This window comes from Bacillus sp. FSL W8-0640 (assembly GCF_038007725.1).
In the GTDB taxonomy this organism is placed as follows: domain Bacteria; phylum Bacillota; class Bacilli; order Bacillales; family Bacillaceae_G; genus Bacillus_A; species Bacillus_A cereus.
On record NZ_JBBOXT010000001.1, the window covers coordinates 956630 to 1013895 of the forward strand.

Below are 57266 nucleotides of genomic sequence, written 5' to 3' on the forward strand. Positions count from 1 at the left end.
ATATGACCTGGCATTCGAAACAAATTCAGAAAGTACAAGTCCAAAAAAGGATCAATCAAAGCTTAGCCCTTCTTTAATACGAATACTAGATGAATTAACATATTGTCCAACTATCATTACGGATCGACATTGCCATATTATGGGCTGGAATCCTGCAGCTGCTCATGTTTTTTTAGATTTTGAACAAATACCAAATGATCAAAGAAATTTGATTCGTTTAGTATTCACTAGAAAAGAGTTAAAAGCATTGGCCGTCAATTGGGAACATTTCGTGAAAGGTTTTCTAGCTATTTTCCGTACCTATTATGGACGCTATTTAGACGATGAATGGTACAGCCAGTTTATTGAAGAAATGAGTCGTTCCCATCCAGAATTCCAGAATTTATGGCAAGAAAGTCAAGTGAGTAAGGCTCCAGACATGATAATTGAATTCAGACATGCTAAAGCAGGCAAAATGTTGTTTAATTTAACTTCTTTTCAAGTTCAAGGTGATATGGATTTACGGTGTAGTATCTATACGCCAGTAGGGGAAACGGATACAGAAAATAAATTAAAGCGATTAATGAAGAGGGTATCCGTTGAAAATTAATAAAGTAAGTTCATTACATTAGCAAAATGATAATGATTACTGAACAAAGTCATTATTCCTTATGGGAAAAAGAGTTAACTTTACTTTTTCCTTTTTGTTCAATGGGTGGATGGCGTTAGTTGAAGGATCATAGAAATGAACAGACTTTTTTATAAAAGAATGAATCAATTAAATAAAGTAAGAGCGTGTTTCGAACAATTTCAGAACACATAGGTCATTTATCTCTTTGTTCTGTACCCATTAAAGATTTCCACAGTACTAGGTCAATCTATCTTGTTTCTCGTACAGAAAAGATAGGACGAGCTCTTTTTTAAACATTTATGACTTAGCCCCCATATCTATCACCCTAACAAAAAAGGTTACCCAAAAACTATAAAAATGAACTTCGGTGCTGTAAAAAACACAAAATTATCGTTTAGGGGCTTCTTTAAAGTCTTAGCTTGATAGCGATGGGGTACCGCCACATTGCTATCAAGCTAAGGCTAAGAAAGGTCAGTTTCAGAAGGGATTTTTTCTTATTCTAAAAACCAGTGCAAATCATTGGGGATTCTGCATATCAAATAAATCCTAACGGGTTTCATTTTTAAAATTAAGCGGCTTAATTATCAGACATGGTCCAATTGTAAACGACACCTAATATATTAAAGACTGTTTTCTCCCTGTATCGATGGGGATTTTCGTCCGTTTCGCTGTAAGAGTTTCAGCAGGCGAAGAAGAATGTTTGAAAATCTAATATTTTTTAGAATCGTAACCTTTATAGGTGGAGTTGTATTAGTAAATTCATGATAGCTATAATAAAAATTTTTAAACAATACCAATTAATTTTGTATTTTAAAATTAATACTTGCAAATCCAATACAATCTGTATACAGATTGTATACAAAATGTAACGAGAGGTGAAAATGATGGCAGAAACATATCGTAAAGCTAAGGTATTAAAATTTCTAGACAAATTACGTGAAATGAAAGAGATGAATATAAAATATTCACAGATGTATTTGATAAACTTAAAAGAATTAATTCCTCATATGGAGAATGATATATTTTTTCTGGAAAATGTAGAAGAAATAGAAGATATTTTAGAAAATCTACAGTTTAAGAAAGAGGAAAAAAATATTGTTTTATCAAGAGAGCAACTCATGTTTTTTAAGGAAGCAACTAATGCTATAACAACAATCAAAGATATCAATATTATTTTAGAAGAAGCTGGAGAGTTTTTTGACTTAGATATTCCTGAAAGAAAAGTGAAATCTGGAATGGTAAATTACAAAATTCAATCCATTGATCCAATGGATATGACTGGTATTAAAAAGCAATATTATATTATGTTAGGGGAAATTGGTGTATCATACCCTGATGGAACAGGCGATGAAGAATTTGTAGCGGCTGCAAATAAAGTATTTCTGGAGTATGTTACACATAATGATATTACAAAAGTAGATGATGGTTTTATTGTTTCGCTACCGGTATTTGCTTCTCATCAAGTGATAAAAGATTTAACGAATGCAGATTTAACAGTTCTTGCAATGATTCCTATAAAAGAAAAAGAATAAGAAGTCATAGAAAATAAGTAAATGGCTGAATTGAAAAATCAAGTATTAGAGATTTTAGAGGAAATATGTGAAACCGATATAATAAAAGAAAGTCCATAAAAAGCTTTGAATTTCTTGAGCAAATAGTTATAATTCATTAAATACAGAAATAGACATACAAAAATACGCTATCCTTGCCTATGATTCTACAGAAAGAATAGCGTATTTTTTATTTTAGGGGGATTTTTGAAGAAGGAATTAATACAATATGTAAAAATACTCTGCTATCTAGTGAACCGTTTTATACTTTCCGAATAATAGTCAAATAAATGGATGATACTATACTTATATAATCATTATCAGGAGAATCTGCAGATTTGCAGATTCTTTTTTATTTTATCGAAAGTAAACTTTTAGCCAGCAGTTTATTTTCCTACTATTGATTTTTATACGTATTTGGTGAAAAATCAAGGAGCTGCAAAAAAATACTATACCGAAAGTTCGGTATAGTAACGTGCATATCAAAGATTCCACTTTGGTATATCTCCAAAAGAGTCATAAAAATCTATTTTTTTTTTAATTCAGTTGCAAACTACAAAACTTCTTTTTAAAGAAATGTATGTACATACAAATTATATTTTATTCAATAACTCTCTAACTTTTGTTCATGGTAGTCTGATATTGAAAAAATATAATATTTGGTACGACATCACTTTGTTTTTTTATAAAGTTTTGTAATTAAACTATAATATTGTATTTTTTTTGTATTATTGAAATTAGTAATAATAAAATGTATTATTGAAAAGCACAATTTATAATTCAAGTAATCAGGACTATGCGCCCATTATAATTTGAACATTCAGAAATTATAATATTGTCTAAAAATGAGGTGAGATTCATAGAAACAGTACATATTAAATGGTATGGAATGTATAGTATAAATGATTTTTATAATAGGGAAGAAGCTTCTAAGAAGGGGATATTTGCAATCTCTAGAGTATGTGCTAAGAGTGTAACATTGCTATATATAGGACAAACCAAAAGAAGCTTTATACAAAAGATAAGGGAACTTAATAAGGAGTGGCCTTTCGATGAGAGCGAATTAAAGATTACATTAGGAATAATAGAATTTCCTAGTGGTGAAATTTACTCTGAAAAGAAGGTAAAAGAGATAAAATCCCTTTTGATTTTACGACATACCCCATTAGAAAACGAAACATCTTTATTATACTATAGAGGGAAATTTAATTTAAAAATTATAAATAAGGGAAGAAGAGGTTTAATTGTTAAAAAGCTTTCTACAGGAGATCTAATATGGACATAATTGGAATCACCTTTGAATAAAATTGAAAGTTTCTTAAGTGCAGAAGCTTATCTATTTTTAATGTATTAAACTATTTTGAATAACATATGTCAGATACTTGAAAAAACACAAATTTTATTATGATATGAAATCCTGTATGGAAAGTGTAGTTTATTTCTATTGTTTAATAAAAATATTAAGAATTTTAGGGATAATACATAAAGAGTAGAGGAGAAAGTAAACACGGAGGTTTGAAGAATGGGACAAGTAAGCAGATTTCAAGAAAAACAACAGAATCGTCGTCAAAAGGCAATTTTTAATATTGCATTTACTTTGGTATTAGTGACAGTTGGTATAGTGACATACCAATTGTTTACCCCTTCTAATACATCAACGAAAGCAATTGCTCAAGAAAAGAAAGTAACAAAGATAGAAGAGAAGAAAACTGAAGATAAAGAAACAGCAAAGATAGAAGAGAAGAAAACTGAAGATAAAGAAACAGCAAAGATAGAAGAGAAGAAAGCTGAAGATAAAGAAGCAGCACAGCTAGAAGAGAAATCAAAAGCAGAAAAATCGGTAAAAACGAACGGAACTGAAAATAATGAGGAAGAAAAAACGGCATCTCAAGAAAAGGGTTCTCAAACTAATCCTTCTTGGAAGCCAATTGGTACCGAGCAAGGAGCAAAACCTGAAATGAAATTTAAAGAAGGAACAGTAGATTGGAGTGAGATGAAAAAAGCAATTTCTTATGCTGTTGATGTTCCAGAGAGCCAATTGATTTTCGATTTTATTGGGAATAATGGTAATAATAAAGCCTACGGTAATGTACGAGATAAGCAAAATAATAAAAAATATAAGGTTAATATTGATTGGGTAGAAAATCAGGGGTGGAAACCAGTATCTGTACAAGTGGTAAGATAAATAATAGAAATGTAATGATGTAAATCAGCTGTCCATATGGACAGCTGATTATTTTTTTGCTTAGCGTATTTTTTTGAAAATGCTGGTGGTACCTCGTTGAGAAACATGAATTAAATCTATATTTTGTTTTATTTACCTCACTACTTTATCCATAACTTCTTTATATTTATAATAGTAATTAGTTTCAAATAAATAGTTGTAGGGAAGAAAATGTTCCTTGTAAGTAGTAAGCATCCTTTACAATTTTAATTTATAATTATTTATAAAAAAGAAAAGACACCCTAAGGTGCCTTCCTTCGACTTGAACCATCTTAATTTTAATAATATATTGGACTCCCATCCAAATATTATTTTACCATGTTAAATTGTTTTATTCATTGAGAAATATAGTTTCATTTTATATTTAAAAGAATTCTATAGGCTAGAACCACCTATTAATTAGGGGGAACTGACATGTTAAGCTAATATTATAGTACTTCTAGAACGGAAATTTTTTTTAATATGTATACGAGCCACATACCAAAAAAAAGACACTCTCAAGAGTGCCTCTCCTTAGCAGCCGAATCCGCCGCCCCAACAGCTAGCGCCAACGATGATTAATAAGATGAAGAGCACAACAAGTAAGGCAAATCCGCCGCCGAAACCACAGCCTCCACCACAACTACCGCCATAGCCCATATTAACTCCTCCTTCCATAAAGACCATTTATTAATGGATTTAATTTAATTTATGTTTTTAAGGATGAATGGAGCAGGTCCTTAAAAAAATAAAAGGATTTTAGAAGTTAAAAAGAGTTGACGACCTTATTTTTGTCACCGGTATCCCGCCTTCTACATATTGTATTTTATTCTGTGTATTGGGGGAAGGAGGATCTTATGGCTAATTCTGAGATGATTTTACGTTTACTTACGGATTTAAAGATTGAACAACAATTGCTGAAAGAACAGTTAGAGAAAATGCAAACAGCTGTGACTATTCTTGAAGAAAAATCAGTGACGCTTAAAGAAAAACCAGCGACGCTTAAAGAAAAAACAATGACTCCTGAAGAAAAACCATCTGTTACAAAGCAAAGAGCTTTTTCTGGACGCCCAACATCTTTTCGTGATTGGAGAGCATCTAGTCAAAAAAATTAGGGAATGTTATGTGAAATGATAAATGAAAAAGTACAGTCTGCTGTAGAAAAGACTGTACTTTTTTATGTTAGTAGAGAATGTTAAGGGAGACGTATTTATTTTGCCTATTCCAATTCCACTTTTAATTGGAGCTCTTTATCTAACTTATCATTATTAAATTTTAAAGTTAATCCTCGCGTGTTTTTCGGTACATCGAATACAATGTTTCCGTCCGAATGTTCATCAGGGTTAACAATACCAAATTTAAATGTAGACGTATTTGCAGCTTTAAGTACGGATTGATATTCATTAGAAATGTGATATTCTCTTCCAAATCCATCAATTAATTTAAAGTTGTTAATATCTAGTGTAATGGGTTCTTCTTTACGATTATAAACTGCGATGTCTAATACTTTAAAGACACCTTGTGCTTTAACTTCTCCAGTCCCTATAACATCTAATGACTCGGCAGATCCCATTGACATGTATACATCAGAGGAATCTACATTGGTAGGAAGTTCTTTTTGCGAATCCTTGCTGCTAAGTTTGTCATTCTCTGTTTTTTTAGAAGTCGCCTGCTCATTTTTCGCAGGCGCATCATGTGAACCGCAAGCTGATACTCCAAACAAGAATGTGCTACATAATAATGGGGCTAATAACTTTTTGTTCATCGTTTCTTCCTTCCAAAATAGAAGCACTTTAATGAGTGCTATATATTTGTCTTTATATGTATTACATTTTATATCTTATTATATTAATTTTGGAAGGAAAAGGGAAAATATTGTGCATTTCTCTGATTCGAGTTATTTATCCGTCTAAAAGTTGAAATTAAAATGAGCCCCATAAATGATAAACCATTCCACTAACAAAAAACACTAATCCTAAAAATAAAACAATTAAGGCAAGTATTCCATTTTTATTATGTTCCATAAAATTATCTCCTTTTCATTTACTTATCTACAAAAAGCCTTTAGTCGTAATTATGTCTAAAGGCTTTGATCTTCATACTTTGTAGTTTATAAAAAAGTTGCACTGCTGTATTAATTTGGAATATGATTATTTAAAGAGAAGGTGATGAGTACATGCAGGACAAAAAACAATTCCCGCTTATATCTGGAAATCTCTCATTAGATTTAGTAAATACAGAGCTAGTTAGGCGTGGACAACGTTATGATTTATTAATAACAAATGAAGATGTATTAGAATGGCTACATGTAATAAAGGTTAATCTTCCTTTTTGGAATGAAAAAACATTTATAAGGATTCAAGAGCGCACGAATCAAGTTACATCTAGCATATTAGAGGTAAGAGAAGTACTGAGAAAACAGTTTGAGGCAATTGCTGATCAACAAGAGATTTCTAATGATTTTATTACGTATTTAGAAAAACAAATTGAGAAGGCACCATTTACATATAAAATCATTGAACAGCAGCTAGTATCTATCCCGGTTGGAGAAATCGAGGATATACTCGCATCGTTAATTGCATTTGATGCTTTAACGTTAATAGCAGAAAATAAGCTTATTTTCCTTAAAAGGTGTTCAAATCCTGACTGTGTTTTATTATTTATAGATAAGAGTGGGAAACGAAAATGGTGTTCTATGAAAATATGTGGGAACCGGAAAAAGGTAGCAAAATTTCAGGATCGAAAATTTGAAGAAGTCTAGAGAATCAACTTATAACAGTTGATTCTTTTTTTTTATTCTTTAACTAACCTCTAAAATTGATATTTACAGGTTAGTTATATCAAGTTATAATTGTTGGTAAATAAAGGAGGAGAACGATGGATAATATAACAGCAACTAAGCAGAAAGATCCTCAACCAATAAGTGTACGATATTTTACGAAAATGAAAGGGAAAGGAAGAAGTCCATTACAAGTAAATATAAAGGACTCTTTAACAGGACTACTAGGGGGATTTTTAACAATTCTTACCTTAACATATTTAACGAGCATAACCTCTACAGAATTATTAATGGCTCCATTTGGGGCGAGTTGTGTATTAGCATTTGGAGTTTGGAATGCGCCATTATCTCAGCCGCGTAATATTATTGGAGGACATTTGATTTCAACTTTCATTGGTCTATCAATATATCATTTGTTTGGGAATGAATATTGGACAATTGCTTTAGCGGTGGGGATGGCAATAGCCGTTATGATGTTAACGAGAACGACGCACCCTCCGGCAGGGGCCGATCCGATTATCGTTATTTTAGGGGCAAATAGTTGGAGTTATTTAGTAACACCAGTTTTAATTGACTCCGTAGTTATTGTAGTTATTGCTTTATTCATCAATAACATGAGTAGTAAAAGAAGCTATCCAACTTTTTGGATGTAGTTTATAAAGAAAAGACAATTTAAATCGCTTTCTACAGTTTTCTCCCGGTCCCAAAACGCAATGACAATAATCAAAATGATAAGACATACCCGTATAAAACGTAATTCTCTTGCAACAGGATGTTCCATCTGTTAGTCTCCTTTACTGTTTGATAGAGTCTGTTTATAAAAGAGATAATTCCTAGGAATATAAATAAAAAAGACACCGTAAAGTGTCTTTTTTATTTTAGTTATGCGCATTACTTAATAAGACGCTAGTTCCTCAGTCTGGCTATGAGTAACTATGTAGGGTAATTCCATTATAACATTTTAACCAGTAATGGGTCTATATGGAATTTTGTTGATTTTCTTTTTGATTATTCAGAATGACTTGCCAAGTATTTGGATGAGGAAAGCAGTGAGACAGAAGCGACTAAACATGTTTTAGAAGAGTGTCTTCTTTTTTGTATCATTGTGAGTAAAGTGTAGAGTTATATTTCCCTTTACACAAACATAACGGTATAATATAGTTAAGTTAAGTAAACTTAACTATTAAGCAAAACGAAATAAAAGCATGGAGGATGCTATGACTAGAACGTATAAAGAAGTAATTAATGAAATGAATCGAGCCTATACGGAACTCTATATTTTACTATTTCAAGATTTAAAGGATGAGTTCGGTCTTACTGGGCAGCAAGAGAGCATGTTATTTCATATTCATTTAAATGAAAACACGACAGCAAATAACATTGCGAGTACGTTTAATATAACGAAAAGTGCTGTGAGCCAAGTTTTATCGAAATTGGAAAAGCAACAGATGATTTCGAAACAAGTGAATCCTAACAATAAAAGGGAGTATTTCCTTACGATCGGTCCAAACGGTAGTAAATATATCGAAAGATTGTCTGAGTTAGATGATGTATTGATCGAGAAATATTTCTCGAAAATTGATATTGGAGCGTTGCAGCAAATGACTGATACGTTAACGAAAATAAATAAAGTGATATTGGAAGAAAAGCAGAAGGATCTTGAGTCTAATGAGTAAGAATGAAGATGAAGCAATTAGTAGAAAGGAGGAGAAGCGTGTGATGAGTTACATACCAAATATGATTACGATAGCAAATTTTGTGTGTGGGCTTTTGGCTATTCACGCTGTTTTCGTTCACGATATGCATGGTGCAGTTATGTTCATTATTACAGGTATGGTATTTGATCTGTTTGATGGTATGGTCGCTCGGAAACTAGATGCTGCTTCGGAAATAGGCGGAGAGTTAGACTCATTTGCGGATTTAGTGACCTTCGGTGTGGCACCATCTATTCTTGCCTATAGTGTCGCTTTAAAAGATTTGCAGTTTATCGGGATGATATGTGCGCTCGCTTATAGTATTTGCGGAATGCTGCGGCTTGCTAGATTTAACACGCAACAAAGCAAACTCCCAACATTCATCGGAATGCCCATTCCATTTGCGGCAATGTGTCTCCTCATTTTATGCCTCCTAAATAACCCAGTTTCCGTGGCATTTGGCACATGCGTACTCGCTTATTTAATGGTGAGTAAAATCAAATTCCCTCATTTTAAAAAAGATATATCGGAAAGCTTGAAGTCCGAAAGATGGGATTAATAGGAAAGATAAGGAGCATAATATGATTCGTATGGCATTAAGATCATTCAACATACAAATATATTGTTTATTAGGCGTGATGTTATTGGGATGGTTGCTGACACCTTTTCCAGCCCAGTTTGTAGGGATAAGCATCGGCCTTTTAGTGAGTATGTACTGCGCCTGGATTTTAGGAAGGCGTATCGAAAAGTTCGGAAATAGCATCGTAAAAAAAGAAAAAGCACCAATGCTCGGCATGATGAATCGGTTTGCAGCCGCCATACTCGGTGCGATTATTATGTATGAAATTGAACACCGTGAGTACATGTGGACATTTGCAGCTGGAATTATGGGTGGGTATTTCCTGATTATTATTAATTTGGGCTATTACAGTATGAGGGATGAGAAGAAATAAAGTGCTGTGTAAATAACTAATTTGGATGATTTGAATGTAAAAGCCTCAAAACTTTCTTTTCTAGAGAGCTTTTTATTACAAAGAAAAGACACCCATATAAGAGTGTCTTTTCCAATAGTTTTTTAGCAGAAGCAAGAAGCTCCAACAATGATTAATAAAATAAACAATACAACTAGTAAAGCAAAGCCGCCGCCACAACCACTACTACAACTACCACCAAATCCCATAATAGTTCCTCCTTTAATAAGAGGGGAAAACAAGGGGTCACTCATGTATTTTAATGGATTCAACTTACTTTATGTTTTTTACACAATAATTGAGCAGGTCCATTTGCAAATAAAGAAAAGACACCCTAAGGTGCCTTCCTCCGACTTGAACCATCTTAATTTTAATAATATTGGACTCCTGTCCGAATATTATTTTACCATGTTAAGTTGTTTTGTAAAATGTTCCATATCGATAATTGCAATAAACGTTTTAGTTTTGGAGTTATGTATCTGTCTAAACGTTGAAATTAATAAAAGTCCGATTGGTGAGGGCTGATTAAAGTTTCACTTTATCGAATTTGGAACTGAAAATGTACTAGCTTGATAATGAAGCCTGGCTATTAGAATTGAAAAATTTTAGTTTTATTATAATTAATAGAAATGAGAGTAGTGTGAATATAAAGCCGCTCCAAATAAGCTGGTGAATACCTAAGTTTGAAATGAACCAGCCTCCAATAGTGGTTCCTAAAGTAATTCCGAGATTTGAGAACGAAACGAATAGACTGTTACCAAATTCAGGTGCTTCTTTAGCTTCACTTATTAACCATGTTTGACCAACAATTAATCCACCAGCATGTACGATTCCCCAAATGAATACTATAAAAATCATTGGAACAAGGTAGGAACCTAAATAATAAACCAATATGTAAACAATAGAATATAGAATAGGGAATGATATTACAGTGTTTATTATGCTTTTTTGCAGGAGACCACCAAATAAATGATTACCTAAAATCATAACTATACCAAATATGAATAGCATGATACTGATGAGAGATCCATTCATGGAAGTTACTTTTGCAAGGTACTCGGCGAAGTAGCTGTATACGGAAAACATGGCTGCAAAAAGGAATGTGACGGTTAAAATATTTAACCATAATCCTGGTTTGCCGAGTATACGAATTTGTTTGCCGAAAGACATTTTTTCTTTAACAGGCATAGAAGGAAGTAGGAGTAGTATTCCAATGAATGCAAGAGTGTTAACGAATGCTCCGAATAAGAAAGCCATTTCGAGTGAAAATTGGTCTGCAAGGTAAGAGGTTAGTGGTATACCTAAAGCGAAACCAACAGTAATTCCCATGAAAACTTTTGTAACTGCTTGACCGCTCTTTTCTGGAGGGACAAGTTTAGCAGCTGTTACAAGAGCGATTGAAAAGAAGAGTGGATGAAGCGCTGCCGGTAAAATACGAAAAACAAGCATGACTTCAAATTGTGTTGTATAAGCGTAGATTAAATTTGAAATAACAAATGTGAAAATTGCTGTTAATAAAATTATTTTGCGATTAATACTAGAGACGAGCAGAATTAAAAACGGACCAGAAATAGCAACAACTAGTGCAAATATACTTACTAAAAATCCAGCTTGTGTAGTTGAAATTCCGAACTTTTCAGTGATTTGTGGTAATACGCCGACAATACCCATCTCGGTAGTAATAATTCCGAACACACCTATTGCAAGTGTCAGAATAAGTAAAGGATTTACTTTTTTCATTTATAAAACTCTCCATTCGTATCAGTATTTTGAAAGTAAATTCATTAACAAAGAAGCATTATTATAAGCATGATTGGATGCCAATATTATCAGGAGTATGTAATCTGAAATACAATAACAGATATCTAAATAACTAGATATGATATATTAAAAAAAATTCTCCTTTCGATGTTTCTTGCTTTTACAGGCAGTGCAATTTATAAGAAGTCATTGGATACCTGTAAAAAAGCAGAATGTGTGAAAGCTAATAATCAATTAGTATGCTGATTGATTATTAGCTTTCATTTTATAATTCGTTTTGGACGTATTCAGAAAACTCTCGTATTGTTTTTTCATTTCGACGATAGTAGGTCCATTTTCCAATTCGGTCAGACTCTAGTAAGCCTGCTTTTTTCATAGTTAATAAATAACTAGAAATAACCGATTGAGCTAAGCCAGTTTTAAGCTGGATATCTCCTACACATACTCCAACTTGAAAGTTAAGGTCTTGTTCTAGGTAAGGTTTTTCGTCGAAATGGTTTTCTGGATTTTTTAACCATGATAAAATTTGACATCTTGTTTCATTTGACAATGCTTTATAAATTAATAAAGGTTCCATAAGGATATTATATCTACTTTTATAGATTTGTAAATGGGTTTTAGTGATTTTAAGGGAAGAAGGTATAGTTGATCCCCTTGAATAGGAATAAGATGCTCTTGATTTGTACCCTTTGTAAAGGACATTATAAAAAAAATCGGTAACCTAAAAAAGATGATTTCTGTATGCAAACAGGAGTCATCTTCTGTACATTCTATTGATAGCAAGAGTGATTATAGTACGTCATATATTTCTTAATTTCATGTTTTAACTGAACAAACGATTCACATGATTTTATATATGCTTCATCGGTTAAAGTATTACGAGGATTACGTGCAAAAATGATAATATTGTTAAGTGTAAGCATACTGTTGCCTAGCTATCAATGGTGGATTCCTAAGAAGAGTAATAATAAAACCCAACTGAAGATTTAAGAAAAATTTTATGTTTACCCCACTTTTTATTTTAAAAGTTTCTCCTATCCTATAAACAACAAAGTCATAGATGAAATTGTAAAGTTAGGGGATTCTACATGGATACAGGAGTTTTGATGAGTTATTTGTATACTTATTTTTTTACTATTATGTTTTGTATTGTGTTTCAAATTGGATTTTATTTTAAAGCGAAAAGAACTATATCTATTCTGCATTTTTTGTGGGTATATGTTTTTCTATTCTACCTTTCGCTAGTGTATAGGGTGACGCAGATCGCGACTGTATGGGATATAAGTAGATATGAAACGTGGATTCGTGTAAGTCAAATCAACTTGACTCTATTTGATACGGCAGGTAGTACGACGTATCTTTTGAACATTGTACTGTTTATGCCATTAGGTTTTTTATTACCGACTATTTGGTCGCAGTTTAGAAAAATGAAAAACACCGTATGTGCGGGATTCTTTTTTTCATTGGCAATTGAGTTAAACCAATTATTAAATAATAGAATTACAGATATTGATGATGTATTTACGAATACCCTTGGGGCAATTGTGGGGTATGTAATATATAGAGTTTTATTTAAAATGTTTAAAATGATATGTAAAAGAGAGGAAAAAAGGCTTGATACGAACTCTTCTTTAGTTATAAAATACGAGGCTGTTTTTTGTTTAGTTTTTTCATTTGTAGGTGCGATGTTCATTTATTATCCTGGAGACATGTAAGCCGGCGATCTATTCTAGTTCTTCTCGCTTATACACGGTAAAATATGAATTGTTCATCCTTTTTTCTAACTTAATAGATACAGTTTATGTATGACATGATAGGCAGGTGTAAATGTGTTAAATGTTCAATTATCTCAATACTTACTAAAAGAGTCTAAACCAGCTCTTCATACAGATGAAAAACGAGTGTATATGTTAAAAGATGAAGGGCTATCACCGTATCCTATTTATTTAAATCACCCTATTATGATAGGAGTGGGAACGAATTTGAATCAGCATACAGGATTCGAAGAAATCATTAAAGGATTTATGGGTACACATAACAAATTTCCTATGTATATGTTATTTGAAACTTATTTATGTAGAGACTTTATTGAAGGGTTTTTAGAAGAGAATAAACTTCATTTTGAGCTAGTTTTTACTAATAAGAAAAAGGATACGAACTTTTTTAAAGTGTGCATTACCAATAGTGATGATATAACCACACTTATGAAGTATTTCTTCCAATCAGCACAAGATTCTCTCTATACGCTATTAAGCTATTCAGCAGACTGTAAGATTATCAGTAATCGTACTGGTGGGATTGAAATAAAAGCGGACAGTTTCTATCCAAGCTTTTCATTTATGTATGATGCGCAAGAATTATTTATTATTGGTGGAGAAGAAAAATGGTCTGATATCCATTATATAAAAAGATTTTTCCATCTTGAGCAGATTACAGATGAGCTAATTATTGATTTAAGAAAATGAGAGACGAGAGAGAATAAATGAAAAAACCCTCAAGTATAGAACGACATACTTGAGGGTTTTTATGTATGAAGAAGGGCCTTGTATCATATATTTTATTCGTCGTTGCATGTAAGTCATTCGGTTTATAAAAACAATGTGCTAAAGAGAGTAAAGAAGGCTTTTCTATTTTTCCCGAGAATGAAAAGAAATATATAATCTAATTTTCGTGAATGTAATAAGGAGGCAGTAAAATTTGAATAGGAAAATTTGGTTTGTAGTTACTTGTTTTGCATTTTTAGTAGCTAGTTATATTGTTGTCCAATATTTTATTATGGATGGATTTCAAACAGGGCTTGTAAAAGTGAAGCTTATGTTTGGATCTAAATTAAGTGCGTTCTGGTATATGATGCTATTTATACATATTACAACTAGTATAGTAGCATTAGTAATTGGTCCTTTTACATTATCCACTAGATTTAGAGAAAGGAATATCAACCGTCATCGAATAATTGGGAGAATCTATATGGTTGGTATATTATTAGGAGGCGTTTCTGGACTATACCTATCTTTTTATGCTACGGGAGGATTGGTAGCGAAGCTAGGTTTCGGTTTGTTATCTGTATTTTGGCTAACATCAGCATATCAAGCATTACATAGAGTTAAGAATAAACAAATTAAAGACCATCGGAATTGGATGATTAGAAATTATTCTTTAACCTTTGGAGCAGTTACATTAAGAATTTGGCTACCGTTGTTTATCGTTCTATTTGGAATAGAGCGCTTTGAACTTAGTTACGCTATTATTGCTTGGTTAGCGTGGGTACCTAATTTAATTGTTGCAGAATTATTCATAAGAAAAAGACTTAATAGGGGAAAATACGAAGGAAATGAGGATTTACATTTTTGATGTGAATTTGCTGTAATATTGAGGGCAGAATTCTTCAGTAATTGAATTTTTAAATAGCTGGATTTCGTTTGTAGATTCAAAAATCCGCTAATTTTATTGAATAAATAGAAAATACTTTCTTTTTTCGTTTATTTAATTTAATATCAATAAGGGCACCAAAAAAATAGATAGAGGTGCTAAAATGTACGGTATTATTAATTATGAAGTGTTTTTACTAACAGGAATTTTATTGAATTTAATTCCTGGTGCAGACACCATGTACATTGTGGGGAGAAGTATTTCACAAGGTAGAAAAGCAGGTGTGTATTCTGTTTTTGGTATTATTACTGGTTCTTTAGTTCATACGTTGTTGGTTGCTTTTGGTTTATCTATTATACTTACAAAATCCATTGTGCTATTTAACATCATTAAGGTTATAGGTGTTATCTATCTCGTCTATTTAGGGATTAAAATGATACTTGATAAGACGAATGTAGCTTTCCAGGCCTCGTCCAATAAATTGAACATTAGAAAAATATATATACAAGGGCTTTTAACAAGTCTTACGAATCCAAAAGTCTCTTTATTCTTTATTGCGTTTCTTCCGCAATTTATAGATACAAAGGCTTCAGGTCCTATGCCTTTTATCATTTTAGGACTTACTTTTACAGTAACCGGACTATTATGGTGTTTATTTGTTGCTTATTTTTCTTCATATGTTACAAAAAAATTAAGAGGAAACCAAAAGGTAGGAATGATTCTAAATAAGATAACAGGACTGATTTTTATTGGTATGGGGTTAAAGTTGCTTCAAACAAAAGCTCCTCAATAAACCTGAATAACATAAAAATGCCCCCTTTCAAGAGATGTAATCTTAGGTTTAGGCTAATTTCTACATACTAAAAAGTCCCTTTAACTTTGAAGGGACTTTTTGCTTGTTATTTTGAGTTATTTAAAAATTTATTGCAAGAAACAACCTATACTTTAATTGACGTTGTGCGAGTTTAGCTTGATAGCAATGGGGTAAGCACAGCGGATATTTCAAGGTGAGGAATGATACAGAGTTTTAAATATTTAAACGTGATGGCATATGGAAAGTAGGAGAAGTTGCCTTTCAATAAATATACGTACAAAAATAGGATGGCCAATTGAAGCCATCCTATTTGTATTACCAACTAGCAGTTTCCGTACTTTCCTTCAACCACTTCACCCAATCCAAATCTTCTACCTTAAGCAAACTGAGCGAAACACCTTTCATATCTAAAGAAGTTAGCAATGTACCAACTTTTACGAATGTAATCTGTAATCCTTCCAGCTCACATAAACGGCGAATGTCATTTGCGAAAATGTATTGCTCCATTAATGGAGTTGCGCCTAATCCGTTAATGAGAATGGCAAAGTTGTCGCCTTTTCTCCAGCGATAAATGCTTTTTAGTTTGTTCATTAGTTCGATTGCTAATATTTCAGAAGAGGATAGTGCTTCTTTACGATATCCTTTTTCTCCGTGAATGCCGACGCCGTAAAACACTTCATCGTCATTTAATGTGAATGAAGCTTTTCCTTTCACTGGATCGTTTGCAGGTGAAAGAGCAACTCCTAATGTGTGTAAGTTTTCTGTAACAGAACGGCCAATTGTTGTTAGTTCTTCTAAAGAATGACCTTCAAGAGCAGCCGCACCAAGTATTTTTTGAATGAAAACAGTACCAGCAACGCCGCGTCTTCTTTTATTAAAAGAAGCATCATCTTCAATTGAAACGTCGTCATTTACGATGATATGGTCAATTTTTCTTCCTTCTTCTTTAGCGATCTGCTCAGCCGCTAGAAAGTTCTCAACGTCATCTTTAAAGTTTTTAATGATGAATAAAATACTTTTATCTTTTGGCATGAGGCGAGTAGCCGCTACAATTTGTTCCACTGTAGGCGGAGTGAAAATGCTGCCGTTTACTGCCGCTGTAAGCATACCTTTTCCTACATAGCCAATATCAGCGGGTTCATGTCCGCTACCACCGCCGCTTATAATCGCGACGTTTTGCTTTAGTTTTTCGATATCCTTTACATAAATGATGTTATTTGTTTCGTCGTAATTTACTTTGTCGTTATGTTCAAAATAAAAGCCATGCAGCATATCTTGAACGATATGTTGTACATCATTCATAATCTTTTTCATTGCTTTTGCCACCCTTTAATTACTTTGCTGATTGCTCAAGTAATAGTAGTAATTGATTGTTTATCATATTTTTCATAAGAGAAGACATAATGGAAGGATCTACTTCGCACTTGCTTTCAATCCAATCTTTTATTGTTCCAACGAAGCCGTGACTATAAAAGGAGGCAATCGTATTTTTTGTCTCATCAGAAAGGCTGAATCCACAGCTTACAGATAGTTCATCAATAATCTTCATATATAAGTTTTTCGTATGCTCAAATAAATAGTGATTAAACGAGTTTTGCTCAATAACTTTAAAAGCATTTCGGTAAAATTTTTGATTTTCATAAAAGTAATCAAATAATAAATCAAAAATGTTTTCCCATTTTTCATAATCGAGAAAGTCTATAATATTTTCTTTCGTTTCTTCTCTATAAATCCAGCTTAATAGTTCAAATTTATCTTTAAAATGATAATAAAAAGTTTGCCTACGCATTTGACAGTGTAACATAATATCGCTCACTGATATTTTATGAAACGACTCTGTTTCCATTAAATATTTCAATGAGTTCGCGATTATCTTTTTAGAAATTATAGAAGAGGTCATCTGAATCATCCCTAGAATGTTAGTAATATAAAAATCCTATCTATAAATGAGAGCGGTGTCTTTAGACAGATTGTCCATTTTGTCCGTTTACTATAAAACGCTTTCATTTTAACATGAGTAGTAAGAAGAAGATTTCAAATATATCACAATATATTAAAGGAATTGAGGGATAATCACAATGAAAAAGATTATAAACAAACCAGAAACATTAGTAATGGAAATGTGTAACGGAATGGTTATGGCTCACCCAGAGCTTGAACTTTTGAAAAAATATAAAGTTATTAAGAAGAAAGAAATGAACGAAAACAAAGTAACGTTAATTAGTGGCGGCGGTAGTGGCCATGAGCCGGCACATGCAGGATTAGTCGGAAAAGGAATGTTAGATGCGGCGGTGTGCGGAGATGTTTTTGCTTCTCCTTCACAAATTCAGGTATATCAAGCAATTAAAGAAACAGCTAGTAAAAAAGGTACGTTATTAATTATTAAAAATTATAGCGGCGATATTATGAATTTCAAAAACGGTGCGCATTTAGCGACGGAAGATGGAATTGAAGTCGACTACGTAAAAGTGGACGATGATATTGCGGTAGAAGATAGTCTGTATACAGTAGGACGCCGCGGCGTTGCAGGAGTTATTTTAGTTCATAAAATTGCCGGCGCAGCAGCGGAAGCAGGTATGGATTTAGGAGCGGTGAAAGCTGTCGCAGAAAAAGCAGCGGCTAACGTGCGCACAATTGGTTTAGCGTTAACGTCTTGTACAGTTCCAGCGAGCGGATCACCTACTTTCACACTTGCGGAAGATGAAATGGAATACGGCGTAGGTATTCACGGCGAGCCAGGAATTAAGCGTGAAAAAATGTTGTCAGCAGATGAACTAGCGAACCGTATGACAAATGACCTTGTAAAAGATTTAGGAGTAAAAGATGGCGAGGAAATCGCACTTCTAGTTAACGGTTTTGGCGGAACACCACTGCAGGAACTTTACTTATTTAACAACGCCGTTACGAGAGAACTAGCTGCAAGAAACATTAAAATTAATAGAGTATTCGTCGGTAACTATATGACAAGTATTGATATGGCTGGTATGTCTTTAACTGTAATGAAGTTAGATGAAGAGCTAAAAACATTACTATCAAAAGAATGTAATACACCAGCGTTTAAAGTAGATGGGCCAGTTGAAAGTGTAGAGTACGTGAATGTACTGGAAGAGACAGAAGAGAAGGAAGTTTCATTTGAACTAGAAACGGCAGAAGAGCACGCTGTTATTAAAGATAATGTTATTACATTAAACAACATGATTTATCTCGTTGATAAAATGAGCGACGTTATTATTAAAAATGAAGTACCGTTCTGTGAGTTAGATACGCATGCAGGTGATGGTGACTTCGGAATGAGTGTAGCAAAAGGATTTAAGCAATTAAAACGTGAGTGGCATTCTATTGTAGATCAAGAGAACGTAACAATCGGATCATTCCTTGACGGTTGCTCCATGATTATTATGGAACATTGCGGCGGCGCTTCTGGTCCAATTTGGGGCGGTGCATTCCGCGCAGCTAGTAAAGCAGCAGGCGAGAAGCGTGAGTTAACAGTGAAAGAATTCGCTCAAATACTGCAAGCAGCACTGCAAGGCATCCAATCGATCGGTGAAAGATCATTCGGCAGAGGAGCAGTAGTTGGTGACAAAACGCTTGTTGACGCACTTGCTCCATGTGTAGACTCTTGGTTAGATAGCGCCTCAAACGAAGTAGACGTAAAAACTGCCTTTGAAAAAGGTGCAGAAGCAGCGGTTAAAGGAGCAGAGTACACGAAAGAAATCGTAGCTCGCATGGGCCGCGCTGGTACAGTTGGCGAAAGAAGTTTAGGATACCCTGATGCAGGTGCACATGCGCTTGGAGTTATCTTTACGGAGATTGCGGGTAGTTTGAAATAGGAATGAGAAAGTCCCTCTGTCTTAAGACGGAGGGATTTTTCTGTAGTTTTCGAGAATAATAGTATGTGTCTTTTTATATCACCAAAAACGACCGATTTTGGTGATACAGAAGGACATAAATCTTGTTTTTTGTTATGTCTTCATTTACAACGGTTTTCAAAGGAGATATTCTTAGTAAGAAATTATATTGAAAAGAGGTTTTGATTGTATATGATGAAGCTTATTAATCGCTAATTAAAATTCAAACGAATTTTATACTGTAAAAGGTCAAATTAAGGATAATTCCTTGATTTTATTTGTTATACCCTTTTACTAGTAGCGGTTAGAAGACATTATATCTTATCAAAAAATTTCATGTTATTTCACGATATCTATTCTTTCGGGATAGGTGTATTTATAATAGACAGAAATTTGACCATGAGAAGATGTTTCTTCTTGTGGTCTTTTTTTTGTCGTTTTTTGATTCCGGAAGCATGTTTCTATGCCGTTACACCTATTATAAGGCGGTGATTAACGAAAACTTAGTAGTAGATTGTTGTAAGAAATATACACTCTTTTTAGGAAAATATAATAAAAAATGGAGGATTTATCATGAATGAATATCAATTAATTAGTGACTACAAGCAAAATGAAAAATATAAGGAAAGCTTTAATGACCTTGCAAAACATGTATTTGAATTGGATTTTAAAGGATGGTATGACAGGGGCTGTTGGAATGATAACTATATTTGCTATTCTTATGTGGATGGAGATAAAGTCATCGCAAATACATCTATTAATAAAATGAATGTAATCTCTAACGGTAAGGAATATAAAGCAATTCAATTGGGTACAGTGATGACACATCCGGATTATAGACATCAAGGTTTAGCGACTAAATTAATGAATCATATCATTAAAAAATACGAGAAGAATTATGATTTTATATACTTATTCGCGAATGATACGGTGTTAGAATTTTATCCTAAATTTGGTTTTGAAAAGGTGCAAGAAAGTAGCTTCAGCTTGAAGGTTTCAAATATGATACGTCAAATAGATAAAAAGTAAGATTTACGAAAGTTAGATGTTAATAATCAGGCTGATTTTGAGCTGATGAAGGAATATGAAGCCGAAAGAATTCCGGTGTCTTCTAGATTAGGTTTGAAAAATAGTAACATTATTCACTTTAATATATTAATTATTTTTTGTTGTCTTGTTAGTTAAAGGGGTACTTAGTACAAAAAATAACCGTAGATAGTAGCACGAACACTGTTCTTGTTATAATTAATTTTTTTCAGAACGTCTATAATCCTCTTTTGAAAAATATATGTAAATATAATAAAAAACGAATGATTAATAGAAATATTCTACACCACTCGTTTTTTATCGGACTTCTTTTTATTGTACTTTTATTTTCTTTATGAGTTATTAGAAAAATAATTGTCTATATAAGTCTTTATTTTTTCAAAATTCTTTTCCATAAATAAGATTGCTGGTACTTCAATTATTGGAAGATTATTTTCATTATCAAAAGCTGGACACGGTTTGGGAACTACCAAATAGTCAACTGAGTTTTTATCCCTAATATAATTAATTGAAACATTATAATACTTAGAGAAATATTCCTTCAAATCATCCTGATTCCTTAAAAATGGTAGAGAAAATATTGAACCATAATTTATACCAGCGTCGACAATTAATACAAAGCATATTTTTTTCATGATACACCCTCCTCGTATAATAAGTTTTAAGTTAATAACTGTTCCTTGAAAATTAAATAGTTTTTATCTTCAAGAGCTACATCAAAAAATGATGTATGGGTAAAATTTAGTCTTGGATACTGGGGGATTTCCCTAGATAATGGAGGTATAGAAATGGATCCATCGGGAATATGCTTACTCCCCCTGTAGTTCGACCACGTTAAAAGACTGTGACCCAGACCAAAATGCACTGCATACGCACAAGCTGTATCGGTTTCCTTCATTTACCTCTCATAGTGGTGGAAGTTTTGGGAATTAGTACCATTTTTAATTAATACAAGTAAAAGAGATCTTATAGGGTATTTTACTGTTTTCGCTCACCTGGATTGTCTTATACATCTAAGTTGTTTCTACATAAATATCTGTAATCTCACCTATTACTATATCTTTAAAAAATTTCCAACAGAACCAATAAACCGTTATAAAAAGTATTTAAAATAATAACAAATAGGTATAATAATTCCCACTATAGAAAATACAATACTTCCTAAATTAAATGCAGAAAGTTTCGCACGATGAACTTGAATTTCACCTAAATCTACCCCTCCACTAAAATGCTTATCCATAACTTTAGCGACGTTTTGTTGTTGATTAACAAAATAAGGTATTAGCCATATACAGCAGAATAAAATAATACTACCAAAAAAGAGTGTGTCAATAATTGAAGCTCTCCAATTTAATGAAGTAATGACTATGAGAACAAATTCTCCTACCATAACAATTACCATAGTTACTACATATCTGGATTTTTCAGAAACGTTTTTAAATACAGTCTCGTCCAGAATTTTTTCTATTTTAGTCCATATTACACTGATTAACACGATTAGGCTAATTAAGAAAATAGTAAATAAAGCTTTAACTAAAAGATACTCAAACACTACCGACACCACCTAATAATTTCTAAATTAGAATGTAAAGTTGATTTTTTTAACTCTATTAAAAGATTAAATTCAATAATCTATTAACTAGCTTATCGAAAAATTTATTGATTTAAAGATACAACGCTATATGTATTAGTTATATAGGATAAGATCTCCCAAAATTCCTTTTCTAATATATATATCTTCTAATCGTTGTTGGACTTCAATTGTCTAAATATTTTATTTAGCACTTTATATTACTTAAGGGTTCGAATTTTCTGAATTAAAATTCCGTGATATTGTTAAGAAAATAATTATTATTATGATATCTCGATGTAATTGCTGCTAATGCTTTATCTTCAAGGGAAAATATAAGGTTTTCGTTACCATAATACTAATAACAACCTAACAAACTGAATATTTACCAGAAAATACTAAAATGTATCCCTCAGCAATTTACAGTATAATACACTTTTAGAAAAAAATCGAATATTTAAGTATTTCCTTATTAATAATATGAATTAATAGAATGTTTATATTATTATACGGATTAAAGATAGCTCAGCTGTGGTGATCTTTATTCATTTTTTCTAGAGTTTATATTAACTTAGCAAACTTTGTAACAGAACCATATATAAGAGCAAATATGATAAAAGCAATATCACAAGTTTTTTATTTTTTATACAGTAACCATTTGTTAGCCAATCCCTTCTTTTTATTCAGAATATTCTGTTGTTTTTTTATCGATTTACAATTAGAGGTTGAACTATTATATAATTTACAGAATTATGGTAATTTTTAGGTAAATAGAAGTAGTTGAGGAGGACGTAGTGATATGAGCACAAATATTTTAATGCATGAAGCAGTTATGCAACAACTTAATGATTTTTATCAAATGATGTTGTCGCAGCAAATTGAATAAGCATGAAAAAGTTAGTGATTATTTCGATGTATGTTACGAAGCGAAACAAAAACTACTAAGCAAAGGGGCGTTAAAATAATGAAGAAGCTTATATTAGCGACGTTAGGATTAGTGATAGTATTATCATTTAGTAACAATACAGGTGATACACAACATGCTCTAAAAAAGGAAGAAATTATACAATATTCACATGCTGATCATTTTTAATATCTCATTAACAAAGGGACTCCAATTATGGAGTCCCTTTGTTAATGAGATATTGCTTTAGTTTATCTAATTGTAATAATGTTTGTAAAAAGTGTAGATATTTTCTAAATTTGCAGAGGTAATTATTTGTTAATCTTTTAAAACATTGGCTTAGTAATACCGAGGGTTATTATAGATATATTAATTATATAATTTGTCCATATCAAAATGAACGTTTTTTGCATCTAATATATTGTAAATATATTTTATTTTGGAAGGATCTGATTATATGGCTCATAAATCTACTGGAGTGTTTCGAGTTCCAGTTTCTGAAAATGGGATTATTCCAACTGCTCTCAACATTATGTTAAACAATGATTCACGCTGCCATACTAGTAATGTAACGGTAACTGTTAAGAGAAGTCGAAACACCTTTTTCCCAACTCAAAATGAATTAGTTGAAATCTCTCGTACTTTTGTTTCTTTAGAACCAAACAGAACAACTAAGATTGTGTTGTTTACTCCAGAATTTCAAGTAGAAGATTTCCTTGATGTCATCATTAGTGGAAATAAAGAGGATGTTAAGGATGTTCTTGTATATTCTTTCTTAGCAGATTCAGTAGGTCACAATCTGCCATCTACTGTTTTCAGAAATGCAGAATACACTTTTGCTTGCTGACACTGTGATAATGTATTCTTTACTGTCGTATATCTAAATTGAAATGTTACAAGTAGCACTTCACGGCATACAATCTATCGGTGAAAGATCGTTCGGCAGAGGAGTGGTAGTTGGTGAAAGAAGTTTAGGATATCCAGATACACATGCGCTTAGGGTACCTTTACGGAAATTTTAGGTAGTTTGAAATAGAAATTAGAAGATCCCTTCTACCTTAAGGTGGAGGGGTTTTCTTAATATTATTTTTTGATATATATCGCTAAGTATGTTCCAATAATTCATTCTATTGTATTGAGAATAATGTCATCTACATCAAAAAAACGGCTTATAAAAGGAACTAGTATTTGAGGTGGGTTTATTAACGAATTTTATATATAGCATGAATGAAAATGAGATAAATAAAACAATATTCCCTATTATGTTTTTAAAAATTAATTGAGCAGGTCCTTGTAAAAATAAAGAAAAGACACCTAAAGGTGCCTTCCGCCGGCTTAAATTATTTTAATATTATCGATCTAAGTTTAAAAGCTATAAGGATTTTTCTATAGGATTTGTAAGTAGTTTTTATGAAATTATGAGTGTTTTTTATTTTGTAATTCAATAAGTTCATCTGGTATCACTTTTGTATAATATTCTTTTTCTGTTAGTTCAAATATAAATAATGCTTTTTTCCAGTTATAAATAACATCTTCTACATTATGTTGTTTCATTTTTAATAAACACTGACCTTTTAAATAGAATAGTTCACCTAGTAGGTATAAAGTATGTAGATTAATTGCTAATTTGATACCCTTATCAATGTACTTTATTGCCTCTTCATATTGATATGTGAAGTCGAAACATTTTGCTAAATTTAACATGAGTTTTAATTTAATTTCTTTATCTCTAGGAAAATCTAACTTATTAAAATTAGTTAAACATCTTTTGAATATATTAATACTTTTTTCATATTCTTTATTTTCTGCATAAAATATAGCCATTGTTTGCATAATATCTATTTCTCTTTCTGATAAAAAATCAGAATTAGTTAAAGTCAGTTTTAATGCATTATTTAAAAAATCTAAAGCAGTTTTTATTGATTTATCCACCATAAATACAGCAATTGCTTCATGCCATATTAGAAATTGTTTCTCATCTTTTGTTTGAAAATTATTTAAGTTTTTCTCTTTTTTTACTATTTCATAAAGTTCTTTATATTGTTTTTGCTTTAAGCAATCTTTTATTACGTATTTTACATTTTCTACATATTTTAATCTTTTGTTTTGAGTTAATGCAAATATGTTATTCGGATCAATACCAAGTCTTTCTGATAATTGATATAACAATATACTAGATGGATAAATCATACCTTTTTCAATCTTGCTAATTTGACTTTGTGAACATATTCCATGACATAATTCGGATTGTGATATATTTTTTTGATTCTAAGTTCTTTAATGGTAATACCCAAATCGTTAAATTCCATTTATCCACCTACTATTTAGCACTTTATTAAAATAAGAACATTCTCTAACCTTAATGTAATGTAAAATTAATATAGTTGCAATTATTGTTTTAAAGGGCTTATCGTTTCTATAAGATGGTGAGATTTTTTTATGTACAAAAAAGACACCAAAAGGTGCCTTCTTGCGATTTGCTCCATTGTAATATGGTATTGGATGCCAGTCCAATTATTATTTTACCACGTTAAATAGCTTCGGTTATTGAGAAAAAAGACAACTCATTATTTGAATGCAAAAAGTCCTAGGGGGACTAGGACTTTTTACTAGAATGAATATGATTTAAAAAAGGACTTATATAACGTAACATATGAATGTTTCGTAAATGTATCAAAAAAGTGAACAAAAGCGTTAATTTAAATAAAAAAAGCTCCGCGATAAAAGCTGCGGAGCTTCATAAGGTCGAGTTATGTCGTACTCACAAGGGATTTTAACATGAATGTTGTGGTGAAAATACTGGTAAATTTATCCCGTAAAACCCCCACTGATTAGAGTTTCACTTCATTCGAAGGAATTCATGTTTTATAAATTAGATTATGAGAGTTGATATTCTCCATATTGACCAGAAAAGAACTAAAAATTCTAGTGAAATTCCAAGTGTTCGTTTCCTAGTTTTTTGAAATTCTTTTATTAAATAGCCAACAGCACTAATTGCTATAAGAATGAAAAGAATAAGTTCGAGTGTAACTGGCATTTTATCTACTCCTAATACTGTAGTTTATTATATAAAGATTATAAGATGTTTTTGTGGCTAGTGGTGAAAAATTCAATAGAATTATTTCTAAATGGAGTAAATCTTTCAACGGACCAATCAAAGGTCAATACAAAAAGTGTTATACAATATACGCATGGAGAGTCGTGGGGCTAAAGAAATATTGGAGTATAAAGAGTTGTTAGATCAAAGGATTATTACCGAAGAAGAGTTCGAAGTGTAGAAAAAAGTAATTATTAGGTATATAGATGAAACGCTCAGATGAGCGTTTTTTTATTTATATATTCGCAAGTGAAATAACATAATATCACTATGAATCCTTATAACAATATGAATTTTTGCATATTTTAAAATTTAATATATCCCTTAAAAAGTTTTAATTGTATAATATATTTTGTCATATTTTTAGATTTTTCGACATAAACCAACAAAAATAGAGAGCGTATTGGGAGAAGACATTATGTATACAAAACTATTAAAATCAATTACATCATTATCACTTATTGGTGGTGCGTTGTTATATACAAATGGCAGCGATGTAAAAGCTGCTGAAGTGGGTGTTTTTTCTGATGTGCCGACATCACATTGGTCATATCCTGCGATTAAAGATTTAGCGAGTAAAAATATTATTTCCGGTTATGGAAATGGGATATTTGGTTTTGGAGATGTTGCGACAAGGGAGCAAGTTGCGGCTTTAATTTATCGAGTGTTAGTACCAAATAAACAAGGCGGCTCGTTTAGTAATGATGGAACTCGTTACGTATTAAAGGATGGGTCTACGTTTAAAAATCCTTACGGTGATATTAATCAAAGTTCTACAATGTTCCCAGAAGAGGTATTAACTTTAACAAATTTAGGAGTTTTTAAAGGTGATGAAAATGGCCAATTTAGACCGAAAGCTTCTGTGAATCGTGCAGAAATGGCACAAATTCTTACGAATGCTTTCCATCTTGCGGCAAAACAAAAACATACCTTTAAGGATGTTCCAAATCCATTTTGGGCAGAAAATGCAATTAGTGCGGTGCAGTCAAATGGAATCGCAGATGGCACAGGGAACGGGAATTTTGAACCGTATGGCACAGTAACACGTGAACAGTATGCGCAGTTTTTATATAAAACTTTGAAGTATAAAAATGCTGATGTGAAAGATACAGGAGATGCGGCATTATTAACAGCGTTTAAAGAGGAAGTACAAAAGCGTATTAATACATACGAGACAAATATTACACTGCCATATAAAACGAAAAATAATAATACAGACGAAGTGATGAATACACTTTTTAACGCATATAAAGAAGTGGCAAGTAAAAATGAGTATACAAATAATAATAGATCGAATGTTTCATATGGACTTTCTGGATCACCTGGAAATTATACGTTTACGCTTAAGATTACATATCGTGAAACGAAAGAACAGACGGAATATGTCATGAAACAAGCGAAAGCAATCGTTTCTTCTATCACTCAAGTTGGAATGGATGATCACGAAAAAGTGAAGGCGATTCATGATTACGTAGTAAAGCATGTTTCTTATGATACGTCTTATAAAGCTTACACAGCATATGAAGCACTTGTAAATCGTTCTGCGGTTTGCCAAGGTTACGCACTATTAACTTATCAATTATTAAAAGAAGCAGGAATTGAAAATCATTTCGTGACAGGAACTGGGGACGGACAACCTCATGCTTGGAATTTAGTGAAAATCGAAAACAAATGGTATCACCTTGATACAACATTCGATGATCCGGTTCCAGATGAGCAGGGCCGCGTAACGTATTCGTATTTCAATTTATCAGATGAACAAATCGCAAGAAATCATGAGTGGAACCGTGGAGACTATCCGCAAGCTACAACAAATTATTATAGTACACTGACAAATAAAATTGCGGCAGGTAGTACGAAAACGTCTGCATATCAGCAAATATTAAAAGATACAAAGTTAAACTATTTAGGAAATGAATATATTGCAAATAACTATACTGAATTAAAAAATAAAATGCAGCAGCGTTATAGTGCAAAGCCAGAAAAGATAGAAGTACTTTATAAGCAATCAATGAACGGTGCGCTGCAAGATGTGAAAAATGCAATTGGGGAAATCGGTTATCCGCAAGGGTCCAACCGTGTTTCTTATAAAGCGGAGTCGTATAATGCGAAAGAAGGGTATTCTTTAGTGACGATTACGTTTACGTATTAAAAACAATCTAGATCCTATAGGATCTAGGTTGTTTTTTATTATTCTTCGACAAGACATGACAATATAAAGATAAATTCTTTGCTACTATGAGATGAGAAATCTTACATTAAAAAAACTGTTTAAAATAACTAATATAGATAGGCGGAAAAAAATGAACCGAAAGTTACTAACGGTATTAACATGCGGTACATTGCTTATGGGAATGGCTGCTTGTAGCTCAAATGAGAAGACTACAACTGAATCAAAACCTAAACAAGAAGAAAAGGTTCAGGAAAAACCGAAAGTTCAAACCATTCAAAAGCAGCAAAAAGATAGTTATGTAGTAAGTGAAGATGAACTCTCTAAAGCGGCACAGTCGATTGGTGAAATCCAAAACGAGCAAACTATAAATGATATGATGATACATATGTCTTTACAAAAACTCACATTCAGTAGGAATAATCTTCATGTTTCCGGTACCCGTGATGTAGGGCGATTGCAAATGACGAAAGAAAACATTCAATACTTAAAAAACAACTTAAATGTTATTAATAATGATGAAAGACCAAAATATGAATCTATTCTGAACAAATGGTATGATGGAGAGTTCGAATCTGTAGTTAAAGACTTTGAAGAAATTCATTATTTACGTTCAGGAAAAAAGCAAAGTATGGAGGGATCTAAACTAGCTAAAAAAACTGATAGTGATGAAAAAGAATTTATTCTCCATTTCTTTGGTCAAGAAGGATTGGATATCCATAATAAAGAGTGGAAACAGGGCGAGTTATAGAAGTAAAACTGAATTTCTCTTCACTAGGAAGTACAATGTTTTACGGAACAAAAAAATGATGAAGTCCCCTTAAATATACTCTCATTGGGAGGTTGTCTATACTGAGATTCAATAGATACACAGTAATGCTTATCTTTCTAGCCATTGGCACAAATGCTGCATTATCTATGTGGATTAAGCAGGGACTTTTAGGTGTCATCAATGCTATTATCTTCTTGTTAACCGCTGCATGGACTACAAAAGGACCTCATACAGACGGCCAGCATAAATAAATTATTGTATTTCTCAATAAACAAAACAACTAAACATAGCTCAAGTCGGAGGAAGTCACCTTAGGGTATCTTTGCTTTTTTATAAAAAAAGAAAATTGTACGTTTAGACGCATTTTAAATACAAAATAACCGATTCCTTATACGTTAAGAAACCGGTTATTTATTCCCCCACTTTTTTAGAGGGCTTTTTCTTATAATGGTCTTAAATGATTGATTTAAGGTTATAAACTTAAATCATAAATAAAATATAGAGTAAAAACTATATACGAAATAAATGTAACGAAAACAAGGAAACATATAAACTGAGAATTAGATACATATTGTTCTATTCTTTTTTTCATGTTAATTCGTATTATTTTTCAAATGTGAAGTATCAATTGGAATTTGAGCTTTCCAAGAACCAATTACTTTTCCAATTCTAGTTATATTTACGTCTAAAGTAAGAGGCTGTTTAAAAACGTCTTTTTCTTCAGTAGTTATAACAAATGTAGCAACACCTTCAGGTCTATCATTATCACGAATGCCTATTTTATCTAACTTTTTACCTGCTGCCATAAGTTCAAAAGGAAGATAATCATCTGAATCATGGATAAATGATAGTCTCCCGTCATTTTTAATCTCAGGGTTTTCCTCTTGTTGCCCATCAATTTTACCATCACTCTCAAGATTTAATCCTGATGTATCAAATTCAAATGGTACTAAACTTCCGTCCGCTTTTTCCATTCTATAATGAACTGATATACGTGAATCTGCGATAAATACTTCTTTGAGATGTACAGTAATACCTTGATCTGTAATTTTTTCATCAATAGGAATATATTTACCATTCTTCATCATATCTTGTGTGATACCATTTTCATCTTTTATTCCTTCATTTACAACTTTATCATTTGTAATTGCATTAGAAAAATAGGAAGCAACATTTGTAGCCGCCACTTGTACTTGTGGAATCATTGCTGTTGTGAAAAGTGCTGCTGCAGCTACTGCTGTATAAATGAAACGCTTTGATTTTTTACTCATGTTTGTAAAGATTCCCTTCTTTTGTTGTTTTTTGTGATTTATATTAGAAACATTGTCTAACTTGGAACGACTTTCAAATGTTTTCCATGCTTGTTCTATATCAATTTTGATTTCTTGTGGTGAATTTGCAGACTCTTCATCTAGCATTACGTTTTCCCATTGATTTAATCTATTGATTTCTACTAATAAATCTTGGCATGCTTTACATGTATCTAGGTGCTTTGTAAATTCCTTTCTTATATCATGAGAAAGTTCTCCATCAATATATGTTTGAATAAATCCGATATCATAACATTTCATTTGTTATGCCTCCTCCATTTGTTTATAAATCTTGCGAAATTTCATTTTGGCTCGGACCAATAATGTTCCAATAGAAGATATTTCAATTTGAAGTACTTCTGCAATTTCTTTATATTGAAAACCAGAGAATTTCATTAGTAAAAGGGTTCGTTCTCGATCATTCATTTTATTTAGTATCGTTTGGACCTTTGTAATTTCTTCTTTTCTTATCCAATCATCGTCTAATGATGAAACATTTTGTACTTCATGGTATTGTATTTCTTTATCAATCTTCGCTTGCTGCCTTTTTTCAGATCGAAAATGGTTATAGGCTACATAAGTAGAAGATTTAATCAACCATCCAGGTATGTTTTCAATCCCTTTCCAATCACTACGATATAATTGTAAAAATACTTCTTGTGCTAACTCTTCAGCGATAGATTGATCTTTAACGATCCAGATGATTTGTTTCACAGCGTAAGCATAGTACTGCTTAAATAAATCTTCAAAGGTCATATCAGAAGCATGACTTTCTTCATTTTCTATGGTTAACATGTTCGTTTAAACCTCACTTTCAATTTGATACCTGTATTATAGAGAAACCAGAAAAACGGATTTTGTGACAGTTTTTCTGGATATTTTTTATTATGTACTAAAAAAAGCATTCGTCTAATTAAAAGAGAAATACAAAAAGGAAATGAAAACATAAAAACTATAACTCTTGCAGTAGTTGTCTATTAATGCACAAGAAAACAGTTAGTTTGTTGCCAAACTGTATCTAAACGTACAATTTCACTTCTTCTATTTTCATGAATATGTATAATTACATAAAATTTCAAAGAAAAAGAGAGTATACTTTCATATTGTGTAATAAAGATAAAGCCCGCCTACGGAAATAGGCGGGCTTTTTTTACTTATAAAGAAAAGACAACCTTTAAGGTGTCTTCCTTTTGAAATCTAGGTTGTCCAGTTTGTTTTACTTTGGTGCAATAGCAATATTGTTTGGAATAAAGTTTCACCATATTGCTATTAAACTAAAATATTAAGATTGCACTTAAACGAAATTTATAGCATCGAAGTTCATTTTGGAGGGGGAATGTAATACTACATTTTTAAAGTATTCGTTACACTTGAACCTCTGCACATTGCGTAGAGCTTTTTTCATGAAGAAAGGACACTCACGTGAGTGTCCTTTCGATAGTTTTTAGCAGAAGCAAGCAGCTCCAACGATGATTAATAAAATAAACAATACAACTAATAAAGCAAATCCTCCAGCGAAGCCACAGCCGCCACAACTACCACCAAAGCCCATAACAGTTCCTCCTTTAAATAGGAGGAGAAAAACAAAGGTTCACTCATGTGTTTTAACGGATTCCATTTACTTTATGCTTTTTACGAATAAATGGAGCAGGTCCTTTTCAAAATAGATTTATTCTTAGCAGGAGTTCAAAGGAAAAACAGGAGAATCCATATTATTCTTTAAGAGCGAATAGATAGAAATCCGCTTTTATACCTTTCATTAAAATAATACTAGCATTATATATTATAAGGAATACTTGTCCTTAATTGTAAATGAAAGGGGGGAATTGATATGAGCTATGGCTATGGTCATCCTCCTGGAAGATGTCATAAACATCACAATGAAACTTTGTCAACGGGTGTATTACGTAGACATTCCGCTACGTTATTTCTTACTGTTGAAGCTATGAATGTTGATCCAGATGATACTCGTAGAGTAACAGTTGAAATGTTTGATTGGTCATCTGGTTCTCCGGTATTGTTACCATTAATAGACCCTTCAACACAAACATTGCCACCTAATCGATATGTTACTTTTCGTTCAGCAGCTCTTCCTCCAGGAGTTTTTGCTTATGAAGTAAGAATCATTCGTCCGAAAGATAGAGATGTTGTTACGAATGTTTTTGGTCTTAGTGCAATCGTATTTAACCCACAAGAAGGAAACAATGTTTTACAACATGATTTAGCAAAATTAGACCTTAAATAGATTTTATAAAGGTCTATTTATTGAGCATGATTAAAAAAAGAGTAGGATGTAATCCTACTTTTTTTTAACGTTAATTAGAATTTTAAAAGAAATCCTTCATTATTTTAGCATCTTTAATATTCACTATCACACCTTCTACCTTATCTTTCTTCTCATCTTTAGCAATCGAAATTTGCTCCTTATTATCAGCCCACACAAGAAATTCTTCTTTTGAGTCATCTTTATATGTAACAGTAATAGTAGAATGTGCAGATTCTCTCTTTTTTTGATCTAGTGTGATTTGTTTAGGAGTGCCTTTTTGGACTGCTGAAACGATAGATTGTATCATTTTTTCGTTGTCTGTTTGAGATTTGGAAGTAGTATGATTTGTTGTTTTCAGTATTTCAATGTCTGTAATATTAGCGGAATTTAATTGAAAGGTATTTTGTGTATGTTCTTGCTTAGCCTGCGAAGCTTTATCTGTAGCCGAGGTGCTTGTACAACCTATTAAAGTGAAAGATAGAGCGGTTAGTGCGCATATAGATATGATTTTTTTCATAGTATCCCTCCTTAAGTTTAATTATATCAATTTTCTGTTAATTTAGGTAGTTATTGTAAGGAGAAGGTGTTTTAAAGTGGTAAATGATGATGTTCATTCTCTATTAAAATCAAAATTCACATAACTTTTTTCATATTTTATGTTTAACATTTCGAAAATGGGTGTACTACATATAATATAACAAATAATTCATTTTAAAGGAGGAAGTTAAAGATGGAAACGAAGTATAGTAAACCTTTTGTATATGAATTTATTACGGAGAAAGAGGTCATGAATGCGGCGAATGATCTCGTGAAAAAAGGAATAGACCAAAAAGATATTTACGTATTAACGCATGAGAAAGATAGGACAGATAGAATTGCGGACAATGCAGACGTGAATACAATTGGGATAAAAGAGGAGGGACTTGGGACAAGCATTATTAACGTCTTTCAAAAAACAGGAGATCAGTTAAGAAATAAAATGCAAGAGTTAGGGCTTAATGAGGAAGAAGCGAACTTTTATGAAGAAAAACTGGATGAAGGGAAAATCTTGTTATTCGTTAAGGATTTAGAAAGAGTCGGTGAATGGTTACAAGAAAGAAGATGCATGTATTCTATTTAAATTTGTATCCTTTAAATCTATAAATCTATTACGAAAAGGAGATTGTAAATATGAGTGAGAACGGACTAAAAGAACAAGTTAAAGGTAAAGTTGAAAAGAAAAAAGGACAAGTAAAAGAAGGAATTGGTGAAGTTACAGAAGATAGAGAGTTGAAAAATGAAGGTAAGTGGGAAAAAACGAAGGGAACGATAAAAGAAAAAGTCGGAAAAGTGAAACAAAAGATAAGTGATGAATTGGATAATAAAGAATAATATATGTTCATCAAGCTTTAGTTACATACTAAAGCTTGATGAATTCAATATAAAACGAATATAGGAGGTTTAATTGTGGGACTTATTATTACGTGTATTGTAGGTGGACTTATTGGTGCGTTAGCTGGAATGATTACAGGAAAAGACTTTCCGTTAGGTATAGTTGGTAACGTGATTGCCGGATTAATCGGATCTTGGGTAGGTAGTGCGTTATTTGGTCATTGGGGTCCTGAATGGGGAGGCATTTTTGTTCTTCCAGCGTTATTAGGTGCAATCGTCTTTATTTTAATCGTTACATTCTTCTCTAGAATGCTGCGGAAAGCGTAAGTATGATAATAAATAGTAATCTTAAGTTTATTATATATAGTTATAAAGTTAATGAACTGATAAAAATACATAAAAAAGCATCCAATTAAACTAATTTGGATGCTTTTTTATGTATTTTACATAGGAATGAGTGGAGGATGAAGAACCCCCCACTCATTAACATTACACTTTCTATTATGTATTAAGCCATCGTTACCTTTTTACAATTATTTATTCTTACGACTTGCCTTGGTTCTATATGAGATAAGTCCTCGCTATTACTTATATCAACTACAATTGTATTCGTTAGTATGTTAATAATGGAACCAACTAATTTTGTAGCATGATCGTGTCGATAAGAAAATTGAACGAAATCTCCCTTTTTAAAGTTGTGCTCTTCCATAGATAGATCCCCCTAAAAATAATGTTTATACATTATACATACACAAAATTATAAGTTTTAAACATTTATTAGTACGATTTAAGTGTTAAGCCGAGAAAGGTGTAGAAAATTTATTTATAATGAAAATAAAAAAATATGTTTAAAACTAATTTTTATGGGTAATTAAATAGTAAAAGTTCGAGATAAGGGGGCGGAAATGATGAATTTGGCAATAAATATTTTGCAAAATGATGTAGGTTATACGGTACAACTTAATGGTGAGATTGATGCGTATACGGCATCAGATTTAAAAAATAAGGTAATGCCTATTACAAGCGAAAAAGAGGTTCATATTGTAGTAGATTTTCATAACGTAGATTATATGGATAGTACAGGCTTAGGAGTTTTTATAGCTTTATTAAAAGCAGTTAAGAAAAATGATGGGAAGCTAGAGTTTACTGGTGTGTCTAAAAGGCTAAAAAGATTATTTGATATTACAGGGCTAACAGAAATATTAAATTTGAATTCCGATTTTGAAAAAGTAGAAAGAAGGTGACTAGGGATGATGGAGAGATTTGAAAAGATAGAAATGAAAATTCCTGCAAAAGCAGAATATGTGGCTATTATTCGTTTAACAATGGCTGGTGTTGCGAATCGAATGGGCTTTGCTTATGACGATATAGAAGATATGAAAATTGCTATTAGTGAAGCTTGTACAAACATTGTACAACATGCATATAAAGAAGACGTTGGAGAAATTACAATTGTCTTTGGCTTATATGAAGATCGATTAGAAATTATGGCTGCGGATAATGGAGTTAGCTTTGATTTTAATAGCTTAAAAAGTAAAGTTGGTCCGTATGATATTAATAAACCAGTAGAACATTTGCCGGAAAATGGTTTAGGTTTATATTTAATCAATACGTTAATGGATGATATACAAATTATGCATGATGAGGGCATGACAGTTTTAATGACAAAATATATACAAAGAGAGCAGGTGGAGAATGATGGAAATCCAATCTCAACCTACAAATCTTACTAAAGAAGACGTTATTAAACTAATTGCAGACTTCCAACAAAACCAATGTGATGAAGCACAGGAAAGATTGGTTAATCACTATAAAAATCTTGTATACTCCATTGCATATCGCTATTCAAAAGGTGGGCCGATGCATGAAGATATTATACAAGTAGGAATGTTAGGGCTCTTAGGTGCAATAAGAAGGTATGATTATTCGATAGGGAATGCTTTTGAGCCGTTTGCAATACCTACAATAGTAGGCGAAATAAAGAAATATTTACGTGATAAAACTTGGGGTATTCACGTTCCAAGGCGAATTAAAGATTTAGGCGGGAAGATTAAACTTGCGATAGAGGAGCTAACAGATCGTTTCCAGCGTTCACCGAAGATTATAGAGATTGCAGATCATTTAGGACTATCCGAAGAGGAAGTGCTAGAAATTATGGATGCGAAAAATAATTATCGCGTATCTTCCTTAGATGATGTAGTTGAAAATTCATCTGATGGCAGTTCGGTAGCGAGGATTGAATCTGTAGGTGAAGTAGAGCAAGGATATGAAGAGACAGAAAGGCGTCTCGTTTTAAAGGATATTTTCAACGTATTAAATGACACAGAAAAGAGTGTTATTCATTATATATTTGGAGAAAATTTAAATCAAAAAGATACAGGGGAACGGTTAGGTATTTCACAAATGCACGTTTCTCGTATTAAAAGACAAGCGATAAGTAAATTGAAGCAAGCAGCATTTTTAGATACATAAAAATTTAAAATCATTATGTTTAAAACATGAGAAAAGGGGTAGTTATTAAATATAGGAGGAGATATAAAAATGTCACACGATGTGAAAGAACTAATCGAAGGATTGAATGAAGATTTAGCAGGAGAATACTCAGCAATTATTATGTATAACCATAATGCAGCTACAGTTTCTGGTATATATAGACAAGTGTTAAAACCTTTCTTTGAATCTGAAATTAGTGATGAACAAGGACATGCCCTATATTTAGCGGAGAAAATTAAGACGTTAGGTGGTACACCTACTACAATCCCTTTACCAGTGAAACAAGTAGAAGATGTTAGAGAAATGTTAGAGTCGGCTAGACAATCAGAATATGAGACAATTAAGCGTTATGAAACGAGAAAAGAACAGGCAGCGAAATTAAATATGACAGAGTTAGTTGTAAAGTTAGAAGATATGATTGCAGATGAAACAAATCATATGGAAGAATTAGATCGTCTTTTAAATGACAAAGCAATGGTGTTAAATTAATAGTGGAAATTTATAGAATGAAAGAACAAACTCTCATTTCTGGGGGTTTGTTCTTTTGCTGTATAAAAATTATGTTAGAGTAGGAAATTTTCATTTTGTAACTGAGTATGCAATACTAGAAAAATAGAAAATGATAATAGATTTACATTTTAAATAAGAAAAGGGGAAATAACTTGTGTCCATTTTAATTGTCGATGATAATCCGGTTAACATCTTTGTAATTGAAAAAATTTTAAAACAAGCCGGATATCAGGATCTTGTATCGCTGAATTCTGCACAAGAGCTTTTCGAATACATTCAATTTGGAGAAGATTCTTCCAGGTATAATGAAATTGATTTAATCTTATTAGATATTATGATGCCTGAAATTGATGGACTTGAAGTTTGTAGGCGATTACAAAAAGAGGAGAAGTTTAAAGATATTCCTATTATTTTTGTTACAGCTTTAGAGGATGCCAATAAATTGGCCGAAGCTCTTGATATGGGGGCAATGGATTATATTACGAAACCTATAAATAAAGTTGAACTATTAGCACGTATGCGTGTAGCGTTACGCTTGAAATCGGAATTAAATTGGCATAAAGAACAAGAAGAAAATCTTCGGAATGAATTAGATTTAGCTACGCAAGTACAAAGAAACTTATTAAGTAGCCCATTAAGAGAAGATTATATAAAAATTGAAGCAAGTTACTTACCTTCATTTAAATTAGCTGGAGATATGTATTATTGGTATAAAATCGATGAAAACCGCTACGGTATTATATTATTAGACGTGATGGGACATGGTATATCTGCTTCATTAGTTTGTATGTTTATTTCGTCTGTATTACGTGAAACGATTAAATCTTTAATCGATCCAGAACTTGTCATTAAAGACTTAAATAAATATATGACTCTTTTACATAATGAGAATGACGATATTCCATATTATTTTACAGCGATATATTTAGTAGTAGATACAGAAAAGAGAACGATTGAATATGTAAATGCAGGGCATCCTTCTGGATACGTTTTAGTTGATGAAACAAATATGGTTGAACTAAATCGCGGGAGTTGTGCGGTAGGATTTTTTGATGAAATAAAAGTTAAAAAGACAGTTATACCTTTTGAGAAGAACGCTCAAATCGTATTGTTTACAGATGGTGTTCTTGAAGCAATTGCAAATGATGAATTTGAGGCTGAAGAGAAATTACGTACTTTTACAGAAAGAAAATGGGGAGATTTAGAAGGCGAGATAGAAGGGTTTTACAAGGAAGAACAAAAGAAAGCGCAATCAGATGATATGTGTCTAATTATGATACAAACGAATGCGAAATAAAAAGCGTATGAAATCCAAACAGAGGATTTCATACGCTTTTTATTGTATTTTTTGATAAATTTGTTCGCTAGGATTAAATTGGGTATAATGCGGCATTATATTTGAAAAACGAAGAGTTTCTTTATTTCCTAAACATAGAAAACCATTGTGACCTAGGCTTTCATAAAATAGTTGCTGCACTTGATTTTGAAGTTTACTTGTAAAGTAAATTAAAACGTTACGACAAAGTATAATATGAAACTCGTTAAAAGATTGATCGGTTACTAAATTATGCTGTGCAAAAATAATGTTTTGTAAAAGTGATGGATTAAAATAAGCAAAACGATTATCTGTTGAATAATAGTTAGAAAATGCTTGTGTACCGCCAGCTTGTAAATAATTTTTCGTATAAGTTTGCATTTTATTTAACGGGAGGATAGCTTGTTTTGCTTTTTCTAACACATTTGTATTCATATCTGTTGCGTAAATAACCGACTTTTCACTTAATCCTTCTTCGTGAAGTAAGATGGACATTGATAATACTTCTTCACCAGTTGCGCATCCAGCATGCCAAATTCTAATTTCAGGTTGCTTTTTTAATTCAGGAATAACATGCTCTCTAAGCGCTTTAAAAAAGGCAGGGTTACGGAACATCTCAGTTACATTAATCGAGAAATCATTTAATAACTGTTCTAAAACCCCTTCCTCGTGAATTACTTTTTCAATTAATTTTGAAATGGTAGGGATATTAGAGAGCTGCATTCTATTACAAATTCTTCTATAAATAGATGTGCGAGCATATTGGCGAAAATCAAATCCTGATAGTTTAAATACCGCTTCCAATAGTAATTCAATTTCTAAGTTCGTGCGCTCATCCGTATCTACTGATGGATCAAAATTATAATACTTATTTTCCACTCCAACTAAACCTCACTTATTTTATTAACCATACACTCATTACCGAATAGAGTTGATGTAGATTTAATGGTTTACTTATATAATCTGAAGCGCCAGCAGATAAACATTTTTCCTTATCATTTGGCATTGCTTTAGCAGTTAATGCGATAATAGGTATTTCATTTAACCCTAAGTTCATTCGGATATTTTCCATCGTTTCATAACCGTCCATATTAGGCATCATAATATCCATTAAAATAAGGTCAATATTTGTATTACTTTTTAGTATTTCTAAACACTCTAAGCCGTTTTGGGCAGTAATAATGTTGGCATTTTGTTTTTTTAATGCGTTTTGTAACGCAAATATATTTCGATGATCATCATCGACAATTAAAATGGTTTTCTCTTGGAAGACGTTATTTGTTTCGGGAGTAACGATAGTTTTTTCAACAACTTCAGCAGGAATAACATCTTCTATCGTTGCTGCGACTTCTAAATTGGATAACTGTATATCTGGTAATCCATTTGGAAGGTTAGGAATATATACCGTGAAAGTACTACCTTCTCCTACATTACTCTCTAACGTAATCCAACCACCTAACAATCTAGCAAACTCTTTACAAATAGATAAACCTAATCCTGTACCACCATACTTCCGAATCGTTGCGCCATCTGCCTGTTGAAAGGCTTCGAAAATAAGTTGATGCTGTTCTTTAGCGATACCAATACCAGTATCTTTTACTGAAATTGTAATCCAATCTTTACTTATAGACTGCATATCATGACTTAAATTACTTGTTTCTATCGAATCGAAATGTAAAGAAACGGATCCTTTTTCTGTAAATTTAAATGCATTGGATAATAAGTTTTTAATAATTTGCTCAATCCGTTTTGCATCTGTATAAAACAGATCAGGAATCGTATCACTGTCTTCAATAGTAAATTCGACATTTTTTTGTGCAGCTATATGTAAAAAGTTTTGATGCATATTGGCTGCCATGTCACTTATGTTCGTTGCTTCAAAAATGATGTCTAGTTTGCCTGCTTCTACTTTAGATAAATCGAGTATGTCATTAATTAAAGTAAGTAAGTCTTTCCCTGATGAATGAATGACAGTTGCTAATTCAATCTCATCGTCGGATAAATTGTTATCATGATTTTCTCTTAACATTTCAGATAATAGTAAAATACTATTTAACGGTGTGCGTAATTCATGTGACATATTTGCTAGGAACTCAGATTTGTATTTTGAGCTGCGTAACAACTCGCTTGCTTTTTCTTCTAATTCTGATTTAGTAATTTGTAAGTCAGCTGTCTTCTGCTCAGCCTCTTCAGTTCTAGACTCTAATTGTTCATTCGTTGTTCGTAATTCTTCTGCTTGCATTTGTAGTTCTTCCGCTTGCGTTTGCAATTCTTCTGATTGAACTTGTAACTCTTCTGTCATTGCTTGTGATTCATGTAAAAGAGTTTGAATTCGCATACGTCCCATAATGCTATGGATTGTTAAACCTAGATTATCAACGGTTTGTTGAATTAAATCTTGATGTAAATCTGAAATCTCAGTTACACTTACTAACTCCATTACTGCGATTACTTCATCCTCAAATAAGATAGGGATGATTAATAGATTTTTAGGACGTATTTCTAATACTCCGCTAGTGACATAACGAAACTCTTCGGGTATATCCCTGAGAATAAAACTTTTCTTTTCTAAGGCAGACTGTCCAATGAAACCTTCACCCATTTGAATGGATTGTTTCCCAATATCAGCACCTTGATCGGCGAAAGAAGCTTTTTTCACATAGTAGACAGTTTCTTCATATTCTTCACGTACATAAAATGCACCGCAAGAAGTTTGCGTTTTTTGTATAATTCCACTAAGAATTTTTTTACCTAACATCTCAATAGAAGATACACCTTGATACATTAAAATTAATTCTGCAAGCTCCGTTTGTAACCACTCTCTTTTCGATATTTCGTCTAGTAGGTGATTCGTTGTATGAGCAAGATCTTTTATTTCATCACGTGTGTTTACATGAATTCTTTCCGTGATTTTTTCTTTAGAAGAAATGGATTTAATAGCTTGAATTACATTTTTAATCGTTTTTGTAATGGAATTCGAAATATAGAGTGAAATGATAATAGAAATACAAGAAAGTAAGAACAATAAACTGTATAACCAAATCTCTAATTTATTATTTTCAGTATCTAATTGTGCTGCTCTTTTTTTCGTTAATTGCTCCTCAGTGCTACGGAAGTTAGTTACCTGTGACTGTAATGACTGAATTTGAGTCGTGTCGATTGTTTGTACATTATTACTATTATGATTTGCAATTAACGGGTGAATCTCTTTATTTATCCAACTAATAATATTTTCGTTAATCTGTTTTAATTTTTCTTGCTGAGATGGGTTATCCTCTAATAATGAGAAAAGATCTTGATAATGCTTTTCGTAATCCTTTTCCGCAGAATTAAGAGATTGTACGTAATTTGGATTATTAGAAATGATAAACCCTTTCGCTTTATTTTCAATTGTTAGTAAATCTTTCTCCACTTGATTTGTTAAATTGAGAACTTTAAAATCGTGATCAATAATAAAATTACGAGATTTTTGTAAATTAGAAATCTCATTGTTCAACATAATGAAAGAAACAAGTAAGAACAAAATGATAACTAAATAACCAGCCATAATTTTGTAGCGAATACTAAATTTTGCTTTCGAGTTCATTAAAAATTCCTACCTTCAAGGTTATTAAAACTTTTCTATTTTAAAGAATGAAAAACGTAATATATATTATATCAGTTTTCATAAGGCTAAACTAGAAATCCCCCTATTGTATTAGGGGGTTCTTTTTTTATAGAGGAAATCATTTTGAAATATAAAAACATATATGAAAGGTAGTAAACGAGGGAATAGAGGATAACAAATATTCTAAGAAGGGAAGAGTGTTCTTAAAGCTCTTTTTGCATCTATTCCTTCAAAAATAAATAATACAAGATCTCTCTTTTTTACAGTAAGGAAAAAGGATACTAGAGTGCTTAAGTTTTTAATAGAAGTAAGTGTTCCGTGTTTACTTATAAATACATTCGTTTGAAATGTTGTCATTAAAGCATAAAAATGATGAATCTGAGTTATTGTAGGTGTTTCATTATAAGAAATAGTAGTAGAGTGAATGGCGTTCATCGTAATATTCCTTTCCATATAGTAAGCATAACAATATAAACATACCCGTTTAAAAAAATGTTAAACATATAAATAAGAAAAAATATAATTATAGTTTTTTACGTTTAGAAAAGGTTAGGAAGGGTATACATATACTACAAAGAGATTAACTGAAGATGAATTGTAAGATGTCTATGTTTAGTAGATTAGTCTATCAAAATATACTTTTACTTTAAATAAAAAGGAGCCTGGTATACATGAATGAAATGATGATTAATATTACATTTGATTTAATTTACTTGTTAAGTAGTTCACTTGTAGTGCTTTTACTATTCGCTTTTTTCGTAAATGGTTATGTTAATAAAAAGATTAGTGTATACAGAAATGAAGAAAAATAAAGATACATTATATAAAACTTTAGGAGGTTAATAGTTATGAATGTAGATAGAAAAATAGTAGGTGTTTTTAGAACAACTGATGATGCGGCACTCGTTATTAATGAATTAAATGAAAAAGGATACTCAGCAGATAACATTTCAGCTATTGCGAAAGATCAAAAGGAAATTGAACATCTGGAAGAAAAATCGGGTGAAAAAGTGAATAGCGAAACTGCACATAAAGCAGATATCTTTTCAGCGACAGGGCTTGTAGCTGGAGGAGTAGCAGGCGGACTCGGTGGTTTATTAACAGGTCTTGGTATACTTGCCGTTTCTGGAATGGGTCCAATTGTAGCAGCAGGACCAATCGCAGCAGCTATTGGAGGAGCTGGTATTGGCGGAGGAGCTGGAAGTTTAATAGGAGCATTTATCGGCTTAGGAATCCCTGAAGACCATGCTAAAAAGTATGAAGAATATATTTACGATGGAAATATATTAATTTTAGTAGATGCAAAATTAGATGATAAGTTAGAAATCTATAAAATATTTGATAAGCATAATGCCTATAACTCTGATTTCTTTAAATAAAATGTAAACAAATTGAATATCGTTTTTGATCTTACAACTTTGGCGCGGCCGAGGAGTCGTATGACTATAAGAGAGGAAGGGCTTATAGTAAAAGATCAAGTCCTATTATGATATTGAGAAGGGAAGAGGTGTCTATTCGTGATTGTAAAAATATTAAAGGATAGTAGTAATAGTTTCCTTTGCACAGTTCAAAGTAAAAATGGAGATCAGTATGTGAAAAAATGGTTTAGTAAACATGAAAATAATAAAGAATTAGGGCGACCAACTTTTAAAGAAGTAGAAAAGGATTGGAAAGAAAATAGAGACTCGTTTATGTATCCCAATATTAAAGCGCTTTATTAAAATGAAACATAAAGCGCGTTTTATTATTACAAAATTGTCACACTCCTGTAAGGTAATTCAATAGATTAGTTACTTTTTCCATGTCATAATAAAGACATAAGAAAGCTAATTAAAACTACAACTTATTAGGAGAGTGTCAGTCATGATTGTAACAACAACGTCTGGAATTCAAGGTAAAGAAATTATTGAGTATATCGATATTGTAAATGGTGAAGCTATTATGGGTGCAAATATTGTCCGCGATTTATTCGCTTCTGTTCGTGATGTTGTCGGTGGTCGTGCTGGTTCTTATGAAAGTAAGCTAAAAGAAGCTCGTGATATTGCGATGGACGAAATGAAAGAACTTGCAAAACAAAAAGGTGCGAACGCTATCGTTGGTGTTGACGTAGATTACGAAGTTGTTCGTGATGGAATGTTAATGGTTGCTGTAAGTGGTACAGCTGTACGTATATAAGTAAATAAAAAACAGGCTCACCCCTTGAAGTTTATGCTTTGAGGGGGTTTTTTGTTTTTAAGTTGTAGAAGTAAACTCCAGTTGCAAGGGTAAAATGAAAAAGAGACAGTGATGCTACATATATGTAGTGTGAGTGCAAACTTTATAATAAATAATAAAGTTGTTATTTGAGATAATGGAAGAATTAGTGGTATAAATAACTTTATAGATAATAATCAAAATAGAGAAGACAGAATGTTCATGGATGGAATGGTTAAGGGGATTTTCCAATCTGTAATAAAAAACGGAGGTACTGAGAACGGTTTACAGATGTCTACTACATAAAATTTATAATGGATTGGGGGCAATTTTTATGTTTTGGTTAGGATGTTTTTTAGGATACATTGTAGGTTCTGTTATTACATGTGCGCTACTTTACTTTGGATATAGATCCAATGAAAATAAAAAAGCGGATATGCAAAAAGGGGAGGAGAGAAAAATCAATAAAAGAGGTGTATAGTAGGCGAAAGGTAAGGTGATAACATTGATGCAAAAATAAAGGACAGTTACATATTTTATATGATTACTATGTACTGTCCCGCTTATTCCTTTTGGATTAGGAAAAATTGTTTCCTGTCTTGCTATAAATTTCATAGGCGAAAAAACCAAATAAATAGCCTATTCCGGATCCTAAACTAATTGAAAGTAGTGAGAAATCTGGGGAAAACATGCCGAAAATCAAACCAATTATACAGCCGACAAGCATTCCTATAGGTATGAAAATGTCTAATAAGTTTTGAGCTTCTTTTAATTTTTTCTTTCCTAATGTTTCTTCTTTATATTGACGTTCCATTCTCTTCATTACAAATACTACAATTCCACCAACTATTACAATAGGTGCGAGTGCCGAAATGAACCACATGTTAGAAGCTCCTTCGTTTTTTAATTAAATTATACCATATATTAACATTTTAAATTTAAGCGGAGAGAAGGTCTTCTGCATTTCTTCTCCTTTTATTCATGACTAAAGTTAATAGGAGTAAAATTAAGCTTAAAAGTGCCATTATAATAAAAACTTGCGTATAACTATCAAAATAGTCACGAGCTATCCCAGCTAGGACAGGAATGAATCCGCCCATAATATATCCTCCTGATTGCATCATAGCAGTCCATGCACTTGCATCTTCTGAAGTTTTTGTTTCATATAGCGGCAGCATAAGAGCGAGTGGAAATACGCCGCCGAGCCCGATACCTAGTAAAATAGAAGGGATCCATGGTGTAGTTAGTGGGTAAATCATAAGCGATAAACCTACGATTACAAAGCATATACTCCCTAATAACCAAAGTGCTCTGTTTTTATAAATATCCGCTAATGTCGGAATTAAAAAGCTACATATCATTTGGATCACGGTAAAAACAGTTATAAGAGTACCTGCTTGCTCACTACTCACACCCATACTTTGATTTGCCGGCGCAAGCCAAGTCGTAATGGAATAAAAGATTCCTGATTGTAGCCCGAAAAGGATTGTAAATAACCATGCTTTTTTATTTCTTAAAGGCAATTTATTATTCTTTTTATTTTGTGTGCTCGTCTTCTTTTTTCGTTTCATAACAGGATACCAAAACATAATAGCGATAATAGTTAGTGCACCCCAAAAAGCGAGTGCCATATTCCAAGATCCTTTTAATACATGTTGTAAAGGGATTGTTAAACCTGCACTTAAAGAAGCGCCAGTTCCCATACCTACTGAATATATGCCAATCATTAAGCCAATTTTTGTAGGGAATTTTTCTTTAATAAAACCTGATAGTAAAGGACCTGCCAGTGCAATTCCAATACCGATAAATAAAGAACTCGCGAATAATGTGGAAATGGAAAAGGTAAAAGCTCTCATACATGTTGCCAAGCCGATTAAAATAAGACAAGTCATAATTGATTTTTCTGTCCCGTATTTTTTAATTACCTTCCCAGTCAGTAAGGCGAATGTCCCCATACAAAAAACAGGAATAGCTGTTAAAAAACTAACGGAAAAATTGCTTATATTTAAGTCTTGTCGGATTGTTTCTAATAAAGGTGAAACAGATGTAATTCCGATACGTAAATTAATGGAAACAAAAAATAGTGCTAGTATATACAAATAAGTTCGTTCTTGCTGTTTCAATTTCATTTTCTCCTTTCTTAAACATCAGATGTTATTGAGTATATCATCTGATGTTTTTGTGTAATAGATAAGGAGCTTATTTCAGCTCCAAATTTTGAACAGCGTATGTTCGCGCCTCTTCGGTATTTTGCTTTAAAATAGCTTGGAATAACTTTTCATGAATGCCAGAGTTGTCTTCATAGTTCGCTGTATGTAATATTAATTGACTTAAAATATGGCGAAGGGCAGGTACGAAAGATTGATACAAATCAAATAGAACTTCGTTTTTACTCGCCTTTGCAATGGCTAGATGAAACTGAATGTCTGCATCTATGTATGCTACATAATTTCCTTCTTGAAGGGCATTTTTTCTTTTATTCAAATGTCCTTTTAAATATAAAAGATCCTCTTCGCTTCGGCGTTGTGCCGCTAACATTGCTACTTCTTTATCTAACATATTTCGTGCTTCATACACATGATTTATATTAGCTGCTTGCAGTCTTTTTTCAAATGAATCTTGCGTTGTATTTAATGAGACAATACGAGTGCCTTGTCCTTGTCGAACTTCTAATACGCCAGCATGTACTAATATCTTTATACTCTCTCGCAGCGTTGAACGTCCTACCCCTAGCTCTTCCATTAATTGCGGCTCTGTAGGGAGGCGATCACCAACTTCATACTCGCCAGAAAAGATTTTCTCTTGTAGACGTTCCAATACTTCATCGACTAATTTTCGCCGAGAAACTTTTGAAAAGGATTTCTTTTCGTTCATATTCATCTGCTCATCTCCTGTTATATTCGTTTTTATGATAACCAATTTAAGTTGTGTTGACAATGTTATTTTTTAGGTAGTTGAAGCCGAGATACTAAAAGAGATTCTTTTATGGCATTCAATAACTCGTCAAAAACACTTTTCCTTTCGTTTTCTCAGCAGACTGTACAACATCAACGGCCGCTTTCACATCCGCTAATTCATACGTAGAATGGACTTTCATAAAACGTAATTGCTCATTTTCTACTAAGCGAATTAAGTGACGAAACGTTTCTTGCCATTTATATGGTGATACCTCTTTATTCCAATGTCGTAAATGAAATATGTTTGCGTGCACTTTTGCTTTTGTGACAATCTCGGCCCAGTTCACTTGTATTCCTGATAGAAGACCGATCGTTAAAAAATGCCCGTTTGGACATAAGGAGAAAGCTAATTCATTTCCATCCGGTCCTCCGATGGAATCAATCGCAGCATCCGCACCAATCCCGTTTGTTAATTCCATAACAGTTTCATAAAGCGGGGCAGTGGAAGTATCAATTACATATGCAGCACCAAGGCGCAGTAATTCTTCTGTATGCTTATTATTTCTTGTAACGGCAATTAATCGGAAATTTAAAATTTGGGATAACTGCGCAAATAGATGCCCAATAGCGGACCCACAAGCATTCACTAATAAAACGTCATTACTCTGTAAGTTTAACGTTTCTGTACAAGTAACCCACGCCGTAAGGGGATTAATATACATTTGTGCAGCTGTAAAGTTATCGATAGAATCAGGAATAGGAACTACAAAATCAGCTGGCGTCTTCACATATTCTTGCCAAGTACCTTCTCCGCGTAACGGTAAAACACGTTTACCGATAAGCTCTCTCGTAACGCCCGCGCCAACATCTTCTACAATACCAACACCTTCATAACCAGGTATGTTAGGTAACGGAATTCTATGTGCGTACGCTCCGGTAATGGGAATTAAGTCAGATGGATTAATCGGTCTAACTAGCATACGGACGAAAACTTCATTATCTTTCAGTGGTTCTATATTTTTATATTCAACTTGTAATACGTCTTTTGGATTGCCAAACTTATGAAATTGAATGCATGTTCCAAGCAAAGTAATTTGCCCCCTTAGTTTGATTGGGTTTATTATAGCATTTTTAGTTTGGGTGGTTACTTTGTTAGTGATAAATAGGGTTTTTAATTTACGTATTTATCAGAATTTTATAAAATGTGTATATAACTATAAAATGGGGGGATTTCTTCATGTGTACTAGTTTGACGTTACAAACTAAAAATTTCCAACATCTTTTTGCGAGAACAATGGATTTCACATTAGATATGAATCAGGAAGTAATAATCATTCCTCGGCGTTATCAGTGGAACAATATAACTGGTGAAACTATCCGAGCGAAAAAGGCTGTTGTCGGAATGGGAATTAATCATGAAGGAAGGGTCATTATGGCGGACGGAGTAAATGAAGCTGGTATGACGTGTGCCACTCTCTATTTCCCGGGATTCGCTACTTATAGTAACAGTATAGATAACCATAAAACGAATTTAGCGCCATTTGATTTTGTGGCTTGGAGCCTCACGCAATTTAATTCTGTTGAAGAGTTAAAAAAATCTGTTGATAACATTTCCCTTATAGATATACCATTACCAGTTTTAGGAATTACCCCACCGCTACATTGGATTTTAGCAGATAAATGGGGAGATTGTATTGTACTTGAGCCGACAACTGATGGACTAAAAATGTATGACAATCCATTAGGAGTGATGACTAATAGTCCGGAGTTTAATTGGCATTTACAAAATTTAAGACAATATATTGGACTTAAATCGCAGCCATTTGCGCCAACGGAGTGGGGAGATGTACCATTAAGTGCTTTTGGCCAAGGTTCAGGATCGATGGGACTTCCTGGAGATTTTACCCCGCCATCAAGATTTGTGCGGGCAGCATATGGCAAACAAAACATTCAAGGTATAGAGAACGAAGAAGAGGGGATATCGGCTATTTTTCATATCTTATCAAATTGTGAGGTTCCTAAAGGGGCAGTAATAACAGAAGACGGAACATTAGATAATACCATCTATACGAGTGCGATGTGTATGGAGTCTGGAACATATTATTACCATACTTACGATTGTAGACAAATTATAGCTATTCATTTATTCCATGAAAATTTAGATACAGCTGAGATTAAAATTTATCCGTTTCAGCGGAAACAAAAAATATTTTATGAAAACTGAAGCGCCCCTGAAAAAGTGAAACTAATAAAAACACCTCCATTTAATTTGCATACTTAGTATGCGAATTTAGGAGGTGTTTTTTATTATATGCCACTATTCGGATTCGTTTTATTTTTTACTTTTCTATTAAGCCGAAGCTCTCTTCATTCTCTCAAGTAAACTAGACAACACATGCGTACGATACGATTCTAGTTTTTTACCTTCATAAGTACGGATACCTAATTTTTTAAGTTCTTTTACATACCAACCTTTGCTTCCGAAATACATGTGATCGCTCCCCTTCAACTTTGTTTTATTTATTCTGATTGCATATGGAGGTACAGGTAATATAATGAAGGAAATGAATTTCGCGCGAAAATGGTTAACTTTGTTGCAAAAGACATATATACTAAAGATAGTATACAACGAGGTGGACAAGACGTGATTATAGAGAAGCACGAAATTCAAATTGACCAAATTACTAGCGGTAAAGTGAATATCTTTACTTTCTATCGAAATAGAAAGCAAATTGATGATCATTTTTTACGATTGCAAGAACCATCGCTTACAGCAAACTACTTCTTCCATTTTCATTTTGATGCAGAGAGCTTGCATCTACTACAGAAAGAGTTTCCGAGCGTATATCCGTACGACGGTAGTGAAACGATTCACGACTGGACGGAAAAGATGAAAGCAGAATTGCAACATCAGATCCAAACAGGTAAATGGAATAAACGCGTACGTATCGGTAATCGTATTCTAGATGTGGTGTTTACGTGGTGTGACGAAGATATAGTAGAGTGAAAAAGAAGCGGATGACGCTTCTTTTTTTAGCGCTGGAATAAAACGAGCTTACCTGCAGTAGATGTACAGCGATGTGTTTTTTCATACAATCCTTTTTCTTGTAAGATAGATTCACCTTTTACTTTCGCTTCTTTTTCAGTTGCCGCCTCGAATGATTCGTCTAATGCTTTTGAACCATCTTTTTCAAAGACTGTTAGAACGTATACTCCCATGAAAATTCCCTCCAATATTTAAAATCAGAATCTTATAATTATTTTGACATAAAATGCTACAATATGCAAAGAAATATATGACATTGCGTGGTAAAATAGAATGAAACTTTAATCATCAAGAATATTTTTATTCTCGATGATTATTAGTTTTCAGCGATTTTAATTTTGATAAAATGAAACTTTTGAAAGATAGAAAGGATCGTTATTTGTGAAACAAGTAAAGTTTATACATGCGGCTGATTTGCATTTGGATAGTCCGTTTAAAGGGATGGAGATGAATGTTACGCAGTCTGTGTGGGAGAGAATGAAGCAAAGTACGTTTGAATCATTTGAGCGTGTTGTTGATAAAGCGATTCAAGAGCGCGTTGATTTCGTATTACTAGCTGGGGATTTGTATGATGCGGAGACGAGAAGTTTGAGGGCGCAAGTGTTTGTGCGTGAGCAAATGAAGAGACTTTCGCAATACGATATCCCTGTTTTTATTATTCACGGTAACCATGATCATTTAGGGGGAAGCTGGGCAGCAATTGAGTTTTCGGAAAATGTTCATGTATTTACTGAGCCTTATGTAGAAGAGAAATCATTTTATAAAAATGGTGAGCTATTAGCTTCTATTTATGGTTTTAGTTATTTGCAGCAAGCGGTAACGGATAATATGACAGCGCAGTATACGAAAATGAGTGATGCGCCTTTTCATATTGGTATGCTTCACGGAAGTGTGGAAGGAGATGCAGAGCATAATCGCTATGCACCGTTTCAAATTCGTGAGTTGAAAGAAAAACAGTTTGATTATTGGGCTCTTGGCCATATACATAAACGTGAAATTTTATCAGAAGAACCATACATTATTTATCCAGGGAACATACAAGGTCGTCATCGTAAGGAAACAGGCGAGAAGGGTGCATACCTTATTGAACTTACGAAAAAAGGATCGCAGTGTTCATTTTTCCATACGGCAGATGTTGTATGGGACGAAATCGAGGTTGGTATTGATGGACTTGACACTGTTGATGAACTTATGACAAGCATATCTACTGCGATGAATGAATGCCGAAGAGAAGAGGAAGGTACGCTATTAACTGTCGTATTTACAGGACAAGGCCCACTTTCACCTTATTTGCGCGACGAAAAGCGTGTGGAAGAGATTTTTCACATTTTAGCATCTGGAGAAGAGCGAAAAGATTTCGTATATGCAATGAAGTGGAAAAATGAGACGGTTTCTTTTGCGGAAATCGAACGTTTGAAAGCGGAAAATCATTTCGTCGGTAGTGTGCTAAAGGAGTTAGAAGCTTTCACTAATATGGACGGAGTATTGCGCACTATTTGGACATCTCCTGTAGCGCGTAATAGTATTGAATCTTTTACAGAAGAAGAGAAGAAAGAGATTCAAAAGGAAGCAGAAAATATTATTTTAGAGCAATTATTCCAGCAAGAGAGGGATAAAAAATGAGAATTGAAAAACTCCATATTTATGGGTACGGAAAATTAGAAAATGTGGAAATGGATCTTTCCTTGCTGACAGTGTTATACGGTGAAAATGAAGCGGGGAAATCGACAATTCGCTCATTTATGAAAAGTATTTTATTCGGTTTTCCGACGAGAGGACAGCGCCGTTATGAGCCGAAAGAAGGCGGGAAGTATGGCGGTGCGATCACTGTGCAAACAGAGCAGTACGGTCGTTTGAAAATTGAGCGATTGCCAAAGACGGCAGCTGGCGAGGTGACCGTTTATTTTGAAGACGGGAAAACGGGCGGAGAAGAAATTTTAAACGATATATTAAGCGGGATGAATGAAAATTTATTTGAATCTGTCTTTTCATTTGATATGCATGGCCTTCAAAACATTCATCAGCTTGGCGAAGCAGATATTGGCAATTATTTATTTTCGGCAAGTGCAGTCGGAAGTGATGCGCTATTGCAGTTAGATAAAAAGCTAGAAAAAGAAATGGACCAGCGCTTCAAGCCGAGTGGTCGTAAACCAGAAATTAACGTGTCACTGCAAGAGATGAAGAAACTTGAAGAGAAGATGAAAGAGTGGCAAGGGAAAATTGGCACGTATGAAAAACAGGTCGAGCAGTTAAAAGAAAGTGAAGAGAAACTTGCTTCTGTTCGCGTGGAAAAAGAGAATGCAGAAAAGCGGAAGCAAGATTATGAAATATTAGCAGCGCTTGAGCCTCTCGTTATTGAAAAGCGTGCGCACGAGAAAGTGTTAGAGAACGAGAGCGGGCAGTTTCCTGTAAACGGAATGGCGCGTTATGAAGCAATTAAGGCGAAGATGGAGCCGCTTCAATTACAAGTTGATTCGCTCCACAAGAAAATTGAGACAGTGCAATCGGAAATTGCCTCGATTCAAATAGATGAAGAGTTTTTACAAAAAGAAAGTTATGTAGAAGAACTTCGTATGCAGCATATGTCTTACGAAAATGCACGCCAAGAAATGCGTGATTTGACAGGAAGTATTACGAATATAAAAGAAGAACTGGCAGAACTAGAGCAACAAATTGGTGCTACTTTTGAAAAGGAAACAGTTCTGTCGTTTGATATGAGTTTGGCAACGAAAGAGTTAATTACGCAAACAGTGCAAAAGGCGCGTGAATTAGAAACGCAAAAAGCACAGCTTGATGATCGTTTTAAAGTAGCGCAGGAGCAATTAGAAGAACAAGAAGAGAATATAAGACAGATTAAGCAACAAATGTTAGCGGATGAAGAGCGAAATGCGTTAGCTGAGAAAGAGAAGTCGTTCCAAGATGCGGCGTTTATCGGTATGGGCGCAGAGAGAATGAAGCGCAAGTACGAGGAAAAAGCAGGAGCGGCTATGCAAAAGAAAAAGCAGTGGCAAAGAGTTTGTCTTCTGTTACTCCTTATTAATACAGGCATTTTATTCACGAGCTTATTTATAGACAATCGCCCGCTTTTATTTATTAGTGTCATCGTATTTGTAGGGATTGTTCTCGCCCTTGTTTTATATAAAGATCCATCAAGCGGATTACAAGAAGAGCTTCTTACTCTTCAGCAAAGTGCCGGCGGGAGACAAAGTGAAGAAGCGATGTCTGTACGCTATGAGTTAGAAAAAGATGAAGAGATTCGGAAGTTATTTGAGCGCGAGTCTTATAAGTTACAGCAGTTGGAACGAGCGTATGATAAAGTCGTTTCATCGTATGAGGAATGGGAGAGAGAAACGTTCCAGGCGGGAGAACAAGTCGATGCATATAAAACGCGCTATATGTTTCCTGAATTTTATACGTATGCACACATATTGCCGGCGTTTGAGCGTATTGAAAAAATGCAGCAATTATATCGGGAGTTAGAGAAGCAAGGTACGCGAAAATCTTCATTATATGAAATGATTTCGCAATTTGAACATAAACTAGAAACTGTTATCGGTAGTGCGGAGTATAGTAAGCTACACGAGGCACAAAGCCGTATGCAAAATGAGAAAGAGAAGCGCCAAACTTGTAAGCAGTTAAAAGAAAAACTGGCGGAATGGCAAGAAGAATATGAGTTTATGCAAGAACAATTAAAGCAATTACTAATAGAACGAGATGGTTTATGGCATATTGCAGAGTCTACAGATGAAGAGATGTTTTTAGAAGCAGGTAAACTGGCGGAAAAACGTGAGGATGCAGAGAAACAAGTGGGGCGTTTATTACCGCAAATTGATCTGTTGGAACAGCGTTTAACGAGTTTATCATTAGCTGAACATTATGAAGCTGACGGTTATGAAGGAAAATTAAAGCAAGAAATTACAACTGTCCAAAACTGTCTTACGAAAGAGAAAGAACTGACAGAGCGTATTGCGAAACATCGTATGGAAATTGCGAATTTAGAAGAAGGTAGTACGTACGGCAATTTAATGCATGAATGGGAAATGAAAAAAGCGCAAGTGCGTGAACAAGTGAAGAAGTGGGCTGCTTATGCGGCCGCAAAGACAGTGTTAACGAAAACGAAGCACTATTATCATGAAGTTCATCTTCCTCGTATTTTACAAAAATCAGAAGAGTATTTCGTCTATTTAACAGGCGGACGCTATAGTAAAATCTTTTCACCGTCAGAGGCAGAACCGTTTATCGTTGAACGTAACGATGGTATGCGTTTTTACAGTCATGAACTAAGCCAAGCGACAGCGGAGCAGTTATATTTATCGCTGAGATTTGCACTCGCGAAAACATTCGAACATGATTATCCATTTATTATTGATGATAGTTTCGTGCATTTTGATGCGGTAAGGACGAATCGTACGATTGAACTTATAAAGGAAATTGCAAAGGATAGACAAGTCATATTCTTTACATGTCATGCGCATTTACTTGCGTATTTTCCAGAAAAACAGATTATAAAATTAACACATATGCGTAAAGAAAATGAGTTGTAGTGTGCTATACTAAAAGTAACTGATTTGGTGGAGGAATTCGAATGAAAAAGAAAATTGCAGAGTATGAAGTTGGTGAACAAGTCGATATTTTCTTGTTAATTAAAACAGCGACAAAAGGTATCGCAAGCAATGGAAAGCCATTTTTAACAGTAATCTTACAAGATCCAAGTGGAGATATTGAAGCGAAATTGTGGGACGTATCACCAGAAGTTGAGAAACAATATGTAGCGGAAACAATCGTGAAAGTAGCTGGTGATATTTTAAACTACAAAGGACGTATTCAATTACGTGTGAAACAAATTCGTGTTGCGAATGAAAATGAAGTAACAGACATCTCAGACTTCGTAGAAAAAGCACCAGTGAAAAAAGAAGATATGGTTGAGAAAATTACGCAATACATATTTGAAATGAGAAACCCGAACATTCAGCGTCTAACAAGACATTTATTAAATAAGCATCAAAACGAATTTTTAGACTATCCAGCAGCGACAAAGAACCATCACGAGTTCGTATCTGGACTAGCTTATCACGTCGTATCAATGCTTGATTTAGCGAAAGCTATTTCAAATCTATACCCATCTTTAGATAAAGACTTACTATATGCAGGCGTTATTTTACATGACCTTGGTAAAGTAATCGAACTATCTGGCCCAATTTCTACAACGTATACGTTAGAAGGAAATTTACTAGGCCACATTTCTATTATGGTGAACGAAATTGGTAAAGCAGCAGACGAATTGCAAATCGATGCAGAAGAAGTATTAATTCTTCAACACATCGTCCTTTCGCACCACGGAAAAGCGGAATGGGGTAGCCCAAAACCACCATTAGTAAAAGAAGCAGAAATTCTGCACTACATCGATAACTTAGATGCAAAAATGAACATGATGGACCGCGCATTAGGACGCACAAAACCAGGCGAATACACAGAGCGTGTCTTCGCACTTGATAATCGTTCGTTCTATAAGCCGACGTTCCATAATTAATAATGTGAATCAAATGGCCTCATTAAGTGGTAATAAGCTTAGTGGGGCTGTTGTATAATGATAATAAAGTTATTGAATTTTGATTATTAAAAAGCTAAGAGCCTTACTACATTCTACGTAGCAAGGCTCTTTAAAGTTGTTTCAAATTACATCCATCTGTTCGTTCAAGTGTAACTATTCGCAATTATTTGATATTATATAGGTGAATAGAAAGATACATTAAAAATTAGTTTCGTAGTTGTAAAAGGAGGTTATTTATATTATTCTCTTATAATTTTCCAAAAGGGAGAGTTTATGAAAAAGATTATTGTTTTTGTATTAACGATATTTATATTATTCTCAGGATTCGCAACACAAAGTTATGCGTTGTCAGATTCGCAATCTGCGGCAATACAAGCGTTGCTAGATGATGCCTGTCGTATATCAGGTGTGCCGGGAATGTCAATCTCAATACTTGCTGATGATGAAGTGTTCTACTTTTCTTCAGGGTATGCAGACCGTGAAAAGGGGTTGTCTGCAAGTGAAAATACACTCTATGAGTTAGCCTCGGTCAGTAAAGCTTTTACCGGTATGGGTATTATGCTATTGGAAGAGCAAGGGCTGCTCTCAATGACTGACCCTGTCCAAAAATATTTACCTTGGTTTACATTAAAGTATCAAGGGAAACCTGTTGATATGCAAAGTCTTACACTAAATAACTTTCTTCACCATACCAGTGGTCTAACAAATATTAGGCATCTTCAAAATATTCCACAAGGCAATACACCGGATATGTTGCAAAAGACTGTGGAAATGCTCGTTGATGCTGAATTGGCGTTCCCTCCCGGTGAACAGTATAACTATGGAACCGTTAATTATGACGTATTGGGTTTGGTTATTGAGATTGTGTCGCGACAAAGCTATGAAGACTTTATGAAGGAACAGGTATTTCAGCCGCTAGGTCTTCACCAGACGTATGTTTATAAAGAAGATGCTCAAGCTACTGGACAGTTGGCACAGGGCTACCGTTCTTCCTTTTTTATGACAACTCCATTTAAAGCTCCGGATTATGCTGGGAATAAACCCGCAGGCTACATCATTTCTAATACAAAAGATATGGCTCGTTGGCTGGGCATACAGATGGGTATCGTGCAGGACATACCCGAAATATTTCACACGGTTATCGAAAAATCACATAGGGGTGATATGTCTGTTTCGGCTGTCAACGGTATGTATTATGCGGCAGGTTGGTCCGTAAATGCCGAACAAACGATTATAGAACACACTGGGGGCAATCCAAATTTCAGAACCGAAGTAGTCATACTGCCAAATGAACGAACAGCCGTCTCCTTACTGAGCAACGGCACAAATACCAATACAAACATGGTACTAAAAGTTAAAGATATATTAGAAGGCAATCTAACTCAGTCATATGAAATAAGCGGCACACAGCTTTTGGATATCATTTTGTCGTCTATCACAATTATTTTTTGCCTATTGGCCGTTTTGCTATTTCTCTTAGGATTACGCAGAAGGAGAACGAATGAGCGACAGCCAATGACAAAAAAGAGAATAACCGTAACAGTTATT

Annotated in this window: 63 protein-coding genes and 5 pseudogenes (2 of these 68 running past the window's edge); 41 read left to right on the top strand and 27 right to left on the bottom strand. The window is 33.3% G+C overall.

All coding sequences use genetic code 11. The features are described 5' to 3' along the window. From N2V80_RS04975 to N2V80_RS04995, 4 genes are all read left to right on the top strand, one after another. Positions 1-589 carry the 3' portion of a helix-turn-helix transcriptional regulator gene (locus tag N2V80_RS04975; RefSeq protein WP_001060883.1) on the top strand. Its footprint begins 263 nt before the window's first position, so only the last 589 of its 852 coding nucleotides appear in the window; the start codon falls outside the window, past its left edge; it ends in the stop codon at positions 587-589. Positions 590-1491: 902 nt separating this feature from the next. Next, positions 1492-2142 (top strand): hypothetical protein, encoded by a 651-nt coding sequence (locus N2V80_RS04985; protein WP_016109367.1) that lies wholly within the window; start codon positions 1492-1494, stop codon positions 2140-2142. A gap of 868 nt (positions 2143-3010) precedes the next feature. Then, positions 3011-3445: a hypothetical protein gene (locus N2V80_RS04990; protein WP_002100802.1), complete on the top strand. Its 435-nt coding sequence runs from the start codon at positions 3011-3013 to the stop codon at positions 3443-3445. A 237-nt stretch (positions 3446-3682) separates the two neighbouring features. Then, entirely contained in the window at positions 3683-4345 is a 663-nt protein-coding gene (locus N2V80_RS04995) for a YrrS family protein (protein ID WP_109103147.1), read from the top strand. Positions 4346-4897: 552 nt separating this feature from the next. On the opposite strand, the gene N2V80_RS05000 is transcribed toward N2V80_RS04995, so the two are convergent. Continuing rightward, complete coding sequence (locus N2V80_RS05000) at positions 4898-5023, bottom strand: YjcZ family sporulation protein (RefSeq protein WP_000540377.1); 126 nt, start codon at positions 5021-5023, stop codon at positions 4898-4900. Positions 5024-5220: 197 nt separating this feature from the next. On the opposite strand from N2V80_RS05000, the gene N2V80_RS05005 reads away from it, so the two are divergent. Beyond that, a complete protein-coding gene (locus N2V80_RS05005; RefSeq protein ID WP_000013694.1) occupies positions 5221-5478 on the top strand; it encodes a hypothetical protein in 258 nt (85 codons plus the stop codon). A 104-nt stretch (positions 5479-5582) separates the two neighbouring features. On the opposite strand, the gene N2V80_RS05010 is transcribed toward N2V80_RS05005, so the two are convergent. Then, positions 5583-6128 carry a DUF4352 domain-containing protein gene (locus N2V80_RS05010; RefSeq protein ID WP_061655465.1) on the bottom strand — a complete coding sequence of 182 codons (546 nt, stop codon included), beginning with the start codon at positions 6126-6128 and terminating at the stop codon, positions 5583-5585. 411 nt (positions 6129-6539) lie between these two features. Between N2V80_RS05010 and N2V80_RS05015 the strand changes: the two genes are divergently transcribed. Further along, positions 6540-7124, top strand: coding sequence for a CGNR zinc finger domain-containing protein (locus N2V80_RS05015; RefSeq protein ID WP_003312696.1), 585 nt, complete (start codon positions 6540-6542; stop codon positions 7122-7124). 116 nt (positions 7125-7240) lie between these two features. Further along, positions 7241-7795, top strand: a complete 555-nt coding sequence (locus N2V80_RS05020) for an HPP family protein (RefSeq protein WP_061655464.1) — start codon at positions 7241-7243, stop codon at positions 7793-7795. Between the two features lie 29 nt (positions 7796-7824). On the opposite strand, the pseudogene N2V80_RS30480 reads toward N2V80_RS05020, so the two are convergent. Continuing rightward, positions 7825-7923: pseudogene (locus N2V80_RS30480) on the bottom strand (YmzC family protein); the annotation flags it as partial. Between the two features lie 436 nt (positions 7924-8359). Between N2V80_RS30480 and N2V80_RS05025 the strand changes: the two are divergent. From N2V80_RS05025 to N2V80_RS05035, 3 genes are read left to right on the top strand one after another with little or no spacing between them, the layout of a single operon-like run. After that, the gene (locus N2V80_RS05025) at positions 8360-8818 is read left to right on the top strand and encodes a MarR family winged helix-turn-helix transcriptional regulator (protein WP_000198950.1); all 459 of its coding nucleotides are present in this window, start codon (positions 8360-8362) and stop codon (positions 8816-8818) included. Beyond that, positions 8811-9395 (top strand): CDP-diacylglycerol--serine O-phosphatidyltransferase, encoded by a 585-nt coding sequence (gene pssA, locus N2V80_RS05030; protein WP_000041621.1) that lies wholly within the window; start codon positions 8811-8813, stop codon positions 9393-9395. Before N2V80_RS05025 ends, pssA begins: the two co-directional genes overlap by 8 nt. Positions 9396-9417: 22 nt before the next feature. Continuing rightward, on the top strand, positions 9418-9789 hold the full coding sequence (locus N2V80_RS05035) for an ATP synthase subunit I (protein ID WP_000620582.1): 372 nt from the start codon (positions 9418-9420) through the stop codon (positions 9787-9789). 122 nt (positions 9790-9911) lie between these two features. Here N2V80_RS05035 and N2V80_RS05040 read toward each other — a convergent pair whose 3' ends face one another. The 4 genes and pseudogenes from N2V80_RS05040 to N2V80_RS05055 all read right to left on the bottom strand — a co-directional run. After that, entirely contained in the window at positions 9912-10016 is a 105-nt protein-coding gene (locus N2V80_RS05040) for a YjcZ family sporulation protein (protein WP_000505689.1), read from the bottom strand. A gap of 355 nt (positions 10017-10371) precedes the next feature. Continuing rightward, positions 10372-11547 carry an MFS transporter gene (locus tag N2V80_RS05045; protein WP_000757550.1) on the bottom strand — a complete coding sequence of 392 codons (1176 nt, stop codon included), beginning with the start codon at positions 11545-11547 and terminating at the stop codon, positions 10372-10374. A gap of 286 nt (positions 11548-11833) precedes the next feature. Further along, positions 11834-12145: an ArsR/SmtB family transcription factor gene (locus tag N2V80_RS05050; protein ID WP_000433539.1), complete on the bottom strand. Its 312-nt coding sequence runs from the start codon at positions 12143-12145 to the stop codon at positions 11834-11836. A gap of 193 nt (positions 12146-12338) precedes the next feature. Continuing rightward, a pseudogene (locus N2V80_RS05055) lies at positions 12339-12440 on the bottom strand (TetR family transcriptional regulator); the annotation flags it as partial. A gap of 216 nt (positions 12441-12656) precedes the next feature. Between N2V80_RS05055 and N2V80_RS05060 the strand changes: the two are divergent. The 4 genes from N2V80_RS05060 (at position 12657) to N2V80_RS05075 (ending at position 15730) form a co-directional block, all read left to right on the top strand. Further along, positions 12657-13283 carry a VanZ family protein gene (locus tag N2V80_RS05060; RefSeq protein WP_000379423.1) on the top strand — a complete coding sequence of 209 codons (627 nt, stop codon included), beginning with the start codon at positions 12657-12659 and terminating at the stop codon, positions 13281-13283. A gap of 114 nt (positions 13284-13397) precedes the next feature. Then, positions 13398-14033, top strand: coding sequence for a hypothetical protein (locus N2V80_RS05065; protein WP_053512805.1), 636 nt, complete (start codon positions 13398-13400; stop codon positions 14031-14033). A gap of 232 nt (positions 14034-14265) precedes the next feature. Continuing rightward, positions 14266-14919: a DUF2306 domain-containing protein gene (locus tag N2V80_RS05070; RefSeq protein WP_061655463.1), complete on the top strand. Its 654-nt coding sequence runs from the start codon at positions 14266-14268 to the stop codon at positions 14917-14919. Between the two features lie 181 nt (positions 14920-15100). Beyond that, on the top strand, positions 15101-15730 hold the full coding sequence (locus N2V80_RS05075; protein WP_016109372.1) for a LysE family translocator: 630 nt from the start codon (positions 15101-15103) through the stop codon (positions 15728-15730). Positions 15731-16066: 336 nt separating this feature from the next. Here N2V80_RS05075 and dhaQ read toward each other — a convergent pair whose 3' ends face one another. Continuing rightward, on the bottom strand, positions 16067-17065 hold the full coding sequence (gene dhaQ, locus N2V80_RS05080; RefSeq protein ID WP_000723342.1) for a DhaKLM operon coactivator DhaQ: 999 nt from the start codon (positions 17063-17065) through the stop codon (positions 16067-16069). A 19-nt stretch (positions 17066-17084) separates the two neighbouring features. Next, positions 17085-17651: a dihydroxyacetone kinase transcriptional activator DhaS gene (gene dhaS, locus N2V80_RS05085; RefSeq protein ID WP_000204212.1), complete on the bottom strand. Its 567-nt coding sequence runs from the start codon at positions 17649-17651 to the stop codon at positions 17085-17087. Positions 17652-17829: 178 nt separating this feature from the next. Here dhaS and dhaK point away from each other — a divergent pair, with 178 nt between their 5' ends. Both dhaK and N2V80_RS05095 read left to right on the top strand, forming a co-directional pair. Further along, the gene (dhaK, locus tag N2V80_RS05090; RefSeq protein WP_080450939.1) at positions 17830-19581 is read left to right on the top strand and encodes a dihydroxyacetone kinase subunit DhaK; all 1752 of its coding nucleotides are present in this window, start codon (positions 17830-17832) and stop codon (positions 19579-19581) included. A 591-nt stretch (positions 19582-20172) separates the two neighbouring features. Next, on the top strand, positions 20173-20628 hold the full coding sequence (locus N2V80_RS05095; protein ID WP_076775411.1) for a GNAT family N-acetyltransferase: 456 nt from the start codon (positions 20173-20175) through the stop codon (positions 20626-20628). A gap of 350 nt (positions 20629-20978) precedes the next feature. On the opposite strand, the gene N2V80_RS05100 is transcribed toward N2V80_RS05095, so the two are convergent. The 3 genes and pseudogenes from N2V80_RS05100 to N2V80_RS30485 all read right to left on the bottom strand — a co-directional run. Beyond that, entirely contained in the window at positions 20979-21281 is a 303-nt protein-coding gene (locus N2V80_RS05100) for a hypothetical protein (RefSeq protein ID WP_016109376.1), read from the bottom strand. Positions 21282-21739: 458 nt separating this feature from the next. Next, positions 21740-22198: a hypothetical protein gene (locus N2V80_RS05105; RefSeq protein WP_000464473.1), complete on the bottom strand. Its 459-nt coding sequence runs from the start codon at positions 22196-22198 to the stop codon at positions 21740-21742. A 104-nt stretch (positions 22199-22302) separates the two neighbouring features. Next, positions 22303-22408: pseudogene (locus N2V80_RS30485) on the bottom strand (BtrH N-terminal domain-containing protein); the annotation flags it as partial. 772 nt (positions 22409-23180) lie between these two features. Between N2V80_RS30485 and N2V80_RS05110 the strand changes: the two are divergent. From N2V80_RS05110 to N2V80_RS30490, 3 genes and pseudogenes are all read left to right on the top strand, one after another. After that, a complete protein-coding gene (locus tag N2V80_RS05110; RefSeq protein ID WP_000733538.1) occupies positions 23181-23309 on the top strand; it encodes a hypothetical protein in 129 nt (42 codons plus the stop codon). 268 nt (positions 23310-23577) lie between these two features. Continuing rightward, positions 23578-23967, top strand: coding sequence for a hypothetical protein (locus tag N2V80_RS05115; protein ID WP_000940662.1), 390 nt, complete (start codon positions 23578-23580; stop codon positions 23965-23967). 40 nt (positions 23968-24007) lie between these two features. Beyond that, a pseudogene (locus N2V80_RS30490) lies at positions 24008-24094 on the top strand (dihydroxyacetone kinase, ATP-dependent); the annotation flags it as partial. Positions 24095-24536: 442 nt separating this feature from the next. Here the strand turns inward: N2V80_RS30490 and N2V80_RS05125 are convergent. After that, positions 24537-25429: pseudogene (locus tag N2V80_RS05125) on the bottom strand (helix-turn-helix domain-containing protein). 1206 nt (positions 25430-26635) lie between these two features. Here N2V80_RS05125 and N2V80_RS05130 point away from each other — a divergent pair. Continuing rightward, complete coding sequence (locus tag N2V80_RS05130) at positions 26636-28369, top strand: S-layer homology domain-containing protein (protein WP_058839203.1); 1734 nt, start codon at positions 26636-26638, stop codon at positions 28367-28369. Between the two features lie 151 nt (positions 28370-28520). Continuing rightward, the gene (locus tag N2V80_RS05135; protein ID WP_061655414.1) at positions 28521-29138 is read left to right on the top strand and encodes a DUF6241 domain-containing protein; all 618 of its coding nucleotides are present in this window, start codon (positions 28521-28523) and stop codon (positions 29136-29138) included. Positions 29139-29752: 614 nt separating this feature from the next. On the opposite strand, the gene N2V80_RS05140 is transcribed toward N2V80_RS05135, so the two are convergent. The 3 genes from N2V80_RS05140 to N2V80_RS05150 all read right to left on the bottom strand — a co-directional run bounded on the left by N2V80_RS05140 (position 29753) and on the right by N2V80_RS05150 (position 32021). Then, on the bottom strand, positions 29753-30730 hold the full coding sequence (locus tag N2V80_RS05140) for a DUF4179 domain-containing protein (protein WP_061655415.1): 978 nt from the start codon (positions 30728-30730) through the stop codon (positions 29753-29755). Positions 30731-30733: 3 nt separating this feature from the next. Then, a complete protein-coding gene (locus N2V80_RS05145) occupies positions 30734-31264 on the bottom strand; it encodes an RNA polymerase sigma factor SigX (RefSeq protein WP_000955505.1) in 531 nt (176 codons plus the stop codon). Between the two features lie 649 nt (positions 31265-31913). Next, positions 31914-32021, bottom strand: a complete 108-nt coding sequence (locus N2V80_RS05150; protein ID WP_000505670.1) for a YjcZ family sporulation protein — start codon at positions 32019-32021, stop codon at positions 31914-31916. Between the two features lie 279 nt (positions 32022-32300). Between N2V80_RS05150 and N2V80_RS05155 the strand changes: the two genes are divergently transcribed. Then, positions 32301-32714: a hypothetical protein gene (locus N2V80_RS05155; RefSeq protein ID WP_061655416.1), complete on the top strand. Its 414-nt coding sequence runs from the start codon at positions 32301-32303 to the stop codon at positions 32712-32714. Between the two features lie 82 nt (positions 32715-32796). On the opposite strand, the gene N2V80_RS05160 is transcribed toward N2V80_RS05155, so the two are convergent. Continuing rightward, complete coding sequence (locus tag N2V80_RS05160; protein ID WP_000720849.1) at positions 32797-33252, bottom strand: hypothetical protein; 456 nt, start codon at positions 33250-33252, stop codon at positions 32797-32799. A 213-nt stretch (positions 33253-33465) separates the two neighbouring features. On the opposite strand from N2V80_RS05160, the gene N2V80_RS05165 reads away from it, so the two are divergent. The 3 genes from N2V80_RS05165 to N2V80_RS05175 all read left to right on the top strand — a co-directional run bounded on the left by N2V80_RS05165 (position 33466) and on the right by N2V80_RS05175 (position 34433). Next, a complete protein-coding gene (locus N2V80_RS05165; protein WP_000448802.1) occupies positions 33466-33855 on the top strand; it encodes a general stress protein in 390 nt (129 codons plus the stop codon). 50 nt (positions 33856-33905) lie between these two features. Further along, positions 33906-34106: a CsbD family protein gene (locus tag N2V80_RS05170; protein ID WP_001293468.1), complete on the top strand. Its 201-nt coding sequence runs from the start codon at positions 33906-33908 to the stop codon at positions 34104-34106. Positions 34107-34181: 75 nt separating this feature from the next. Further along, positions 34182-34433, top strand: coding sequence for a GlsB/YeaQ/YmgE family stress response membrane protein (locus tag N2V80_RS05175; RefSeq protein WP_000522903.1), 252 nt, complete (start codon positions 34182-34184; stop codon positions 34431-34433). Between the two features lie 181 nt (positions 34434-34614). Here N2V80_RS05175 and N2V80_RS05180 read toward each other — a convergent pair whose 3' ends face one another. After that, a complete protein-coding gene (locus N2V80_RS05180; RefSeq protein ID WP_000391011.1) occupies positions 34615-34815 on the bottom strand; it encodes a hypothetical protein in 201 nt (66 codons plus the stop codon). A gap of 196 nt (positions 34816-35011) precedes the next feature. Here N2V80_RS05180 and N2V80_RS05185 point away from each other — a divergent pair, with 196 nt between their 5' ends. The 5 genes from N2V80_RS05185 (at position 35012) to N2V80_RS05205 (ending at position 38406) form a co-directional block, all read left to right on the top strand. Next, positions 35012-35350, top strand: a complete 339-nt coding sequence (locus tag N2V80_RS05185; RefSeq protein ID WP_002060869.1) for an STAS domain-containing protein — start codon at positions 35012-35014, stop codon at positions 35348-35350. A gap of 6 nt (positions 35351-35356) precedes the next feature. Further along, positions 35357-35839, top strand: a complete 483-nt coding sequence (gene rsbW, locus N2V80_RS05190) for an anti-sigma B factor RsbW (RefSeq protein WP_000970580.1) — start codon at positions 35357-35359, stop codon at positions 35837-35839. After that, positions 35802-36578, top strand: a complete 777-nt coding sequence (gene sigB, locus N2V80_RS05195) for an RNA polymerase sigma factor SigB (RefSeq protein WP_002093898.1) — start codon at positions 35802-35804, stop codon at positions 36576-36578. Before rsbW ends, sigB begins: the two co-directional genes overlap by 38 nt. Positions 36579-36647: 69 nt before the next feature. Next, on the top strand, positions 36648-37088 hold the full coding sequence (locus tag N2V80_RS05200; RefSeq protein WP_000017755.1) for a ferritin-like domain-containing protein: 441 nt from the start codon (positions 36648-36650) through the stop codon (positions 37086-37088). 175 nt (positions 37089-37263) lie between these two features. Continuing rightward, positions 37264-38406, top strand: coding sequence for a fused response regulator/phosphatase (locus N2V80_RS05205; RefSeq protein ID WP_000025538.1), 1143 nt, complete (start codon positions 37264-37266; stop codon positions 38404-38406). A 39-nt stretch (positions 38407-38445) separates the two neighbouring features. On the opposite strand, the gene N2V80_RS05210 is transcribed toward N2V80_RS05205, so the two are convergent. The 3 genes from N2V80_RS05210 to N2V80_RS05220 form a co-directional block, all read right to left on the bottom strand. After that, on the bottom strand, positions 38446-39303 hold the full coding sequence (locus tag N2V80_RS05210; protein WP_000429042.1) for a CheR family methyltransferase: 858 nt from the start codon (positions 39301-39303) through the stop codon (positions 38446-38448). A 16-nt stretch (positions 39304-39319) separates the two neighbouring features. Next, positions 39320-42010, bottom strand: coding sequence for an ATP-binding protein (locus N2V80_RS05215; RefSeq protein WP_061655417.1), 2691 nt, complete (start codon positions 42008-42010; stop codon positions 39320-39322). A 204-nt stretch (positions 42011-42214) separates the two neighbouring features. Beyond that, positions 42215-42466 carry a hypothetical protein gene (locus tag N2V80_RS05220; protein WP_000991357.1) on the bottom strand — a complete coding sequence of 84 codons (252 nt, stop codon included), beginning with the start codon at positions 42464-42466 and terminating at the stop codon, positions 42215-42217. 236 nt (positions 42467-42702) lie between these two features. Between N2V80_RS05220 and N2V80_RS05225 the strand changes: the two genes are divergently transcribed. The 5 genes from N2V80_RS05225 to N2V80_RS05245 all read left to right on the top strand — a co-directional run bounded on the left by N2V80_RS05225 (position 42703) and on the right by N2V80_RS05245 (position 44705). Further along, a complete protein-coding gene (locus N2V80_RS05225; RefSeq protein ID WP_001004571.1) occupies positions 42703-42843 on the top strand; it encodes a hypothetical protein in 141 nt (46 codons plus the stop codon). A 36-nt stretch (positions 42844-42879) separates the two neighbouring features. Then, positions 42880-43410 carry a general stress protein gene (locus tag N2V80_RS05230; RefSeq protein WP_061655418.1) on the top strand — a complete coding sequence of 177 codons (531 nt, stop codon included), beginning with the start codon at positions 42880-42882 and terminating at the stop codon, positions 43408-43410. A 138-nt stretch (positions 43411-43548) separates the two neighbouring features. Continuing rightward, positions 43549-43752: a DUF4028 family protein gene (locus tag N2V80_RS05235; protein ID WP_000635860.1), complete on the top strand. Its 204-nt coding sequence runs from the start codon at positions 43549-43551 to the stop codon at positions 43750-43752. A 142-nt stretch (positions 43753-43894) separates the two neighbouring features. Further along, positions 43895-44206, top strand: a complete 312-nt coding sequence (locus N2V80_RS05240) for a YbjQ family protein (protein ID WP_000637511.1) — start codon at positions 43895-43897, stop codon at positions 44204-44206. A gap of 352 nt (positions 44207-44558) precedes the next feature. Next, the gene (locus tag N2V80_RS05245) at positions 44559-44705 is read left to right on the top strand and encodes a hypothetical protein (RefSeq protein ID WP_000498632.1); all 147 of its coding nucleotides are present in this window, start codon (positions 44559-44561) and stop codon (positions 44703-44705) included. Between the two features lie 96 nt (positions 44706-44801). On the opposite strand, the gene N2V80_RS05250 is transcribed toward N2V80_RS05245, so the two are convergent. From N2V80_RS05250 to N2V80_RS05265, 4 genes are all read right to left on the bottom strand, one after another. Beyond that, entirely contained in the window at positions 44802-45107 is a 306-nt protein-coding gene (locus N2V80_RS05250) for a hypothetical protein (RefSeq protein WP_000264242.1), read from the bottom strand. Positions 45108-45162: 55 nt separating this feature from the next. Continuing rightward, positions 45163-46353, bottom strand: coding sequence for an MFS transporter (locus tag N2V80_RS05255; RefSeq protein WP_061655419.1), 1191 nt, complete (start codon positions 46351-46353; stop codon positions 45163-45165). 70 nt (positions 46354-46423) lie between these two features. Continuing rightward, complete coding sequence (locus tag N2V80_RS05260; protein WP_001056899.1) at positions 46424-47104, bottom strand: FadR/GntR family transcriptional regulator; 681 nt, start codon at positions 47102-47104, stop codon at positions 46424-46426. A 112-nt stretch (positions 47105-47216) separates the two neighbouring features. After that, a complete protein-coding gene (locus tag N2V80_RS05265; protein ID WP_061655420.1) occupies positions 47217-48209 on the bottom strand; it encodes a zinc-dependent alcohol dehydrogenase family protein in 993 nt (330 codons plus the stop codon). Positions 48210-48358: 149 nt separating this feature from the next. Here N2V80_RS05265 and N2V80_RS05270 point away from each other — a divergent pair, with 149 nt between their 5' ends. After that, complete coding sequence (locus N2V80_RS05270; protein WP_061655421.1) at positions 48359-49345, top strand: choloylglycine hydrolase family protein; 987 nt, start codon at positions 48359-48361, stop codon at positions 49343-49345. A gap of 126 nt (positions 49346-49471) precedes the next feature. Here the strand turns inward: N2V80_RS05270 and N2V80_RS05275 are convergent, their stop codons facing one another. Next, positions 49472-49612 carry a YflJ family protein gene (locus tag N2V80_RS05275; protein ID WP_000273537.1) on the bottom strand — a complete coding sequence of 47 codons (141 nt, stop codon included), beginning with the start codon at positions 49610-49612 and terminating at the stop codon, positions 49472-49474. Positions 49613-49765: 153 nt separating this feature from the next. Here N2V80_RS05275 and N2V80_RS05280 point away from each other — a divergent pair, with 153 nt between their 5' ends. Beyond that, positions 49766-50128, top strand: a complete 363-nt coding sequence (locus N2V80_RS05280) for a hypothetical protein (protein WP_000582785.1) — start codon at positions 49766-49768, stop codon at positions 50126-50128. Positions 50129-50154: 26 nt separating this feature from the next. On the opposite strand, the gene N2V80_RS05285 is transcribed toward N2V80_RS05280, so the two are convergent. Then, positions 50155-50340, bottom strand: coding sequence for a YhzD family protein (locus tag N2V80_RS05285; RefSeq protein ID WP_000539557.1), 186 nt, complete (start codon positions 50338-50340; stop codon positions 50155-50157). Positions 50341-50548: 208 nt separating this feature from the next. Here N2V80_RS05285 and N2V80_RS05290 point away from each other — a divergent pair, with 208 nt between their 5' ends. The 4 genes from N2V80_RS05290 to N2V80_RS05305 all read left to right on the top strand — a co-directional run. Next, positions 50549-51790, top strand: coding sequence for a metallophosphoesterase family protein (locus tag N2V80_RS05290; protein WP_061655422.1), 1242 nt, complete (start codon positions 50549-50551; stop codon positions 51788-51790). Further along, the gene (locus N2V80_RS05295) at positions 51787-54711 is read left to right on the top strand and encodes an ATP-binding protein (RefSeq protein ID WP_061655423.1); all 2925 of its coding nucleotides are present in this window, start codon (positions 51787-51789) and stop codon (positions 54709-54711) included. Before N2V80_RS05290 ends, N2V80_RS05295 begins: the two co-directional genes overlap by 4 nt. Positions 54712-54752: 41 nt before the next feature. Further along, positions 54753-55697: a 3'-5' exoribonuclease YhaM gene (yhaM, locus tag N2V80_RS05300; RefSeq protein WP_000726639.1), complete on the top strand. Its 945-nt coding sequence runs from the start codon at positions 54753-54755 to the stop codon at positions 55695-55697. Positions 55698-55991: 294 nt separating this feature from the next. After that, a protein-coding gene (locus N2V80_RS05305) for a serine hydrolase domain-containing protein (RefSeq protein WP_061655424.1) crosses the window boundary here: on the top strand, positions 55992-57266 show its 5' portion. Its footprint extends 153 nt past the window's final position; the window shows 1275 of its 1428 coding nt (coding positions 1-1275); its start codon is at positions 55992-55994; its stop codon lies off the right edge, out of view.

Coding starts and splice junctions, on each gene's coding strand:
- N2V80_RS05075 (WP_016109372.1), top strand. CDS start 15,101: ATGTACGGTATTATTAATTATGAAGTGTTTTTACTAACAGGAATTTTA.
- yhaM (WP_000726639.1), top strand. CDS start 54,753: ATGAAAAAGAAAATTGCAGAGTATGAAGTTGGTGAACAAGTCGATATT.
- N2V80_RS05270 (WP_061655421.1), top strand. CDS start 48,359: ATGTGTACTAGTTTGACGTTACAAACTAAAAATTTCCAACATCTTTTT.
- N2V80_RS05140 (WP_061655415.1), bottom strand. CDS start 30,730: ATGAAATGTTATGATATCGGATTTATTCAAACATATATTGATGGAGAA.
- N2V80_RS05005 (WP_000013694.1), top strand. CDS start 5,221: ATGGCTAATTCTGAGATGATTTTACGTTTACTTACGGATTTAAAGATT.
- N2V80_RS05145 (WP_000955505.1), bottom strand. CDS start 31,264: ATGTTAACCATAGAAAATGAAGAAAGTCATGCTTCTGATATGACCTTT.
- N2V80_RS05060 (WP_000379423.1), top strand. CDS start 12,657: ATGGATACAGGAGTTTTGATGAGTTATTTGTATACTTATTTTTTTACT.
- N2V80_RS05050 (WP_000433539.1), bottom strand. CDS start 12,145: ATGGAACCTTTATTAATTTATAAAGCATTGTCAAATGAAACAAGATGT.
- N2V80_RS05165 (WP_000448802.1), top strand. CDS start 33,466: ATGGAAACGAAGTATAGTAAACCTTTTGTATATGAATTTATTACGGAG.
- sigB (WP_002093898.1), top strand. CDS start 35,802: ATGATGGAAATCCAATCTCAACCTACAAATCTTACTAAAGAAGACGTT.
- dhaK (WP_080450939.1), top strand. CDS start 17,830: ATGAAAAAGATTATAAACAAACCAGAAACATTAGTAATGGAAATGTGT.
- N2V80_RS05035 (WP_000620582.1), top strand. CDS start 9,418: ATGATTCGTATGGCATTAAGATCATTCAACATACAAATATATTGTTTA.
- N2V80_RS05240 (WP_000637511.1), top strand. CDS start 43,895: ATGATTGTAACAACAACGTCTGGAATTCAAGGTAAAGAAATTATTGAG.
- N2V80_RS05295 (WP_061655423.1), top strand. CDS start 51,787: ATGAGAATTGAAAAACTCCATATTTATGGGTACGGAAAATTAGAAAAT.
- N2V80_RS05110 (WP_000733538.1), top strand. CDS start 23,181: ATGAAGAAGCTTATATTAGCGACGTTAGGATTAGTGATAGTATTATCA.
- N2V80_RS05010 (WP_061655465.1), bottom strand. CDS start 6,128: ATGAACAAAAAGTTATTAGCCCCATTATTATGTAGCACATTCTTGTTT.
- N2V80_RS05025 (WP_000198950.1), top strand. CDS start 8,360: ATGACTAGAACGTATAAAGAAGTAATTAATGAAATGAATCGAGCCTAT.
- N2V80_RS05255 (WP_061655419.1), bottom strand. CDS start 46,353: ATGAAATTGAAACAGCAAGAACGAACTTATTTGTATATACTAGCACTA.
- N2V80_RS05020 (WP_061655464.1), top strand. CDS start 7,241: ATGGATAATATAACAGCAACTAAGCAGAAAGATCCTCAACCAATAAGT.
- N2V80_RS05245 (WP_000498632.1), top strand. CDS start 44,559: ATGTTTTGGTTAGGATGTTTTTTAGGATACATTGTAGGTTCTGTTATT.
- N2V80_RS05220 (WP_000991357.1), bottom strand. CDS start 42,466: ATGAACGCCATTCACTCTACTACTATTTCTTATAATGAAACACCTACA.
- N2V80_RS05015 (WP_003312696.1), top strand. CDS start 6,540: ATGCAGGACAAAAAACAATTCCCGCTTATATCTGGAAATCTCTCATTA.
- N2V80_RS05185 (WP_002060869.1), top strand. CDS start 35,012: ATGATGAATTTGGCAATAAATATTTTGCAAAATGATGTAGGTTATACG.
- N2V80_RS05100 (WP_016109376.1), bottom strand. CDS start 21,281: ATGAAAAAAATATGCTTTGTATTAATTGTCGACGCTGGTATAAATTAT.
- N2V80_RS05045 (WP_000757550.1), bottom strand. CDS start 11,547: ATGAAAAAAGTAAATCCTTTACTTATTCTGACACTTGCAATAGGTGTG.
- N2V80_RS05285 (WP_000539557.1), bottom strand. CDS start 50,340: ATGGGAGTATACGTTCTAACAGTCTTTGAAAAAGATGGTTCAAAAGCA.
- N2V80_RS05155 (WP_061655416.1), top strand. CDS start 32,301: ATGAGCTATGGCTATGGTCATCCTCCTGGAAGATGTCATAAACATCAC.
- N2V80_RS05170 (WP_001293468.1), top strand. CDS start 33,906: ATGAGTGAGAACGGACTAAAAGAACAAGTTAAAGGTAAAGTTGAAAAG.
- dhaS (WP_000204212.1), bottom strand. CDS start 17,651: ATGACCTCTTCTATAATTTCTAAAAAGATAATCGCGAACTCATTGAAA.
- N2V80_RS05225 (WP_001004571.1), top strand. CDS start 42,703: ATGAATGAAATGATGATTAATATTACATTTGATTTAATTTACTTGTTA.
- rsbW (WP_000970580.1), top strand. CDS start 35,357: ATGATGGAGAGATTTGAAAAGATAGAAATGAAAATTCCTGCAAAAGCA.
- N2V80_RS04985 (WP_016109367.1), top strand. CDS start 1,492: ATGATGGCAGAAACATATCGTAAAGCTAAGGTATTAAAATTTCTAGAC.
- pssA (WP_000041621.1), top strand. CDS start 8,811: ATGAGTAAGAATGAAGATGAAGCAATTAGTAGAAAGGAGGAGAAGCGT.
- N2V80_RS05275 (WP_000273537.1), bottom strand. CDS start 49,612: ATGTATTTCGGAAGCAAAGGTTGGTATGTAAAAGAACTTAAAAAATTA.
- N2V80_RS05215 (WP_061655417.1), bottom strand. CDS start 42,010: ATGAACTCGAAAGCAAAATTTAGTATTCGCTACAAAATTATGGCTGGT.
- N2V80_RS05150 (WP_000505670.1), bottom strand. CDS start 32,021: ATGGGCTTTGGTGGTAGTTGTGGCGGCTGTGGCTTCGCTGGAGGATTT.
- N2V80_RS05135 (WP_061655414.1), top strand. CDS start 28,521: ATGAACCGAAAGTTACTAACGGTATTAACATGCGGTACATTGCTTATG.
- N2V80_RS05115 (WP_000940662.1), top strand. CDS start 23,578: ATGGCTCATAAATCTACTGGAGTGTTTCGAGTTCCAGTTTCTGAAAAT.
- N2V80_RS05095 (WP_076775411.1), top strand. CDS start 20,173: ATGAATGAATATCAATTAATTAGTGACTACAAGCAAAATGAAAAATAT.
- N2V80_RS05230 (WP_061655418.1), top strand. CDS start 42,880: ATGAATGTAGATAGAAAAATAGTAGGTGTTTTTAGAACAACTGATGAT.
- N2V80_RS04995 (WP_109103147.1), top strand. CDS start 3,683: ATGGGACAAGTAAGCAGATTTCAAGAAAAACAACAGAATCGTCGTCAA.
- N2V80_RS05040 (WP_000505689.1), bottom strand. CDS start 10,016: ATGGGATTTGGTGGTAGTTGTAGTAGTGGTTGTGGCGGCGGCTTTGCT.
- N2V80_RS05160 (WP_000720849.1), bottom strand. CDS start 33,252: ATGAAAAAAATCATATCTATATGCGCACTAACCGCTCTATCTTTCACT.
- N2V80_RS05180 (WP_000391011.1), bottom strand. CDS start 34,815: ATGGAAGAGCACAACTTTAAAAAGGGAGATTTCGTTCAATTTTCTTAT.
- dhaQ (WP_000723342.1), bottom strand. CDS start 17,065: ATGAAAAAGATTATGAATGATGTACAACATATCGTTCAAGATATGCTG.
- N2V80_RS05260 (WP_001056899.1), bottom strand. CDS start 47,104: ATGAATATGAACGAAAAGAAATCCTTTTCAAAAGTTTCTCGGCGAAAA.
- N2V80_RS05250 (WP_000264242.1), bottom strand. CDS start 45,107: ATGTGGTTCATTTCGGCACTCGCACCTATTGTAATAGTTGGTGGAATT.
- N2V80_RS05200 (WP_000017755.1), top strand. CDS start 36,648: ATGTCACACGATGTGAAAGAACTAATCGAAGGATTGAATGAAGATTTA.
- N2V80_RS05130 (WP_058839203.1), top strand. CDS start 26,636: ATGTATACAAAACTATTAAAATCAATTACATCATTATCACTTATTGGT.
- N2V80_RS05000 (WP_000540377.1), bottom strand. CDS start 5,023: ATGGGCTATGGCGGTAGTTGTGGTGGAGGCTGTGGTTTCGGCGGCGGA.